Source organism: Streptomyces lusitanus, assembly GCF_042647945.1.
GTDB classification, from domain to species: domain Bacteria; phylum Actinomycetota; class Actinomycetes; order Streptomycetales; family Streptomycetaceae; genus Streptomyces; species Streptomyces pseudogriseolus.
Genome location: NZ_JBHRWL010000006.1, coordinates 282,368 through 339,778, shown reverse-complemented (window position 1 = coordinate 339,778; position 57,411 = coordinate 282,368). Strand labels below are relative to the sequence as shown.

Annotated in this window: 48 protein-coding genes and 1 pseudogene (2 of these 49 only partly in view); 34 read left to right on the top strand and 15 right to left on the bottom strand. The window is 71.5% G+C overall.

All coding sequences use genetic code 11. The annotated features are described in order from the left end of the window. Nucleotides 1-441: the end of an S-methyl-5-thioribose-1-phosphate isomerase gene (mtnA, locus tag ACFOSY_RS11040; RefSeq protein WP_394306578.1), read on the top strand. The gene continues 600 nt to the left of window position 1, outside the view; the window shows 441 of its 1,041 coding nt (coding positions 601-1,041); its start codon lies off the left edge, out of view; it ends in the stop codon at nt 439-441. A 126-nt stretch (nt 442-567) separates the two neighbouring features. Here the strand turns inward: mtnA and mtnB are convergent, their stop codons facing one another. From mtnB to ACFOSY_RS11025, 3 genes are read right to left on the bottom strand one after another with little or no spacing between them, the layout of a single operon-like run. Then, nucleotides 568-1,203 carry a methylthioribulose 1-phosphate dehydratase gene (gene mtnB, locus ACFOSY_RS11035; protein WP_394306577.1) on the bottom strand — a complete coding sequence of 212 codons (636 nt, stop codon included), beginning with the start codon at nt 1,201-1,203 and terminating at the stop codon, nt 568-570. Next, nucleotides 1,200-1,931 carry an acireductone synthase gene (gene mtnC, locus ACFOSY_RS11030; RefSeq protein ID WP_394306576.1) on the bottom strand — a complete coding sequence of 244 codons (732 nt, stop codon included), beginning with the start codon at nt 1,929-1,931 and terminating at the stop codon, nt 1,200-1,202. The genes mtnB and mtnC overlap by 4 nt, the downstream gene beginning before the upstream one ends. Then, on the bottom strand, nt 1,928-2,521 hold the full coding sequence (locus ACFOSY_RS11025; protein WP_394306575.1) for a 1,2-dihydroxy-3-keto-5-methylthiopentene dioxygenase: 594 nt from the start codon (nt 2,519-2,521) through the stop codon (nt 1,928-1,930). Before ACFOSY_RS11025 ends, mtnC begins: the two co-directional genes overlap by 4 nt. 347 nt (nt 2,522-2,868) lie before the next feature. Between ACFOSY_RS11025 and ACFOSY_RS11020 the strand changes: the two genes are divergently transcribed. From ACFOSY_RS11020 to ACFOSY_RS11000, 5 genes are all read left to right on the top strand, one after another. After that, on the top strand, nt 2,869-4,662 hold the full coding sequence (locus ACFOSY_RS11020; RefSeq protein ID WP_394306574.1) for a non-ribosomal peptide synthetase: 1,794 nt from the start codon (nt 2,869-2,871) through the stop codon (nt 4,660-4,662). A gap of 5 nt (nt 4,663-4,667) precedes the next feature. After that, entirely contained in the window at nt 4,668-8,228 is a 3,561-nt protein-coding gene (locus ACFOSY_RS11015; RefSeq protein ID WP_394306573.1) for an SDR family NAD(P)-dependent oxidoreductase, read from the top strand. A 96-nt stretch (nt 8,229-8,324) separates the two neighbouring features. Continuing rightward, on the top strand, nt 8,325-9,524 hold the full coding sequence (locus ACFOSY_RS11010) for an aminotransferase class V-fold PLP-dependent enzyme (protein ID WP_394306572.1): 1,200 nt from the start codon (nt 8,325-8,327) through the stop codon (nt 9,522-9,524). Then, complete coding sequence (locus ACFOSY_RS11005) at nt 9,521-10,303, top strand: thioesterase II family protein (protein ID WP_394306571.1); 783 nt, start codon at nt 9,521-9,523, stop codon at nt 10,301-10,303. The genes ACFOSY_RS11010 and ACFOSY_RS11005 overlap by 4 nt, the downstream gene beginning before the upstream one ends. After that, a complete protein-coding gene (locus ACFOSY_RS11000) occupies nt 10,300-11,490 on the top strand; it encodes a GNAT family N-acetyltransferase (protein ID WP_394306570.1) in 1,191 nt (396 codons plus the stop codon). The genes ACFOSY_RS11005 and ACFOSY_RS11000 overlap by 4 nt, the downstream gene beginning before the upstream one ends. 22 nt (nt 11,491-11,512) lie before the next feature. Here ACFOSY_RS11000 and ACFOSY_RS10995 read toward each other — a convergent pair whose 3' ends face one another. The 5 genes from ACFOSY_RS10995 to ACFOSY_RS10975 form a co-directional block, all read right to left on the bottom strand. Continuing rightward, nucleotides 11,513-12,754, bottom strand: coding sequence for a cysteine desulfurase (locus ACFOSY_RS10995; RefSeq protein WP_394306569.1), 1,242 nt, complete (start codon nt 12,752-12,754; stop codon nt 11,513-11,515). 153 nt (nt 12,755-12,907) lie between these two features. Further along, entirely contained in the window at nt 12,908-14,254 is a 1,347-nt protein-coding gene (locus ACFOSY_RS10990; protein ID WP_394306568.1) for a glycoside hydrolase family 125 protein, read from the bottom strand. Between the two features lie 116 nt (nt 14,255-14,370). Further along, nucleotides 14,371-15,423, bottom strand: a complete 1,053-nt coding sequence (locus ACFOSY_RS10985; RefSeq protein WP_394306567.1) for a LacI family DNA-binding transcriptional regulator — start codon at nt 15,421-15,423, stop codon at nt 14,371-14,373. A 44-nt stretch (nt 15,424-15,467) separates the two neighbouring features. After that, nucleotides 15,468-16,415, bottom strand: coding sequence for an ROK family protein (locus tag ACFOSY_RS10980; RefSeq protein ID WP_394306566.1), 948 nt, complete (start codon nt 16,413-16,415; stop codon nt 15,468-15,470). Then, a complete protein-coding gene (locus ACFOSY_RS10975) occupies nt 16,412-18,130 on the bottom strand; it encodes a class I mannose-6-phosphate isomerase (RefSeq protein WP_394306565.1) in 1,719 nt (572 codons plus the stop codon). The genes ACFOSY_RS10980 and ACFOSY_RS10975 overlap by 4 nt, the downstream gene beginning before the upstream one ends. 293 nt (nt 18,131-18,423) lie before the next feature. Here ACFOSY_RS10975 and ACFOSY_RS10970 point away from each other — a divergent pair, with 293 nt between their 5' ends. From ACFOSY_RS10970 to ACFOSY_RS10945, 6 genes are all read left to right on the top strand, one after another. Next, nucleotides 18,424-19,737: an ABC transporter substrate-binding protein gene (locus tag ACFOSY_RS10970; RefSeq protein ID WP_394306564.1), complete on the top strand. Its 1,314-nt coding sequence runs from the start codon at nt 18,424-18,426 to the stop codon at nt 19,735-19,737. Continuing rightward, the gene (locus ACFOSY_RS10965; protein ID WP_394306563.1) at nt 19,734-20,693 is read left to right on the top strand and encodes a carbohydrate ABC transporter permease; all 960 of its coding nucleotides are present in this window, start codon (nt 19,734-19,736) and stop codon (nt 20,691-20,693) included. Before ACFOSY_RS10970 ends, ACFOSY_RS10965 begins: the two co-directional genes overlap by 4 nt. Continuing rightward, nucleotides 20,690-21,511: a carbohydrate ABC transporter permease gene (locus ACFOSY_RS10960; RefSeq protein WP_203350237.1), complete on the top strand. Its 822-nt coding sequence runs from the start codon at nt 20,690-20,692 to the stop codon at nt 21,509-21,511. Before ACFOSY_RS10965 ends, ACFOSY_RS10960 begins: the two co-directional genes overlap by 4 nt. A gap of 59 nt (nt 21,512-21,570) precedes the next feature. Further along, on the top strand, nt 21,571-22,794 hold the full coding sequence (locus tag ACFOSY_RS10955; RefSeq protein WP_394306562.1) for a glycoside hydrolase family 76 protein: 1,224 nt from the start codon (nt 21,571-21,573) through the stop codon (nt 22,792-22,794). A 51-nt stretch (nt 22,795-22,845) separates the two neighbouring features. Beyond that, nucleotides 22,846-26,040, top strand: coding sequence for a glycoside hydrolase family 38 N-terminal domain-containing protein (locus ACFOSY_RS10950; RefSeq protein ID WP_394306561.1), 3,195 nt, complete (start codon nt 22,846-22,848; stop codon nt 26,038-26,040). A gap of 197 nt (nt 26,041-26,237) precedes the next feature. Beyond that, a complete protein-coding gene (locus tag ACFOSY_RS10945; RefSeq protein ID WP_394306560.1) occupies nt 26,238-27,749 on the top strand; it encodes an AAA family ATPase in 1,512 nt (503 codons plus the stop codon). A 353-nt stretch (nt 27,750-28,102) separates the two neighbouring features. Here ACFOSY_RS10945 and ACFOSY_RS10940 read toward each other — a convergent pair whose 3' ends face one another. Both ACFOSY_RS10940 and ACFOSY_RS10935 read right to left on the bottom strand, forming a co-directional pair. Then, nucleotides 28,103-29,764, bottom strand: a complete 1,662-nt coding sequence (locus tag ACFOSY_RS10940) for a carboxylesterase/lipase family protein (RefSeq protein ID WP_394306559.1) — start codon at nt 29,762-29,764, stop codon at nt 28,103-28,105. A gap of 69 nt (nt 29,765-29,833) precedes the next feature. Further along, nucleotides 29,834-30,304 carry an ATP-binding protein gene (locus ACFOSY_RS10935; protein WP_394306558.1) on the bottom strand — a complete coding sequence of 157 codons (471 nt, stop codon included), beginning with the start codon at nt 30,302-30,304 and terminating at the stop codon, nt 29,834-29,836. Nucleotides 30,305-30,451: 147 nt separating this feature from the next. Between ACFOSY_RS10935 and ACFOSY_RS10930 the strand changes: the two genes are divergently transcribed. The 12 genes from ACFOSY_RS10930 (at nt 30,452) to ACFOSY_RS10875 (ending at nt 40,886) form a co-directional block, all read left to right on the top strand. Continuing rightward, nucleotides 30,452-31,327 (top strand): helix-turn-helix domain-containing protein, encoded by an 876-nt coding sequence (locus ACFOSY_RS10930; protein WP_394306557.1) that lies wholly within the window; start codon nt 30,452-30,454, stop codon nt 31,325-31,327. Beyond that, nucleotides 31,324-31,515 (top strand): DUF397 domain-containing protein, encoded by a 192-nt coding sequence (locus ACFOSY_RS10925; protein WP_031022391.1) that lies wholly within the window; start codon nt 31,324-31,326, stop codon nt 31,513-31,515. Before ACFOSY_RS10930 ends, ACFOSY_RS10925 begins: the two co-directional genes overlap by 4 nt. Before the next feature lie 230 nt (nt 31,516-31,745). Then, nucleotides 31,746-32,678, top strand: coding sequence for an ABC transporter ATP-binding protein (locus ACFOSY_RS10920; protein ID WP_394306556.1), 933 nt, complete (start codon nt 31,746-31,748; stop codon nt 32,676-32,678). Beyond that, a complete protein-coding gene (locus tag ACFOSY_RS10915) occupies nt 32,675-33,553 on the top strand; it encodes an ABC transporter permease (protein WP_394306555.1) in 879 nt (292 codons plus the stop codon). Before ACFOSY_RS10920 ends, ACFOSY_RS10915 begins: the two co-directional genes overlap by 4 nt. A gap of 44 nt (nt 33,554-33,597) precedes the next feature. Continuing rightward, nucleotides 33,598-34,305, top strand: coding sequence for a response regulator transcription factor (locus ACFOSY_RS10910; RefSeq protein WP_394306554.1), 708 nt, complete (start codon nt 33,598-33,600; stop codon nt 34,303-34,305). Further along, nucleotides 34,302-34,487: a hypothetical protein gene (locus tag ACFOSY_RS10905; RefSeq protein ID WP_394306553.1), complete on the top strand. Its 186-nt coding sequence runs from the start codon at nt 34,302-34,304 to the stop codon at nt 34,485-34,487. The genes ACFOSY_RS10910 and ACFOSY_RS10905 overlap by 4 nt, the downstream gene beginning before the upstream one ends. Continuing rightward, nucleotides 34,484-34,843 (top strand): GH3 family domain-containing protein, encoded by a 360-nt coding sequence (locus ACFOSY_RS10900; protein WP_394306552.1) that lies wholly within the window; start codon nt 34,484-34,486, stop codon nt 34,841-34,843. Before ACFOSY_RS10905 ends, ACFOSY_RS10900 begins: the two co-directional genes overlap by 4 nt. Before the next feature lie 12 nt (nt 34,844-34,855). Beyond that, the gene (locus tag ACFOSY_RS10895) at nt 34,856-35,737 is read left to right on the top strand and encodes an alpha/beta hydrolase (protein ID WP_394306551.1); all 882 of its coding nucleotides are present in this window, start codon (nt 34,856-34,858) and stop codon (nt 35,735-35,737) included. Continuing rightward, nucleotides 35,730-36,932 carry an enolase C-terminal domain-like protein gene (locus ACFOSY_RS10890; RefSeq protein ID WP_394306550.1) on the top strand — a complete coding sequence of 401 codons (1,203 nt, stop codon included), beginning with the start codon at nt 35,730-35,732 and terminating at the stop codon, nt 36,930-36,932. Before ACFOSY_RS10895 ends, ACFOSY_RS10890 begins: the two co-directional genes overlap by 8 nt. Further along, entirely contained in the window at nt 36,929-38,686 is a 1,758-nt protein-coding gene (locus ACFOSY_RS10885) for a thiamine pyrophosphate-binding protein (protein ID WP_394306549.1), read from the top strand. The genes ACFOSY_RS10890 and ACFOSY_RS10885 overlap by 4 nt, the downstream gene beginning before the upstream one ends. A gap of 56 nt (nt 38,687-38,742) precedes the next feature. After that, nucleotides 38,743-39,615: an FAH family protein gene (locus ACFOSY_RS10880; protein ID WP_394306548.1), complete on the top strand. Its 873-nt coding sequence runs from the start codon at nt 38,743-38,745 to the stop codon at nt 39,613-39,615. Continuing rightward, nucleotides 39,588-40,886: a phthiocerol/phthiodiolone dimycocerosyl transferase family protein gene (locus ACFOSY_RS10875; protein WP_394306547.1), complete on the top strand. Its 1,299-nt coding sequence runs from the start codon at nt 39,588-39,590 to the stop codon at nt 40,884-40,886. The genes ACFOSY_RS10880 and ACFOSY_RS10875 overlap by 28 nt, the downstream gene beginning before the upstream one ends. A gap of 11 nt (nt 40,887-40,897) precedes the next feature. On the opposite strand, the gene ACFOSY_RS10870 is transcribed toward ACFOSY_RS10875, so the two are convergent. Next, entirely contained in the window at nt 40,898-41,251 is a 354-nt protein-coding gene (locus ACFOSY_RS10870) for an ArsR/SmtB family transcription factor (protein ID WP_394306546.1), read from the bottom strand. A 180-nt stretch (nt 41,252-41,431) separates the two neighbouring features. Here ACFOSY_RS10870 and ACFOSY_RS10865 point away from each other — a divergent pair, with 180 nt between their 5' ends. The 3 genes from ACFOSY_RS10865 to ACFOSY_RS10855 are packed head-to-tail and all read left to right on the top strand — an operon-like array spanning nt 41,432 to nt 44,082. Continuing rightward, nucleotides 41,432-42,871 (top strand): MFS transporter, encoded by a 1,440-nt coding sequence (locus ACFOSY_RS10865; RefSeq protein WP_394306545.1) that lies wholly within the window; start codon nt 41,432-41,434, stop codon nt 42,869-42,871. Nucleotides 42,872-42,930: 59 nt separating this feature from the next. Beyond that, nucleotides 42,931-43,320, top strand: coding sequence for a 5-carboxymethyl-2-hydroxymuconate Delta-isomerase (locus ACFOSY_RS10860; RefSeq protein ID WP_394306544.1), 390 nt, complete (start codon nt 42,931-42,933; stop codon nt 43,318-43,320). 39 nt (nt 43,321-43,359) lie between these two features. After that, a complete protein-coding gene (locus tag ACFOSY_RS10855) occupies nt 43,360-44,082 on the top strand; it encodes an SDR family oxidoreductase (protein WP_394306543.1) in 723 nt (240 codons plus the stop codon). Between the two features lie 234 nt (nt 44,083-44,316). Here ACFOSY_RS10855 and ACFOSY_RS10850 read toward each other — a convergent pair whose 3' ends face one another. Together ACFOSY_RS10850 and ACFOSY_RS10845 are read right to left on the bottom strand one after the other, a co-directional pair. Beyond that, a complete protein-coding gene (locus tag ACFOSY_RS10850) occupies nt 44,317-46,134 on the bottom strand; it encodes a thiamine pyrophosphate-requiring protein (RefSeq protein WP_394306542.1) in 1,818 nt (605 codons plus the stop codon). A 157-nt stretch (nt 46,135-46,291) separates the two neighbouring features. Beyond that, nucleotides 46,292-47,185, bottom strand: coding sequence for an NAD(P)-dependent oxidoreductase (locus ACFOSY_RS10845; RefSeq protein WP_394306541.1), 894 nt, complete (start codon nt 47,183-47,185; stop codon nt 46,292-46,294). A 216-nt stretch (nt 47,186-47,401) separates the two neighbouring features. On the opposite strand from ACFOSY_RS10845, the gene ACFOSY_RS10840 reads away from it, so the two are divergent. Beyond that, on the top strand, nt 47,402-48,376 hold the full coding sequence (locus ACFOSY_RS10840; protein WP_394306704.1) for a helix-turn-helix domain-containing protein: 975 nt from the start codon (nt 47,402-47,404) through the stop codon (nt 48,374-48,376). A 75-nt stretch (nt 48,377-48,451) separates the two neighbouring features. Here ACFOSY_RS10840 and ACFOSY_RS10835 read toward each other — a convergent pair. After that, nucleotides 48,452-48,882, bottom strand: a pseudogene (locus ACFOSY_RS10835) (PPOX class F420-dependent oxidoreductase). A 403-nt stretch (nt 48,883-49,285) separates the two neighbouring features. Between ACFOSY_RS10835 and kdpF the strand changes: the two are divergent. The 6 genes from kdpF to ACFOSY_RS10805 all read left to right on the top strand — a co-directional run bounded on the left by kdpF (nt 49,286) and on the right by ACFOSY_RS10805 (nt 56,473). Next, a complete protein-coding gene (kdpF, locus tag ACFOSY_RS10830) occupies nt 49,286-49,375 on the top strand; it encodes a K(+)-transporting ATPase subunit F (protein ID WP_037817630.1) in 90 nt (29 codons plus the stop codon). An 8-nt stretch (nt 49,376-49,383) separates the two neighbouring features. Beyond that, nucleotides 49,384-51,045 carry a potassium-transporting ATPase subunit KdpA gene (kdpA, locus tag ACFOSY_RS10825; protein WP_394306540.1) on the top strand — a complete coding sequence of 554 codons (1,662 nt, stop codon included), beginning with the start codon at nt 49,384-49,386 and terminating at the stop codon, nt 51,043-51,045. Further along, nucleotides 51,045-53,168: a potassium-transporting ATPase subunit KdpB gene (kdpB, locus tag ACFOSY_RS10820; protein ID WP_394306539.1), complete on the top strand. Its 2,124-nt coding sequence runs from the start codon at nt 51,045-51,047 to the stop codon at nt 53,166-53,168. Before kdpA ends, kdpB begins: the two co-directional genes overlap by 1 nt. A 7-nt stretch (nt 53,169-53,175) precedes the next feature. Further along, nucleotides 53,176-53,844 carry a potassium-transporting ATPase subunit C gene (locus ACFOSY_RS10815; protein ID WP_394306538.1) on the top strand — a complete coding sequence of 223 codons (669 nt, stop codon included), beginning with the start codon at nt 53,176-53,178 and terminating at the stop codon, nt 53,842-53,844. A gap of 284 nt (nt 53,845-54,128) precedes the next feature. After that, nucleotides 54,129-55,694 (top strand): alpha/beta hydrolase, encoded by a 1,566-nt coding sequence (locus tag ACFOSY_RS10810; RefSeq protein WP_394306537.1) that lies wholly within the window; start codon nt 54,129-54,131, stop codon nt 55,692-55,694. A 131-nt stretch (nt 55,695-55,825) separates the two neighbouring features. Then, nucleotides 55,826-56,473, top strand: coding sequence for a superoxide dismutase (locus ACFOSY_RS10805; protein WP_394306536.1), 648 nt, complete (start codon nt 55,826-55,828; stop codon nt 56,471-56,473). 123 nt (nt 56,474-56,596) lie between these two features. Here the strand turns inward: ACFOSY_RS10805 and ACFOSY_RS10800 are convergent, their stop codons facing one another. Beyond that, nucleotides 56,597-57,411, bottom strand: partial view of a trypsin-like serine protease gene (locus ACFOSY_RS10800; RefSeq protein ID WP_394306535.1) — the end only. It continues 1,393 nt past the right edge of the window; only the last 815 of its 2,208 coding nucleotides appear in the window; its start codon lies beyond the right edge, outside the window; it ends in the stop codon at nt 56,597-56,599.

Here is a 57,411-nt window from a genome sequence, read left to right as displayed (position 1 = left end):
TGGGAACTGGCGCAGGAGGGCATCCCGCACCGGGTGCAGGTGGACGCGGCGGCCGCGGCCACCGTCGTCGGCGGGCTGGTCGACGCCGCGATCGTCGGCGCGGACCGGATCACCCGCAACGGCGACACCGCCAACAAGACGGGCACCCTGGGCATCGCCCTCGCCTGTGCCCACGCGGGTCTGCCCTTCATGGTGGCCGCGCCCACCAGCACACTGGACCTCGCCACGGCCAAGGGCGCTTCGATCCGCATCGAGCAACGCGGGGAGGAGGAGGTGCTGAACCTGACAGCCGGCGCCGTCACCGCCCCGGACGGCACCCGCACCCGCGCCCACAACCCGGCTTTCGACGTCACCCCCGGCACCCTTGTCACCGCGCTGGTGACGGAGCGAGGCGTCCTGGAGGTCGCTGCGGGCGAACTGCCGGGGGACCACTGGAACTGACGCCGAGCCGGCCGACCGGTTCGCCCGGCAGGGGAGGGCCGGGGCGGTGCCTTTTCCCCGGCCGGCGGCCGGCGGGGGCGGCTCCCCTGGCCGCCGACTTTCCCCCCGGCCCCCTCACCTCGCCGCCTACCGGCCCCGCTCCTCCGCGAGCTCCAGTTCGAGCAGCCACTCCACGACCTCCGTGTGACGGCGGGCCTCTCCGAGGTCCGCGCCCCACGTGTACAGGCCGTGCCCAGCCACCACGACCCCCGGGACCAGGGGGTTCAGGGCTTCCTCCAGGCGGTCGCCGAGGACGCGCATGTCCTGAGAGTTGCCGATCACCGGCAGCACGACCTCTTCGTCGTGGGCGGAGCGCCCGATGCCCTTGAGCATCTCCAGGTCACGGAACACGATGCCACCGGGCCGTCGGCGGCCCATCGCCACGGAGGCCACGGTGTGCACATGGACGACGGCGCCGGCGCCGGTCAGCCGGACCACCCGCGCGTGCAGAGCGGCCTCGGCGGACGGCTTCCCGGCGGCCCCGGCGCCCGGCACCGCCCTGCCCTCGGCGTCCACCGGCACCACGTCACGCGCACCCAACTCGCCCTTGTCCAACCCGCTCGCGGTGACCAGCAGACGCAGCGGGTCCCGGCCGGTGACCACGGACAGGTTTCCCGATGTGCCGCGCATCCAGCCGAGTGCCGCGAACCGTGCCGCCTCGGCGGCCAGCGCCCCGCCCCGGCTCACCGTCCGAGGCGCGCCCGTGGTGACGGTGCCCGTCATACCGTTCCCTCCGCGAGTTCCAGGTCGAGGTCGATGTCGGTGAAGGAGCGCGCCGCGGGGTGGGCCGTACGGTCCGACGCGCCGTGCGGCTCCTCCGGACGGGTCAGGGCGCCGGTCAGCCATCCGGCCTCCCGCGCCGCGTCCAGTTCGCTCGCCCGGTCGGAGAGGAACAGGGTGGCTGCGGGCGGCACTCCGGTGGCGGCCGTGATGGCGCGGTAGGACGCGGACGCCGTCTTGGGCCCGGCGGTGCGGGTGTCGAAGAAGCCGCTGACCAGCGGCCGCAGGTCGCCCTGCGGGGTGTGCCCGAACCAGGAGCGCTGCGCGGACACCGAGCCGGAGGAGTAGACGTACAGACGTGCTCCCCGCGCGTGCCAGCGCCGCAGGACGGGGACGACGTCGGGGTAGAAGTGCGCGGTGAGGTCGCCGCGCGCGAAGCCTTCCGCCCAGATGATGCCCTGGAGCGACTTCAGCGGGGTGACCTTCCGGTCCTCGTCCAGCCACGCGCCGAGGGCACGTTCGACCCGGCGCGCGTCCGCCTCCGGCTCGTCGAGCAGCTCCCGGACCTGCTCGACGGCGGCCCGGACCTCCGGCTCGTCCCACCGTTCGGTCAGCAGCCGCGCGAAGCGCCGGCGCGAGTAGGGGTACAGGACGTCCGTGACATGGCGGGTCGCGCTGGTGGTGCCCTCGATGTCGAGCACCACGGCCGTCGCCCTGAAGCGCTGCGTCACACGCTCACCCCGGTGTACCCGGCCCGCAGTGTGTCGAAGTCGGGGAAGCGCGCGGCGATGTCGCTGCCGGTGAAGGTGCCGATCCAGCCGTCCTCCTCGTGGAAGAAGCGGATCGCGGTGAACGAGGGCCGGGTGCCCATGTCGAACCAGTGCGTGGTTCCCTTCGGCACGCCCAGCAGATCGCCCTTCTCGCAGTACACGGCGTGCACCGCTCCGTCGACGTGCAGGTAGAAGACACCCGCTCCGGAGACGAAGAAGCGGACCTCGTCGTCGGCCTCGTGGGTGTGCTCGGCGAGGAACTTCTCCCGGGCCGCGCGGGCCCGGTCCGCCCAGTCCGGGGAGCCGTCCGGATGCAGCGAGACGACATCGACGCTGCGGAAGCCCTCCCGGGCGGTGAGCGCCCGCACCTCGTCGGCGTAGGCGGCGAGCACGGCCTGTGGACAGGCGCCCGGCGCCAACTCGTCCCGCACGGGCCACTGCTCGTAGGCGACGCCGAGCGGGGCCAGCGCCGCCCCGATCTCCTCCGGATCAAAGGTGCGGAGTAAAGCGGTCTCCGGGCCGGAATCGGGCCAGGTGGTCAGAAGCGTCATCAGCACTCCATCCGCGGAAGAAGGCCGGCGGGTCCTTTCCGGACCACCGGAGGATTTCACGTCGGTGGATCGTACGGCATTCCGAGGGCGCCCGGCAGAGCGAACTGTCTTCTTTCTCGCCGGCCGAGAAGAACGGTGTGTTTCTCGCCCTGCGAGAAACATTCCGCGGCTGTCCGAGAGGCCCTGCGCATGCCGGGAAAAGGCGTCTTCGCAGCGCGATTCGACGCTGTCGGGGCGGCCGAACGACATTGACAACGACAGGCCCCCATATTTGGCTGTCCAGCGCTTGCCGAGAAAACGTCGGAAGCGGTCGTCGTCCGGCGAAGAACGAGGGTTGAGGGTACGGAATGGCGGAACAGGCGAAGTCGGATCCTGGTTCACGGTCGGCCAGTCAATGCCTGCACGACCAATTCGCCGGACAGGCGCTGCGGCGCCGGGACGCCGTCGCGGTCGTCCAGGGCGAACGGTCCCTGACCTACGCGGAACTGCATGAGCGGGCCCGTGCCCTGGCCGCCCGGTTGCGGGCCGAGGGCGTGGGACCCGACGTGGTGGTCGGTCTCTTCGCGGAGCGTTCGGTCGACATGCTCATCGGCATGATCGGCATCCTGGAGGCGGGCGGCGCCTATCTGCCGCTGCGGGTGGACGACCCGGCGGACCGCGTGTCGTTCATCCTGCGCGACGCCGGAGTGCGGGTCGTCGTGACCACCCCCGTGACCGACGAGCGCGGCCTCGACTTCGACGGAGTGCGCGTACGGGCCGACCTCCCCGGTGCCGTCGCCCCGGCGGAGGAGACCCCCGCCCGCGCGAACGAGGAGAACCTCGCCTACGTCATCTACACCTCCGGCACCACCGGCACCCCGAAGGGCGTGGCCGTCCCGCACCGCGCCGCCGTCCGGATCGTCCGCACCGGCGTCTACGGCGATTTCGACGAGGACCAGACGTTCCTGCAGGCGTGCCCGCTGTCCTTCGACGCCTCCGTGTTCGAGATCTGGGCGGCCCTCGCCAACGGCGCCCGGCTGGTCCTGCTGCCGCAGCAGCGCTCCTCGGCGGACGCCGTCATCGACACCGTCCGCCGCCACGGCGTCACCACCTGCTGGCTCACGCCCACCCTGTTCAACCAGCTGGTCGACGAGGACCGGCTGAAGGACAGCGGGCTGCGCCAGGTGGTGATCGGCGGAGAGGTGGTGTCCACCCCGCACCTGGCGCAGGCCATGCGGTCCACCGACATCCGCTTCGCCAACGGCTACGGGCCGACCGAGGCCGGCGTGTTCACCTGTTGTCACCTCTTCCAGGAGTCGGACCTCGCCTATGCGCCCCCGCCGGTCGGCACCCCGCTGCCCGGCACCCGGGTCTGGATCCTCGACGAGCGGATGCGGCCGGTGCCCGACGGGGAACTGGGCGAGCTGTACATCGGCGGACCCGCGCTCGCCCGCGAGTACCATCGGCGCCCCGACCTCACCGAACGGGCCTTCCTGCCCGACCCGTTCGGCGAGACCGCCGACGGCCGGATCTACCGGTCCGGCGACCTCGCCCGGATGCTCCCCGGCCAACTGGTCCAAGTGGTCGGACGCACCGACAGCCAGGTCAAGATCCGCGGTAACCGGGTGGAACTGACCGAGGTCGAGGCCGCCCTGCTCGACGAGCCGGCCGTCGCCCAGGCCGCCGTCGTCGACCGCGGCGAGGGAGCCGAGCGGGTGCTCGCCGCCCATGTCGTCCCGGCGCACGGCGCCACGCCCACCGTCACCGAACTGCGCGCCCGGCTCGCCACCCGGCTGCCGGACTACATGATCCCCACCGAGTTCCACCGTCTGCAGCGGCTGCCGCTCACCCGGCACGGCAAGACGGACCGGGCCGCGCTGCGCGCCGGGACCGGCGCGCCCCGTCTGGAGCTGGGCACCGCCTACCGGCCCGCGGCCGGCGAACTGGAGTCGCTGATCGCCGGAACATGGGCCGAGGTCCTCGGCGTGCCGACGGTCGGCATGGACGACAACTACTTCGACCTGGGCGGCACCTCGCTCACCATCAAGCAGGCGCAGCTGCGCCTGGAGGAGCGGACCGGTGTCCGTCTCCCGTCCACGGCCCTCTACGAATACCCCACGGTTCGCGCGCTCGCCGAAGCCATGGCCAAGCACGAGGTATGACACCTGTGAACCCTCAGTCCACTGACCCCCACTGTCGCGACATCGCCGTCGTCGGGATGGCCGCCGAACTGCCGGGCGCCGACGATCTCGACGCCTTCTGGGAGAACATCCGCGCGGGTGAGGAGTCCATCACGCACGGCTCCCCGCGCGTCGTCGAGGACCCCGTGACCGGCCGCCGCTGGGTGCGCGCCCGCGGCGTCCTGAAGGACGTCCGCCGCTTCGACGCCGAGTTCTTCGGCATCCCGCGCCGCGAGGCCGAAATCCTCGACCCGCAGCACCGGCGGCTGCTGGAGCTGTCCTGGAACGCCATGGAGGACGCCGGCTACGACCCGTACCGGGTGCGGGAGACCGTCGCCGTCTACACCTCGGTCGGCCCCAACACCTACTACGGCACCAGGGACTTCGGAGCCCGCTCGGCGGCCGAGCGCATGCTGATCCAGCTGTCGAACGGGCCCGACACCCTGCCCACCCGTATCTCCTACAAACTGGGCCTGACCGGCGAGAGCGTCAACGTGCAGTCCGCGTGCTCCTCGGCCGCCGTCGCCGTCCATCTGGCCTGCGAGGCGCTGCGCGAGGGCCGCGCGGACATGGCGCTGGTCGGCGCGGCCAGCATCAGCGCGCTGGAGACACTCGCGTACGAGCATCAGGACGGGTTCATCCTGTCCGCGGACGGCAGCACCCGCGCCTACGACAAGGGCGCCAGCGGCTACGTGGAGGGCGACGGCGCCGGTGTGCTCGTCCTGCGCCGCCTCGACGACGCCCTGGAGCGCCGGGACAACGTCCACGCCGTGATCAAGAGCAGCGCGGTGAACAACGACGGCCGCGCCAAGGCCGGTTACTCGGCGCCCAGCGTGGACGGACAGTCCCGGGTCATCCGGGCGGCGCTGGAGGCCTCCGGGGTCCCCGCCGACACCATCGCCCTGGTCGAGGGCCACGGCACCGGCACCCAGGTAGGGGACCCGATCGAGGTACGCGGTCTGGCCCGCGCCTACCGGGCCTTCACCGACCGCACCGACTACTGCGCCCTCGGCTCGGTCAAGGCGAACATCGGCCATCTGTGCTTCGCCTCCGGCATCGCCGGGCTGCTCAAGGCCGTCCTGTGCCTGGTCCACGGCGAACTGCCGCCCATGGCCGTCCTGGAGGAGCCCAACCCGGACATCGACTTCACCGGCACGCCGTTCTACCTCAACCGGACGCTCAAGCCGTGGCCGCAGCCCGGCCCCCGCCGGGCCGCCGTGAGCTGTTTCGGGATGGGCGGCACCAACGCCCACTTCATCCTCGAACAGGCACCCGAACAGGCACCCGAACCGGTGACCGGTGACCGGGAATCCGGCCCCCGACGGTCCCTCCCCGTGGTCCTGTCGGCCCACAGCGCCGAGGCTCTGACGGAGGTCAGGCGTCGCCTGGCCGCTCACCTGCGCGCCCACCCGGACACCGACCTCGGCGCGCTCGCCCACACGCTCGCCACCGGCCGCCGTCCGCTCGCCCACCGCTGGGCCGTGGCGGTCGACTCCTGCGAGGCACTGCTGCGCGCGCTCGACGGCGCTCCGCCCGCCCCCGACGGCTCTCCGGCCGCCGAACTCGCCCGGACCTGGGCCGAGGGCGGCGCCGTGGACTGGGACGAGGTGTTCGACACCGCCGACCGGCGCCGGATCTCGCTGCCCGGCTACCCGTGGCAGGGCGAGCGCCTGTGGATCGAGGCCGCCCCGGCCGGCACCGAGGGCGGCATCGAACCGGAGGCGGAAGAGCAGGCCCCGGTCGCCGAATGGCTCCACCGGCCCGCCTGGGAACGGACCGCGCTGCCCCGGCCGTACCTCACCGGCGACCTGCCGCCCGTCGACGGCGTCACCCTGCTGTTCGGCGACGGCGACGGCGACGGCGACGGCGACGGCCCGGCCGGCCCGCTGGCTGCCGAGCTGAGCGCGGCGGGACGCACCGTGCTGCACGTCGCGCCCGGCGACCGGTTCGAGGTCACCGACGACCACCACGCCGTCGTCCGGCCCGCGGTGGCCGAGGACTTCCACCAGTTGGTGGACTGGGCCGTGACACGCGGTGGCCAGGTCGCCGAGGTCGTCCACCTCTGGTCCTACGGCGCCCCGGCCGACCAGGACACCGGCATCGCCCGGGGCGCCCTCGCGGTACTGCACCTGGTACAGGCCCTCGCCACGGCACGGCAGAGCGCCGACCTGTGGATCGGCACCGAGAACGCGCAGACCGCCGCCGCCCCACGCCCCGGGGCCACCGTGTCCGAGGACGCCCGCCGGACCCTGCGCCTGGAGGCGTCCGCGGTACTGGGACTGTGCCGGGTCATTCCGCAGGAGCACCCGGAACTGCGCTGCCACGCCGTCGACTTCGCCCTGGACACCCCACCCGGGCAGGCCGTCGCGGGACTGCTCGCGGAAATGGCCTCCCCGGGCGGCGACCCCGAGGTGGTGTACCGGGGCGGCGACCGGCTGCTGCCCACGGTGGAGCCGCTGCCCGCCCCCGACGGCGGCCCCGTGCCGGTGCCCGTACGCCCCGGCGGCGTGTACCTCGTCACCGGCGGCCTGGGCCGGATCGGACTGGTGATCGCCGAGGAGTTCGCGCGCACCGCCCCGGTCCGCCTGGCGCTCGTCTCCCGCACCCCCGACCCGGACGCGCCGGGCGTGCGCCGACTGCGCGAACTGGGCGCCGACGTGCTCGTGCTGGGCGCCGACGTGGCCGACGAGACCGTGATGCGAGAGGTCGTCGACACGATTCACGCCCGATGGGGAACCATCGACGGAGTGGTGCACTCGGCGGGCATCGAGGAGAGCCGCAACTTCTCCTTCATCGCCGAGACCGGCACCGACCAGGCCGTGGCCGCCCTGCGGCCCAAGGTGCCCGGCATCGCCGTCCTGGACCGGGTGACCCGCGACGAGCCACTGGAGTTCTGCCTGGTCTGCTCCAGCCTCGACACCCTGCTCGGCGGCATCGCCTTCGGCATCTACTCGGTGGCCAACCGCTACCTCGACGGCTACGCGCACCGGCGGCGCGCCCACGGCGCCCCCTGGATCAGCGTGGACTGGGACTCGTGGCAGTTCGACCGACCCGGCTCCGGACGCATCGGAGCCGCCGCCGCCCGCACCGCAATCCGCCCCGGCCAGGCGGGCGACATCCTGGGCGCCGTGCTGACCAGCGGCGAAGCCCAGTGCGTCGTCTCCACCGTGCCCCTGGCGAGCCGTATCGAGCGCATCCGCCGCGCCTTCGAACGCCGCCGACAGGACGCCGCCGTACACGAGGGCGCACCGCACGCCCGTACCCGCGAGGAGATCGGCAGCCTCGTCCGCGACGTCGTAGGGGAGATCACCGACACGCCCGCGCCGCGGGACGAGGACGAACTGCTCGCCGTCGGCTGCGACTCGCTCGCCCTGCTGGAGGTCGTGGTCCGGCTGGAGGGCGCGCTGGGGCTCAAGCTGCCCATGGCCGACCTGTGGGGCTGCTCCACCCTGTCCGACCTCGCCCAGGTGTGCCGGGCGAGCGCCGGAGCACACGGGGCGGACGACGGCGACGGCGCCGAGGAGGCGCTGCGCCATCTCGCCGGCTGACGCGGCACGGCGCTCCGCGCACCCCGCGGAGCGCTCCCGGGACCTCCACCACAGGCGTCTCGCGCAGACGCCGGCCGAAGACAGGTGACCCAACCGATGCAATTCGACCTTGCCAGGGCACGCGCCGACACACCGGGTGTCGCGCATGTCGTGCACCTGAACAACGCGGGCGCCAGCCTGGCCCCACGCGCGGTGACCGACGCGATGACCGGGCATCTCGCGCTGGAGAGCACCATGGGCGCGTACGAGGCGGCCGAGCGAGCCCACGAGGCGGTCGCCCGTGCCCATGACGCGCTCGCCGCGCTGCTGAACGCGCACCCCGATGAGATCGCGATCCTGGACAGCGCGACCCGCGCCTGGGGCATGGCGCTGTCCAGCATCCCGCTGCGGCGGGGGGACCGGGTGCTGCTGTCGCCCGTCGAGTACGGCAGCAACCACATCTCGCTGCTCCACCTCGCCGAACGCACCGGCGTGTCCCTCGAGTTCCTGCCGGTCGACGACGACGGCCTCGTCGACACGGCCGCGCTGGAGCAGTGCCTGGACGAGCGGGTCAAGCTCGTGGCCCTGGCGCATGTGCCCATGCACGACGGCCTGGTGAACCCGGTCGCCGAGGTGGGCAAGGTGGTGCGCCGGACCGATGCCCTGTTCCTCGTGGACGCCTGCCAGTCGGTGGGCCAGCTGCCGGTGGACGTCCGGGACTTCGGCTGTGACCTCCTGGTGGGCTGCGGCCGCAAGTATCTGCGCGGCCCGCGCGGCACCGGTTTCCTCTACGTGGCCCGCGACGTCGCCCCCCGCCTCACTCCGCCGGTGCTCGGCCTGGACGGCGTCGAGTGGCATGCGGGGAAGTACCGGCTCGCCCCGGGCGCGCGCCGCTTCGAGACCTGGGAGGTCAACGCCGCCGCCCGGATAGGGCTCGGGGTGGCCGTCGACTACGCCCGCGGTTGGGGAGTGGAGCGCACCTGGCAGCGGATCCGCTCGCTGGCCGCCGGGTTGCGCGCCGACCTGGCCGGCGTGCCGGGCGTCACGGTGCAGGACCGGGGCGTGGAACGGTGCGGCAACATCGCCGTCACCTTCGCCGGCCTGGACCCCTTCCAGGTGCGCGCCGAGCTGCTGCGCGCCGGCATCAACAGCTGGGTGTGCCTGGACAACGCCGCGTGCCACGACATGCAACAGCGCGGCCTCGGCCGCCTCTTGCGGATCTCCGTCCACTACTACAACAGCGAGGACGAGCTGGAGCGGCTGTGCTCGGTGCTCGCCGGTCTGACCTCAGGAACGAAAGAGAGGGCCTTCGTATGACGGCATCGGCATGGGTCAAGCGGCCGCGGCCGCGGCCCGGGGCCCGCGCGAGAGTGTTCTGCGTCCCGCACGCCGGGGCGGGACCGTCGTCCTACGCGCACTGGGTTTCCGAACTGCCCGAGGACGTCGAGCTGTGCCTGGTGCATCTGCCGGGACGGGAGGCACGGCTGGCCGAGCTGCCGCTCGACGACATCACGGCCATCGCCCGGCGCGTCGCCCGCGCCTGCGCGGACCTGCTCGACCTGCCCTTCGTCATGTTCGGGCACAGCATGGGCGCACTCGTCGCCTACGAGACGGCCCGGCGGCTCACCGTCCAGCCCCGCCGGCTGTTCGTCTCCGCCTGCCCGCCCGCGCACCGGCTGGTGGAGGAGCCGCCCGTCGCCCACCTGCCCGACGACGAGTTCCTCGCCGAGGTCCGCCGCTCCTACCAGGGCATACCGGACGAGGTGTGGAACGACCGGGCCCTGATGCGGATGATGCTGCCCGCCCTGCGCGCCGACTTCGCCGCGTACGAGACCTACGAGTGGGTCCGGCGCGCCCCGCTGAGCTGTCCCGTCACCGTGCTGGGCGGCTCCGCGGACACCCTGGTGCCCACCGGTTCGCTCGCGGGCTGGGCCGAACTGACCGAGGGGGAGTGCGCGGTCGAGGTGTTCGACGGCGGGCACTTCTACCTCACGCAGGCCCGCCGCACGGTCCAGGGCATGGTCACCGCGGCGCTCCTGACCGACGAGGCCCCGGCCGCCGCCGGCGCCGGCCCAAACCGAGGAGCCGGGGCATGACCGTATGGACGACCGAGAATCTGGCCGAGGCGCGCGAGAGGGGCTGGGACGCCGTCGTCCCGCCCGACGACCTCTTCCGCTCCCCGGGCTGGCTGGCGCTGGAGAGTGAACAGACCAACCTCCCGCCCCGCTACTACCTGGCGGGCGAGCCCGGCCGGGCCGAGGCGGGCCTGTCCTGCTACCCGCTGGACGCCTCCTCGGAGCCCTGGCCGTTCATGCGCGTGGACCGGACCGTGCGCATGCTCGCCGCAGCCCGCGGCGTCGAACCGGACGAGGACACCGCCCGAGCCGTCGACGCGCTGCTGCCCACCCGGCTGTTCGGCGGGCGCAGGGTGCCCGATACCGCGCTGGTCACGGCGCCCGGCCTCCCGGAGAACCGGCGCCAACACCGGATCGCCGAACTGATCGCCGCCGGCGAGGACGATGCCCGGGCCGCCGGCGCCGCCAGCTCCGCCTTCCTCTTCGTCGCCGCGTCCGACACCGTGCTGCGGGAGGTGCTGCGCGAACGCGGTTACGCCGAGGTCCCCACCGCCCACTACTCCACCCTCCGGCTGTCCGAGCCGGGCTTCGAGGGCTATCTGCGCCTGCTGCCGAGCGACCGCCGCCGCAAGGTGCGCTACGAGCGCCGCCGTCTGGAGGCGGCCGGTGTCGGCTTCCGGATCGAGCCCCTCACACCCGCCCTGACCGGGGAACTGGTCCCGCTGCTGCTGAAGCACGGCAGCAAGTACGGGCACGCCTACACCCCCGAGGCCATGACCCGCACCGTGCGGCTGCACGCCACGCACTGCGGCGCGGACGCCGAGGTCATCACCGCCCGCTCGCAGGACGGCGTGGTGCGCGGCTTCTCCCTGGTCGTCCGCCGCGGCTCACGCCTGTACATCCGCCTGACCGGCTACGACTACGACTGGCAGGGCAAGCTGCCGCTGTACTTCGCCCTCTGTTTCTACGAACCCGTGGAGCACGCGAGCCGGATCGGCGCGACGACCCTCGACTACGCCGTCGCCTCCGAGAGCACCAAGCTGTCCCGTGGCTGCACCCAGGAACGGCGGTTCGGCTACGTCAAGGCGTTCGACCCGACGACCCACACCACCGTCGCCCGGCTGCTCGCCCGTCTCGGCGACGACCCCCGCACCGCCCGCGTCGACGCCCCGCGCGCCGCCGCCGGAGCCCGACTCGAACTGCCGTGAGCGGGCCGGCCCGGACCGGCCGTCATCCGAAGTATTTCTGTGCCTCCCGTACGCCCCGGGCCAGCGTCTCCACCTCTTCGGGGGTGTTGTAGACGTAGAAGCTCGCGCGGGTCGTCGCCGCGACGCCGAAGCGCTGGTGGAGGGGGCGGGCGCAGTGGTGGCCGACGCGGACGGCCACGCCGACTTCGTCCAGTACCTGACCGACGTCATGGGCGTGGATCCCGTCCACGGTGAAGGCGACGGTGGCGCCGCGGTCCTCGGTGGTCCGGGGCCCGATGACGGACACGCCCGGGATGTCGGACAGCAACGCGAGTGCCTGCTCGGTGAGTTCGACCTCGTGCCGCTCGACCTGCTCCATCCCGAGCGCTGTGAGGTAGTCCACGGCCGCGGCCAGACCGACTGCCTGTGCCGTCATCGGCACCCCTGCCTCGAAACGCTGCGGCGGCGGCAGATACGTCGACCGCTCCATGGTGACGACCTCGATCATGGAGCCACCGGTCAGGAAAGGCGGCAAGTCCGCAAGGAGGCGACGGCGGCCCCACAGGACGCCGATGCCGCCCGGGGCGAGCATCTTGTGCCCGGAGAAGACCAGGAAGTCGGCGCCGAGCGCCGCCACGTCGACGGGGCGGTGCGGCACGGACTGGGCCGCGTCCAGGAGGACGAGCGCGCCGACCCGCCTGGCCCGCTCGGCGATCAGCTCGACGGGGTTGAGCGTCCCCAGGACGTTGGACTGGTGCGTCAGGGCGACGACGGCGGTGTCCTCGGTGATCAGGTCGTCGATCGACGTCAGGTCGAGCCGGCCCTCGTCGGTCAACGGGAACCAGTCGAGCGTCGCCCCGGTCCGGCGGGCGAGTTCCTGCCACGGCACCAGGTTGGCATGGTGTTCCATCTCGCTGACCACGATGTTCTTGCCGGCCGTGACGGTGCCGGTGAGACCCAGCGCGTAGGCCACGAGGTTGATGCCCTCCGTGGCGTTCTTGACGAAGACCACCTCGTCGGGCTCGGCCCCGATGAACCCTGCCACCGTGGCCCGCGCCGCCTCGTAGATCTCGGTGGCCTCCTCGGCGAGCTGGTGGGCGCCCCGGTGGACGGCGGCGTTGTGCCGGAGGGTGAAATCGCGCTCGGCGTCCAGCACGTGGACCGGCTTCTGGGAAGTGGCCGCGGAGTCCAGGTAGACCAACGGGGCGCCGCCACGCATCACTCTGCCCAGAATGGGGAAGTCGCCCCTGATGTCCCGCACGTCGAGTCCGAGATCCACTGACATGTGTACGCCCTCTCGTTCTTCCTGGCTCACCTAACGGAATCTACTCCATTTCTCTGTTAGGGGGCATGGAGGGGTGCCCTGACCCGTTGAGCGGCACGGGAGGGGTTGGAGGTATGAACGCACGTCGCGGCGGGCATGGCGGCGGCCGCCGCTCTACGACGTGCCTCCCTCCACAGTCCGTGAGGACTGTGACGGGCGCGTCCACAGCGGCCGGGTGCCCAGGCCGGCAATGTCCAGGGCGAGTTCGGCGTACATCGCGTTCGCCCAGGAGAACCAGGGGCGGGTGTACCGGCGGGGGTCGTCCTTGTGGAACGACTCGTGCATCTGGCCCGTTCCCGCGTCGGTCGCCAGCAGTGTCCGCAGGGCCGTGACGCGCTCCGCGGGGTCGCCGCTGGTCAGGCCCTGGACGGCGATGGCGATGGGCCAGATGTGCTCGTCGGGCGTGTGCGGGCTGCCGATGCCTTCGGCCGCCGTCCCCCGGTGCCACGTGGGGTTGGCGGGGGAGAGGGCGAAGGCCCGTGTGGCGCGGTACACCGGGTCCGTGGCGGGGATGTTCGCGACCAGGGGGAGCGAGAGCAGTCCCGGCATGTTGGCGTCGTCCATCAGGAGCGCGTTGCCTCTGCCGTCCACCTCGTACGCGTAGATCAGGCCGAACTCGGGGTGGTCCACGGTGCCGTGTCTTGCCGTGGCCGTTCTCAACTCCGCCGCCAGCAGGGCCGCGCTGTCGGCGAGTTCCGTGTCGTGGGCATGGCGGGCCAGTTCGGCAGCGCCGTCGAGCGCGGCCGCGGCACACAGGTTCGCCGGGACGTTGTACCCGTGGACGCACGCGTCGTCGCTGGGCCGGAAGCCGCTCCAGGTCATCCCGGTCGGAGCGACCGGAGTTCCGCGTCCGTCGTTCGGCAGGGTGTCGCTCGGCGGACCGTCCTCGCGGCGGAAGCGGTAGGCGGAGAGCCGTTCGTGGTCCTGCTCCGTGCGCCAGACCGCGATGGCCGTACGGGCCGCGCCGAGCGCCTGGGCGACGTGGTCGGTGCGCCCGCTCGCCAGCCAGAAGCGGTGTGCCAACAGGAGGGGAAAGGCAAGGGAGTCGACCTCGTACTTCTCCTCCCACACCCAGGGGTCCTCGCACAGGTCCCGGGGATCATGGGCCCGCCCCGACGGCTCCGCGTTGAAGGCATTGGCGTAGGGATTCCGTGCGATCTGCTGGAACTGGCGCCGCAACACGGCCAGCAGCAGATCCTGGAGAGGCTCGTCCTCCTGACAGAGCGCCAGGAACGGCATCATCTGTGTGGAGGAGTCACGGAGCCACATGGCGGGGATGTCGCCGGTCACGACGAAGGCGGTGCCGTCGGGCATCGGCCGGATGGTGCGGGCCAGGGTGTCGTCCAGGCAGCGCACCAGCGTCTCGCCCACACGCGGGTCGGCGAGGTCGGCGAGGTCGTCCAGCCGGCGGACCGCACGCCGGACGGTCGGGTGGTCCTTGACGCTGGTCGGGAAGTGCATGGGAAGCCTTTCGGGTCGGCTCGGTCGGCCGTGGGCCTCCTCGCCTGGCGGGGGCGAGGCACCGGCGCGCGTCGGCGCGCTCTCGGGCCTCGGCCGTCGGGTACCGACGCGGGACGTCAGACGCGAGGAGTCCGGGGCGGGTGGGCCGCGTCGTCCGTGTCCGTGGAGGGCGCGCCGTACCGGACGACGCGGGTCGGGACCGTGACGCGCCGGGAGGCGGGCGGTGCCTCCTCGTCGTGTTCGAGGCGGTCGATCAGCAGGCGTGCGGCCTGACGGCCGATCTCGTCGGCGTCGTAGGAGACGAGGGTCAGGGGCAGGCCGAGGACGTCGGACAGGTCGAAGTCGTCGAAGCCCGCGACGGGCAGGGACGCTCCCGACTTGTACAGGGCCCGGATCGCGCCCTGGCTGATGCGGTTGTTGGTGCAGAACAGCGCCGTGGGGCGGTCGGCCTGTCCGAGGAGTTCGAGGGTGGCCCGCTCCGCCGTCGAGGAGTCGGTCAGACCCTGGCGGATGAGGGCGTTGTCCGGCTCGATGCCGACTTCCTCGTGCGCCGCCCAGAAGCCGCGCAGCCGTTCGGCGCCGGTGTAGAGCGCCGGCGGGTTGCCGAGGAAGGCGATGCGGGAGTGACCGTCGGCCAGGAGGCAGGCGGTGGCCTCGCGGGCGCCGTGGAAGTCCTCGACCAGCACACAGTCGGTGTCGAGTCCGGCGGGCGGCCGTGCGGCGAGGACGACCGGGACATGCCGCATGGCGGCCGCGAGGTGCTGCTGCCTGCTGCCCGCCGGGACGACGATCAGACCCTCGACCTGGTGATCTATGAGCCCGTCGATCAGTCCGGGCTCTCGGTCGGCCTGCTCGGCGGAGTTGCTGAGGAGCATGCGGAAGCCGTACTCCGTGGCGACTTCCTGGACGCCGAGCGCGAGGCGCGAGTAGAAGGGGTTGGCGAGGTTGGTGACGACGAGGCCGATCATCCCGCTGCCCCCGAGGCGGAGGCTGCGCGCGGTCTGGTTACGGCGGTAGCCCAGTTCCTCGACCGCCGCGAAGACCTTCTCCCGGGTCGCTTCCGACACGCCGGGGGCGTTCTTGAGGACACGGGACACGGTCATGGCGCTGACCTGCGCGAGCCTGCCGACGTCGTGCATGGTCGGCCCACCGGCCCGGCGAGCGGTCATGCCCGTGCTCCTTCCTCTGCCTGCCTGTACCGGCGCGGTCGTCCTCATGGGGCGCCCTGCCCCCTCCGCGCCCAGTGGGCGGCCCCGATCAGAGGGGCCTCCGCGGGCCGGAGAGCCGGCAGGACGGGTACGTCCGGCCGCTCGCCCGTGGCCAGCCCGGCGGTGAGCGCGGGGTGGATCAGGTTCCATGACTGGGCCATGGAACCTCCGACGACCACCGCGGTGGCCTCGAAGAGGCCGATCCAGGGAGCCAGAGCCCGGCCGAGTGCGTCGAAAGCGTAGCGGAAGGCCTCCGCCGCCGCGGCCTCGCCCTGCACGGCACGCAGGGCTATCTCGTGCACGTCGGGGCCGTGTTGTTCCTCGGGACCGTCTTCGTCATTCGCCGCGAGCCCGCCGTACAGGGCGCGGATGCCGCGGCGCGACACGGTGTCCTCCAGCGGCCGGCCGTGCACCGTCAGACGGTGCACATGTCCGCTGGGCGGCACCGACGGGCCGGTGTGGACGGGGCGTCCCGCGGACAGGAACGACGACCCCACCCCCGTGCCCAGCGTCAGGCAGACGACCCGCTCGTGGCCCCGGGCGGCGCCGGCGCGGTGCTCGCCGATGGCGAACGCGTCGGCGTCGTTGAGGAAGCACAGCCGCTCGGCCCTGCCGGTCAGCCGCTCGCGCAGGCCCGCTCCCACGTCGACGCCCGCCAGCGACTCGAACTTGCCCACCCCGGCGAAGCGGCCGACGCCGGTGGGGTAGTCGAACGGGCCGGGCATCGCCACACCCCACCGCGGGTCGTGGCCGGCGGGCAGTTCGGACGCGGCCGAGGCGATGGCGTCGAGGATCTCGTCGGCCCCGCCGTGCGAGCGCAGCGGCCTGCGGAGCACCGTCGAGGGGACGGGGCGGCTCGTGCCGGCGTCCACGAGCGCGGCGGTGACATGGGTGCCGCCGACGTCGAGGACCGGGACCGGCGCCGGGGCGGCTCCCGCGCGGGCGGCGGTCACGGTTCGACCACCAGCGCCTTGACGATCCGCACCTCGTCGCCGCCGAGCGCGCGCACCCGGTACGGGCCGACGGCGGCGGGGATCGTGAGGGTCTCCGCGAAGGCGAGTTCGTGCGTACGCCCGTCGCCGGTCTCCACGACGGCGCCCTCGCCCGCGGCGACGTTGAGGATGTGGAAGCGGCCCGCGGTGTCGTCGGGGACGGCCGCGCCCTCCGCCACGACGAGGCGGTGCACCGCGTAGAACATCTCGGGCAGCGCGCCGATGACCTCCTCGCGCCAGCCGTTGCCGGACCGGAGCGTGCGCGGCTGCTGCACGAGTTCCTTGGTGACGTCCTCGCCGCGCCGGGCCGTGTCCAGGTTGGCGAAGCCGTGCTCGTACGGAAGGGGCCGGGACGCGCCGGCGGCGTCCTTGCGCAGCCAGTCGTAGAACCGCAGGGAGTACAGGTACGGGGTGGCGCTCACCTCGAGGACCAGGTTGCCCGCGCCGGAGGCGTGCGGGGTGCCGGCCGGGATCATGAACAGCTGTCCCACCGTCGCCGGGTGGGACTGGACGTGGTCCTCGACGGGTATCGGGGTGCCGTCGGCGATGGCCTCCTCCACCTGGCGCCGCATGGTGGCGGGATCCGCCCGCTCGGTGAGGCCGAGCAGCACCTGGGAACCCTCCTCGGCGGCGGTGACGTAGTACGTCTCGTGCTGGGTGTACGGCCAGCCGAACACCTCCCGCATGTACCGCTCCCGCGGGTGAAGGTGCAGGGACAGGTTGCCGCCGCCCATCGTGTCGAGGTAGTCGAAGCGGATGGGGAAGGAGGTGCCGAACCTGCGGTGCACCTCGTCACCGAGCATGTCCACGGGGTGCTCGACGCACAAGAGCTGGAAGGGGATCTCGACCTGCGCCCCGTCCTTCTCTCCGACGAGGACTCCCGCCTCGGGGGCGATCAGCTCGTAGCCGAGCGCGGTGTTGCCGCCCTGCGGGGTGAAGCCGAGTTCGCTCGCCGCCCATTGGCCGCCCCACGGGGTGGAGTTGAAGTACGGGCGGGTGCGGACCGGGCCGCGCGCCAGATGCGCGAGGGTGGCGCGCAGGGCGGCGCCGTCCAGGGAGGCGGGGCGGGCGGGGTCCTGCGTGTCGATCCACCGGTCGACGCGTCCCGCGATCGCGTCGCGGTGCCGGTCGAGGACCGGCCAGTCGGTGTAGAACAGGCGTACGAGATCACCGGGCTGGGCGGGGCGGCCCAGGTTGACGCCGACCGGCAGCTCGCCCTTCGACACCGCCGCCTCGGCGTACCGCTTCGGCAGGTCCGCGTACCACAGCACGTCGGGGTCGCACAGTGAGGCACCCGGCCCGTACACCACCCGTACCGCGTCCCGCGTGGGGCGCCCGGGCCGCGGCGCGGCGTCGAACAGGTCCGCGACCTGCGCCCGGGACAGCGGGGTGAAGAACGGGTCGCCGGCGGGGACGGGCGCGGCGGTCAGCCGCTCGTCGGCCGCGGTCGCGTAGTGGTCGCGGACGTCGAACAGGTCCACGTCCCGGCCTGTCGAGCGCACGGCCGCCGCCAGGCCTTCGGTGAGCGCGGCCCAGTCCAGGGCGGCGGGTCCGTCGACGGCCAGGACGAGCGGGCCGAGCGGCAGCCCCGCGACCGGAACCGACCAGCCGGCGGCCACCTCCCCGGCGGCCGGCCGGTAGCTGGGGAGGGGGTCGTACGTACGGGACACGGGCACAGCTGCTCCTCACTCGGCTCCATGGTGTGCTGGTTAACGATAACGCTGCCCGGCCGACGGTGTCCATGCCCGTCCCGTACGAAAGCGAAAAGCTCGCACCTCGCTGAGCTGCGAATATGTGTGCCACTTCATCGATCGACGATTCTCTTCGCCCTCGACTATTGCTCTGGCCGGAATGGTGTCGTTAACCTCCACGACACACGCACTGGCGGCACCAGGGGTTCTCCGGCGTCATGTGCGCCTGGCGGTTCACATCCGGCCATGCAGGTGGCCCGATTCCGTGAAGGTGATCAATGTCAGCATCGGGCAGGACCAGCAGTGCGGGCGTACCGCTTGCTCGGCGCCGCTTCCTCGCCACCGTGGCCGCCGGCGCGGCCGCCGTGACGGCGGCCGGCTGCGCCCGCGGTGCCAGCACGTCCGCGCAGCCGGGCACCACGAGTCTTTCCAACGACAACGCGACCTGGGACGACGGCTACCGCAAGGCCGGCCTGGAGCTGGAGAAGATCACCGGCTACTCGCTCAGGCCGCTGTCGAATCCGTCCGTCACCTCGTACCAGCAGGTCGTACAGATGACGCTGGAGACCTCGAAGGCCTCCGACCTCGTCAAGTGGGCGTCGGGCTATCAGCTCAAGCGTCTGGCGCGGGCCGGCGGACTCACCGACCTGAGCCGCGTCTGGCAGCGGTACGCGGACAAGGGATGGGTGCGCGGTGCGTCGCGCGGGGCCGTCTCCTACCGCGGCAAGGCGTTCGGGATCCCCCTGTACGAGTCGTACTACGTGCTGTTCTACAGCAAGCCGGTGTTCAAGAGGCTCGGGCTGTCCGAGCCGCGCAGCTGGGACGAACTGCTGCACTGCGCCGAGGTCCTCAAGCGCAACAAGATCACGCCGTTCCTCGCCAGCCAGGTGGGCGGCTGGCCCGCGATCGAGTGGTTCCAGGAGCTGGTCAGCAAGGTCGACCCGCTCTTCTACCAGGAGTTGGTGACGGGAAAGGCCTCCTACACCGATGCCCCGGCCCGCCAGGCCATGGACATCTGGCAGGACTTCATGCGCAAGGGCTGGATGACCGCGCCCGACTTCGACCAGGCGCGCGGTCCCGGCGCCCTGAAGGAGGGCACGGTCGGCATGTTCCTGCACGGCACCTGGCAGGCCGCCGGCATGTCGGCCGCGGGCATGGAACCGGGCGTCGACTACGGCGCCTGCATCCTGCCCACGGTGCGGCCCTCCACCCCCAAGAGCGTGATCGCCGAGTCCGGTGTCTTCGTGGTGCCCAGCCGCGCCTCGTCGCACGAGGCGGCGATGGCGAACGTCGGGGCCTGGCTCGACCCGTCCGTGCAGCGGGTGTGGAGCGACTTCCTCCAGGACAGCTCCGCCAATCCGCGGGTGCGCGCCGGCAACCCGGTGGTGGCCGGGCTCCAGCGGGACATCGCCCGCAACAGGCGGCTGCCGCTCGTCCGGTACTGGGAGGCCAGTCCGCCGAGCCTCATCCAGGGCAACTCCAGCGATCTCGGCGGGTTCATGGCCGGGCAGACCTCACCGGCCACCACGCTGCGGCGGATGCAGGAGCGCGCGGTCAGCGAATGGGCGGCCTGGAAGCGAGACGAAGCATGAGCATGCCTACGACCGACCGACGACCGTCGGCCCCGCTCGGCGAGCCGGCGGCTCCCGGGCCCGCGGCGCGGCGCCCGTCCCTCACGCGCACGGCCCGTGCGACGCGTGAACGGCTGGCGGCCGGCGGGTTCATGGCCCCCGCCGTCCTCCTCGTCACGCTGTTCCTGCTGGCCCCGTTCGTGTGGACCGTCCACCGCAGCTTCTTCGGCGACTCACGGACCACGCCGTTCGCCTGGTTCGACAACTACACGCTGTTCGCCTCCGACCCGGCCCTTACGCGCTCCGTCCAGAACACCCTGATGTGGGTGGTGGGCACGGTCGTGCTCCCCTTCGTCCTCGGGCTCGCCATCGCCTGTATGACCGACGCGAGCCGCTTCTCCCGCCTGGCCCGGCTGTGCGTCGTCCTGCCGTACGCGCTGTCGGGATCCGCCGTGGCGGTGGTGTGGAACTTCATGCTCACCACGGACGGGGCCGTCAACCAGGTTTTGGACACGTTCGGGCTCGGCTCGCTGGCCCAGGGCTGGCTGCTGACCTGGCCCGGCAACACCGTCGTGATGATCCTCGCCAACGCCTGGCAGGCCACCGGCGTCGCCGTGATCCTCTTCCTGGTCGGGCTGCAGTCCATCCCGCCGGAGACGATCGAGGCCGCCTCCCTGGACGGCGCGACCGGCTGGCAGCGCTTCCGCCACGTCGTCCTGCCGCAGCTCCGCCCGGTGTCGATCATCGTGATCGGGATGAGCCTGGTGAACGGCCTCAAGTCCTTCGACCTGATCTGGGTGCTCACCCAGGGCGGCCCCGGCCGGGCCACCGAGACGCTCGCCGTGTCCATGTACAACGAGACCTTCCTGGAACTGCGGCCCGGCGCGGGAGCGGCCATCGCGGTCGTCCTCACCGTGATCGTGCTGGCGGCCTCCTGGGTGTACCTGCGCCGCCAACTCGACGTGAAAGGCGTATGACGATGTCCCTCGGTCGCGCTGTGCGCAACACCATCATCGCCCTGCTCGCCGTGGTGTGGCTGATCCCCACCTGGCTGCTCGTCGTCAACGCGCTGGTCCCCGCGGAGAGTTACTCCGGCAGCCCCCACTGGCTGCCGCAGGAGTTCGGGCTGTTCGACAACATGTCCCAGGCCTGGGACAAGGCCAACCTGGGCCCGGCGCTGGGCAACAGCCTGCTGTACGCCGTCGTCAGCGCCCTGGCCGCCGCGGTCGTCGCCGGCTTCGCCGCGTTCGCCACAGTGATCATGCCCGTCAAGCGGCGGGCCCTGTGGTTCTGGGTGATCTACGCCGGGACCCTGCTGCCCCTCCAGGTCTTCATCCGGCCGCTGTTCCTGTCCTACGCGCGCACCTCGCTGTACGACACCCAGATCGGACTCGTCCTGCTCTACACGGCGATCGCGATCCCGTTCGCGTTCTTCGTCATGCGCAACTACGCCCTCACGCTGCCGCGGGAGGTCGTGGAGGCCGCCCGTATGGACGGCGCCTCGTGGTGGCGGGTGTTCTGGCAGATCCACGTGCCGCTCACCCGGTCCGCGATGATCGCCGTGTTCGTGTTCCAGTTCGTGGCCGTCTGGAACGACCTGATGTTCGGCATCACCATGGTCACCAGCCGCAACATCCGCCCGGTGATGGCCGCGCTCGCCGACCTCCAGGGCAACTACTCCAACGTCGGGCCGCCCGTCGTCCTCGGCGGCGCCCTCCTGGTGTCGCTGCCGACCGTGGTGCTCTTCTTCTGCGCCCAGCGCTTCTTCGTCAGCAGCCTCAAGATCCACGGCTGAGCCCGCACATCCCGGTCCTCCCCGCCTCTCCCTCCCCACCTTCGCGAAGGGAACCACCCATGCCGCGCCCGCTGTTCACCCGTGCCGCGATCTCCGTCGTCTGCGCGGGTCTGCTCTGGACCGCCACGCCCGCACACGCCGACAGTTCCGCACACGCCGCACGTCCGGAACGGGCCCGCCCGGTGTCCTCCGCCGTATGGGCCGACCGCGCCACCCGCGCCTACGACGCCCTCCAGCACCACCTCTACGAGGGTCCCGCCCAGCACGGTCTGTACCTGGAGCACACCCCCCGGCAGGCCAACGACCCCGCGCACTCCTACCTCTGGCCGTTCCGCGAGGCCGCGCAGGCGGCCGTCGACATGCAGCACCTGCCGCGCACCGGGTCCTCCTACCGGGACGACGCGGCGGAGCGGTTCGACACGGCCGAGCTCTACCTCACCGCCGGCCCGCGCCCGGGGTACGAGTCGTATCTGCCGGCCCCGCTGGGCGCGGGCGGCGACATCTACTACGACGACAACGCGGTGGTGGCCCTCTCCCAGCTCGACCAGTACGAGGCCACCGGCGACAGACGCTTCCTGGAGCGCGCCGAGCGGGTCGTCCCCGTGGTCTCCCGCGCCTGGGACGGTGACGGCGCCAAGTCCTGTCCCGGCGGCATGGACTGGTACGACTCCCCGAACAACGCCATCCGGGCCACCAACGTGACCGCCCTGTCGGCGCAGCTCGCCGCCAGGCTCTACGAGCACACCCGCGACCGCGCGTATCTCGGCAAGGCCGAGCAGTGGTACGGCTGGGTGTACTCGTGCATGCGCAAGGCGCCCGGTCTGTACGTCAACGACCGCGGCGACGACGGCAGCGTCAACGAGACCCTGTGGACCTACAACTCGGGCGCCATGATCGGCACGGCCACCGCCCTCTACCGCGGCACCGGCGACACCGCGCACCTGAGGAAGGCGGTCGAGGACGCCGAGGGCTCCCTCGCCCACTGGACCGAGGGCAGTCGTCTGCACGACCAGCCGGCCGTGTTCAACGCCTTCTACTTCAAGGACCTGCTCGACCTGGACGCCGTACGCCCCGACCCCGCGTACCTGCGGGCCATGAGCGCGTACGCGGACAGCACCTACGCGTCGAACCGGGACCCCGCCACCGGCCTGTTCCGCTTCCAGCCCTCCAACGGCGGCGACTACGACCCCGCCGCGCCGGCCGCGACCCTCAACCAGTCGGCCATGGTCCAGATCTTCGCCACCCTCGCCGACGCCACCCACCACCGCCGCGGCTCCCACTGACCCGGCCCCACCCGCACCGCCGCACCCTCGACACGAAGGACCTCACGGACCATGCCCAAGCCCCCGCTGACCCGGCCGTCCTGGTGGGACGCCGACATCGCGCGCGACATCCTCAAGGAGCGCGTGGCCACCACCGCCGGCCTCGGCGGCCTGCGGATACGGCTGTCGGGAGAGCCGCTGCTGCGCCGCGACGACAGGGGCGGCCTGCTGCAGTCCGTCCGGCTGCGGGTGACCGGCCCGGACGGCGCACCCCGCCCGCCGCGCATCACGCGGGCCCACGTCACCACCGAGGGCGGCAGCCCCGTCCACTGCGAGCTCCTGCCGGGACCTGACGGCGACACCCGCCTCCTGGTCCCGGAGGTGGACGCACCCACCTCCCTGCTGATCGAGCTCCCGGACATCGAGGAGGGCACGCGGCTCCCCTTCGAGGCGCGTCCGCAGCGCCACTGGACGCTCCACCTGGTGCAGCACTCCCACCTGGACATCGGCTACACCGACCCGCAGGGCCGGGTGATGGCCGAGAGCCGCGCCTACCTCGACGCACTCCTGGAGCTGTGCCGGGACACCGACGAGTGGCCGGACCCCGCCCGCTTCCGCTGGGCCGTCGAGGGATTCCACTCCTTCCAGGACTGGGCGGCCAACCGGCCCCGCCGCCAGGTGGAGACCTTCCTGAACCGGGTGCGCGAGGGCCGCGTCGAACTCACCGCCATGCCCTTCAACCTGCACACCGAGACCTGCTCCACCGACGAACTGCACGAACTGCTGCGCCCGGTGACCGAGCTGCGCGACCGGCACGGCCTCGACATCACCACGGCCATGCAGACCGACGTGCCCGGCCAGGTCGTGGGCCTGCCCGACGTCCTCACCGACAACGGCATCCGCTACCTGTCCGTCGCGCACAACTGGGCGGGCCGCGCCGTGCCCCACCTCGTCGGCGGCGAACACCTGCCGCGCCTGTTCCGCTGGCAGGCGCCGAGCGGCAACAGCGTCCTGGTCTGGCGCACGGACACCCCGCACGGTCTCGCGTACATGGAAGGGTCCATCCTCGGCTTCGACGAGTCCTACGACCACGTCGACGACCTGCTGCCCGCCTACCTCAGCGCCCTGGCCCGGTTCCCCTACCCGCACGAGGGACGCGGGATCCCCGGCTTCCCCGCCCTCGACCTGCCCGACACGGCCGACCCCTACCCGTGGGACGTGCTGCACCTGCGGGTCCTCGGCAAGTTCGCCGACAACGGCCCGCCGCGCCGCATCATCTCCGACACGGTGCGCCGCTGGAACGAACAGTGGGCGTACCCCCGGCTGCGCGCCTCACGCAACCAGGACTTCTTCGAGGACGCCGAGAAGCGGGTCGGCGACCGCCTGGAGACCTACCGCGGCGACTGGACCGACTGGTGGGTCGACGGCGTCGGCGCGGGCGCCGTACCGCAGGCGGCCACCCGGCGCGGACAGGCCGCCCTCGCCGAGGCGCAGACCGTCTCCGGGTTCGCGCACCTGATGGGCGTGCCCGGCAGCACGGCCGTCACCCGGAGCGCACCGGCCGTGTACCGCTCCGCGTCGCTGTTCAACGAACACACCTGGGGTGCGGGCGACCCCTGGACCCACGGTGACCACGGCCACGGATCCGGTGAGAAGCAGTGGCACTGGAAGTACTCCCAGGCCATGCGCGCCCACGACGACGCCGAGACCCTCCTGGACGCCGCCTCCGCCCTGCTCGGCGAGGCGTTCACCCCGGCCGAGGACGTGCTGGCCTCCTTCTACACGGTGAACACGTGCAGTTGGCCCCGCAGCGAGACCGCACGCCTGTTCCTCCCGGAGAGCACCGTCGCGCTCGACACCCCCGTCCAGGTCCTCGACGCCCGCACCGGCACCCCCCTCCCCTTCACCGAGGAGGCGCAGAGCAACGAACGTCACCGCGCGGCGGGCCGCTTCCTGCACGTGCCCGTGACGGACGTACCTGCCTGCGGCGCCGTACGCCTGGACATCACCGCTTGCGCCGAAACCCCGGCACAGGACGGCGGCGAGGACCCGGCACACAACGTGGAGCCCCCGGCCCCGTCCACCGACGCGACCGTCCTGGAGAACGCTCATCTGCGCGTCACGGTCGACCTGCGCGAGGCGTGCATCGCCTCCGTCGTCGACAAGTCCACCGGGCGGGAGATGGTGCGCCAGGACGCGGTCGTCGGCTTCAACGGATACGTCTACGACGAGTACGCCACGGCCGGCGGCTTCAACCACCAGTCCAGCAAGACCGTGGCCGACGACTCGATGCACCTCCTCGCCTCCCGCACCACCGCACCGCCCGCGGCCCTCGTCGAGCGCACCACGGACGCCACAGGGCAGACCCTCGTCTACGCATGCGCCCCGGCGGGCACCCGCAGGCTCCGGGTGCGGGTGCACCTTCCGCACCACGCGGCCCGCGTCGACATCGAGAACCGCATCGACAAGACCGCGACCCTCACCAAGGAGAGCGCCTACTTCGCCTTCCCGTTCGCCCTCGACAACCCCGTCGTGCACACGGAGGCCACGGGCGGCGTCCTCGGCACCGACCGGGAGACCGTGCCGGGTTCGGCCACCCACATGCGCGCCGTCCGACGCTGGATCAGCCTCAGCGACGGTACCCACCACGCCGCCCTGGCGACGGCCGACGCCCCGCTCGTCCAGCTCGGCGGCATCGCGATCCCCTACGTCCCCTACCCCCAGTCCCTGCCCCAGGAGGAACCGGCCACCGTCTTCTCCTGGGTGCACAACAACATCTGGGACACCAACTTCCCCTCCCAGCAGGCGTTCGACCACGTCTTCCGCTACAGCGTCGGCTTCGGCTCCTGCTCAGCCGGGGACGACACCTCCGCCGGCGCCGACGAACTGGCCGCGCGCGTCGCCGCCGTGACCGGCCACCCGCTCGTGCCGGTACGCGCCCGCGCCGAGTCCGGGGCCGGGGCCGCGACCCCGGCGCAGACGCGGTTCCTGACCGTGGACGACCCCCGGGTACGGCTCGTCGGACTCACCGTCCCCGACGACGGCCGGCTCCTGGTGCGCCTCCAGTCGATGGCCGGTACCCCCGTCACCTGCCGCCTGAGCACGCCGTTCACGGTGACCGGCGCCGCGCGCACCACCTACCTCGGCCTGAATCCGCGTGACATCGGCATGGAGCGGGACGGCTCGGTGCCGGTCGACATTCCGGCACTCGGGACGGCGGCGGTCGTCCTGCACCTGGACTCCTTCGGCGGCGGGGGTGCGGGGTGAGGAACGGGTTCTGTTCCGTCGCCGACCGTCGACCGCCCTGAGCAGGGGGATGCCGCCCCGAAGCGGGGCGGCATCCCCCTTGTGGGTGGCGGTGGCGCCGGTGAGTCTCGCCAAGTCGAGCTGGACCGATTTTGTCTAAGTAGACTTAGACACGTCCTGTGGATCTGCGCTGGTGGAGAGTTTCGGTGCACGAGAGCATGCTTGCCAAGCCTGACGACGTGGTCGACCGTGATCGTGAGTGGGGGCTGCTCACCGAGTTCGTCACGGATCCGGATCCGGCCATGCGTCTGGGCATCGTGTCGGGGCGCAGGCGGCACGGGAAGTCGTATCTGTTGCAGGCGCTGTCGGAGCGGGTCGGGGGGCTGTACGTCACCGCGGTGCGGGAGGAAGGGCGGCTGCCCGCGATCCAGCGGTTCAGCGACGCCATCGCGGCCCACGCGGGTCTGCGGCCCGGCACGCTGCGGTTGACCGACTGGCGTGAGGTTCTGTCGAACGCCCTCGACGTCACCGCGCGTTCACGGACTCCGCTCCTGGTGATCGACGAGTTGCCGTATCTCCTCCAGCACTCTCCTGAGATCCCTGGCCTGTTGCAGCAGCTCTATGACGAGCGTCAGCGGGGCACCGGGGCCGGCCCCGGAGCGCGGGTGATCCTTTGCGGGTCCGCGATGAGCGTGATGCACGAACTGCTGTCGGGGACGAAACCGCTGCGCGGCCGTGCGGTGATCGATCTGCGGCTGGGGGCCTTCGACTACCGGGCCAGCCGTGCGTTCTGGCAGATCGGCGACCCGCTGACCGCCCTACAGGTGCACGCCGTCCTCGGTGGTGCTCCTGGTTACCGGCCGGTGGCGGCCCGCCCGCACCCGAACGACGGCTTCTCCTCCTGGCTGACGCGGACGCTCCTGGACCCGGGGCGGGCGGTGTACTCGCGTACGGAGACGGAGTATCTGCTGCGAGAGGATCCGCGGATCACGCAGCACACCCTCTACTACGACATCCTCACCGCGATCGCCCAGGGCGCCACAACCCCCACCAAGATCGGCGCAGCCCTGGAACGACAGCGCAACGCGGTCGCCCACCCGCTCGACGTCCTGGAATCCACCGGCTACATCCAGCGTGAGCAGGACATCCTGCGCCCCCGCCACCCTGTCATCACCCTGGCCGACCCTGTCATCCGCTTCAACCAGTTGGTCACTCTGCCGCAGGCAGCCATCGTGGAACAAGGCTTCGCCGAAGAGGCGTGGCAGGCCGCCGCGCCGACCTTCAACTCCAAGATCATCGGCCCCCACTTCGAGGACCTGGCCCGCACCTTCACCCGCCGTTACGCCCACACGCTGCTTCCCGGCGGCCTGCCCGGCCCGGTCGGCACCACCGAAGTGGCCGACCCGGCAGCCCGCACCAAGCACGAGGTCGACGTCATCGCCCTGGCCCTGGGCGAGCGTCCGCAGGCCCCCCGTGCCCGGATCGCCCTCCTCGGCGAGGCCAAGGCCACCGCCGCCCGCCGCGGCACCGGTGACCTGCAACGCCTGGAACGCATTCGTACCCTGCTCGCCGACCAGGGATACGACACCACGGGCACCACCCTGGCCCTGTTCTCCCTGCACGGCTTCCACCCGAACCTGATCGAGTCCGCGGCCGGCCGCGAAGATCTGCTCCTGGTCGACCTGGCGACTCTCTACGGGGTCGGGGAGCCACCGTTCCCGTTGCGATGACGACGGCGAAGTCCCTGGCACGGTGGGGTGTGCTCGCGCGCCGCGGGTTGTCGGACGCGGCCGGTCCAGGGCGGCAGCCCCGATGGGGTTGCCCGCGTACGCGTACTCCAGGGCGGGGTCGCGGGCCCTGGGCGAGGGCGCTACCGGAGCCGCTCCTTGCCGCCGACGCACGGGCAACAGTGGGTGCCGGTCACTTCGCCGCCGCCTACACCCTGGGATTCCGCGCTCCCGTGAGCTGACGGCCCGATGGTTCAGCACGCTGCCCAGCAGGGCCGGTGCGGCGCGGGGACTGGTGCGGAAGTGGCCGGTGGGTGTGAGCCGGTGGGCCTCTGCGAGGCGATCGCGCTTGTGTGTCAGGGCGTGCGGTCCCAGAACCCGAGGTTGTGCACACGGCCGTAGTCGACGGGGCCGATACGCCCCGGCGCCAGCGACTGCGTGTACGGTCGGCCGGCGCCTTCCCGCTGGTAGGACGGCCAGGGCGGCAGCCCGGGGCCGTGAGGTGCGCCGGCGTGGGCGAACGCGGCCCAGTAGCCGGTCATCGTCGCCGACAGCCGGCGCTGTGCCGGGGTGAGGAGCGGCTCGGCCACCTCGTCCTCGAACAGGTAAGGGATGTCCCCGGCATGGTAGGCGCCGAAGTCGAAGTCACCGGGCAGCGGCAAGTACATCGGCGCCTCCCGGTCGGCGAACTCGTACGCGTACACCGGCACGTGCCGGCTCAAGGTGTCGTGCATGGCCCGGGTGCCGCGCGCCCACATGCGGTCGGTGATCACGGTGGCCCACGCCAGTGCGGGGGACGGGAAGGCGGTCGTGGGGTACTCCTCCCGTACCCGCCGGGCGAGCGGTGCGCCGAAGGCGGTGTGCAGCGCGCGGTCGTAGTCGGCCTCGGTGAACGGCCGGCCCGCCGCGTCGTACGTCATCCCGACGAAGAGGCGGTGCTCGTCGAGGGTCGCCCCCGACAGGACGGGCACCCGGTGGAAGCGTCCCGCGCGCAGCGCCGCGGGCGGCAGCTGGGGCAGCGTGCTGTTGCCGTAGCCGAACGCCTGGAAGGCGTTCATGATGTACGGCACCTCGAGGATGGTCTCCACCGGCAGGGCGCGCAGGCAGGCGAGGGTGCGGGCGGGCCGGTCGTCCTGGCAGCCGAGGGACGAGGTCATCGCGGTCGTGATGTCCTCCATCTCGCGCCCCGAGCGCCAGACGTACCACGGGTATCCCGGCACGTCCGGGCCCATCGCACCGGCCGGCATGTCCAGCATGCCTTCACCGCTGGCCATGATCGCCCGGTGGAAGAGGCCCTTGGACGCGGGAGACGTCAGGTGCCCGGCGATGGCGGACGCGCCGAAGGACACTCCCGCCACGGTGACGTTGCCGGGGTCACCGCCGAAGGCGCGCGCGTTGTCCCGTACCCACCGCAGGGCCGCCTGCTGGTCCTGGAGGCCGAAGGTGCCGGACCCGGGCAGGCCGGGCAGAGCCAGGCCGCCGAAGACGCCGAGACGGTAGTTGACGGTGACGACCACCAGCCCGCGCTCGGCCAGCCGACGCCCGTCGAAGAGGGAACCGCCGCCCACGGCACCGTCCCCGTGGATCCACACGAGCACGGGTGAGGGCCGCCGTGGGTCGGCATCCGGTGGCGTCGTGACATCGAGGACCAGGCAGTCCTCCTCCGTGCTGGAGATCTGCGCGTACTGGGAGGGCACCTGCGGGCACAGTGGACCGGGCTCGGTCGCGTCCCTGACGCCCTTCCACGGCTGTACGGGCCGGGGCGGGGCCCACCGGTGGGGCCCTGTGGGGGCGCCCGCGTAGGGGATGCCACGGAAGATCCGGTACGCGCCCGACCGGGTCCCGCGCACCGTCCCCGCCTTCGTGCGCACCGTCTCGCCGACCGTGGCGCCGCCGGCGTGAGCGCCGTGCTCGGCGGAGGCGAAGGGGGCGGACGTCATCGTGGAGAGCGCCAGGGCGCACACCGTCATCACGACGTACGCCCGACGGGCCCGACGGTCTGTTCTGCGGTTCGTCACGGCGGAAATCTTCTACGCGGCCATGGTCCCGGTACGCACGGACCCGCCGGTGGTGACCTGATCGGCGTCTCACGTGAGACGCAGTTCGGCCCACACCGTCTTGCCCGGCGCGCCCTCGCGCGGCGTGACGCCCCAGCGGGTCGCCAGTCCCGCGACGATCAGCAGACCCCGGCCGGACTCCGCCTCGCCCGGCGCTTCCGCGTCGGCGAGCAGGGGGACGCGTTCGGTCCGGGTGTCGCTCACCTCGACCCGCACGGTGGCCGTTCCGAGGGTCAGCCGGACGTGGAAGTCCCGTCCGGCGACATGCCCGTGCCGGACCGCGTTGGCGGCCAGCTCGGCGGTGATCAGCGTGAGTGTCTCGTTGACCCGGCCCCCGTACGGGTGCCCCCAGCTGTCCAGCCGGTGCGAGACCAGTCTGCGGGCCAGGCGGGCGCCGCGCGGGGAGGACGTGAACGCCATCGCGAACTCGTGCAGGGGGCAGCTGCTTTCGCCTCCGACGCCGGAGGTGTGCACCCGAGGGGTGGAGATTCGGCTGTTCATGTGGCCCACGCTGCCGGTGCGGTTTTAGCGTGACCAGACACGCCACGCATACGAGTCGTCGCTGTAAGTGGCCGATGTGCGGGTGTAGGCGGGACGGAGCGTGACGGTCGGCGCGGGGGTGCGTTGACCGAGGGAGGTGGTACGGGGATGAGTGAGCCCACGGGACTGGTGGACGGGGCGGCGGCCGAGGACGGCGAGGCCGAGGAGCGGCATCCGGAACCGGACGCCGGCTCCGGTGTCCTGCGGGTCTTCGGACGCCAGTTGAAGCGATTCCGGATGCGGGCGGGCCTGGAGCGGCCCGAGTTCGGCTCGCTGACGGGGTACTCGGTGTCGACCATCGCCGCGTACGAGCAGGGGCGGCGGGTGCCGCCGCCGAGGTTCATCGACCAGGCGGACGAGGTGCTGGACGCAGGCGGGGTCCTCCAGGAGATGAAGGAGGAGGTGGCCCGGGCGCAGTATCCGGCGTTCTTCCGCGACGCGGCCAGGTTGGAGGGGGAGGCGGTAGAGCTTCATGCGTACGACACCCACCTCATCAACGGGCTGCTGCAGACCGAGGAATACGCGCGGGCCGTGTTCACGATGCGACGACCGTTGCTCAGCGAGGAGGTGATCGAGGAGCGGGTTGCCGCGCGTCTCGCCAGGCAGCAGATCTTCAGCCGCGTGCCGATGCCCACCCTCAGCTTCGTCATCGAGCAGTCCGCGCTGACGCGGCCCCTGGGCGGTACCGAGGTGATGCGCGGACAACTGGAGCAGCTTCTGCTGCACGGTCGGCGGCGCAACGTCGAGATCCAGATCATGCCGAACGCGCGCGACGAGCATGCCGGTCTGGCTGGTCCCTTCACCTTGATCGAGACGCAGAATGCGCGGAGGATCGCCTACGTGGAGGCGTACAAGGACAGCCGCCTCTACACGGACCGGGGCGCTGTCCGTCAGCTCGAAGAGCAGTACGGTCTGCTACGGGCACAAGCTCTCACGCCCCGCGAGTCGTTGACCTTCGTCGAGGAACTGCTGGGAGACACATGAACATCGACGTCGAGGAAGTCGTCACGTGGCGCACGAGCAGCTACAGCAGCGGTGAGGGCGGTCAGTGCGTCGAGGTCGCCCTCCGCCCTCACCTCGTACACGTACGCGACTCCAAGGACGTAGCCCGGCCCGGCCTCGCAGTGGACGCGGCGGCCTGGGACGCCTTCGTCCGCTTCGCGGGTCGGTGACGCTCTGAGTCTGCCCCTGGCCACGCGCCAGGGGCAGCGCTCCCGTATGTGAGTTCCATGTGAATCCCCGGCCCCACGGCCCCCTACGGTGCGGTTTCCGCAGTTCACAGGCTCGCGGCTCCCATGCGGCACACATGTTCACGCAGAGTCGGCTCACCTCGGCCGCCGAACGTGGAGTGGTGCGCGCGGCCCTCGCGTGCACCACTGCCGCCTCCGGTTCGGGAGCCTTGATGATCGAAGTGCGTGGCCTGACCAAGCGCTACGGCGACGTCCTCGCCGTGGACGACCTGACCTTCGCCGTCCGGCCGGGGGAGGTGACCGGCTTCCTGGGGCCCAACGGCTCCGGCAAGTCCACCACCCTGCGCATGGTCCTCGGCCTGGACGCCCCCACCGCGGGCACCGCGACGGTCGGCGGGCGGCCGTACGCCGCGCAGCCCGCGCCGCTCACCGCGGTGGGGGCGCTGCTGGACCCGGGCGCGGTGCTGCCGAGCCGCAGCGCGTTCCACCACCTGCTGGCGCTCGCCGCCGGCAACGGCATCCCGCGCCGCCGGGTGGACGAGGTGCTGGCCGACGTCGGCATGGAGAAGGCCGCCCGGCGCAAGGCGGGGACCTTCTCGCTCGGCATGCGCCAGCGGCTCGGCATCGCAGCCGCCCTTCTGGGCGACCCGCCGGTCGTCGTCTTCGACGAGCCCCTCAACGGGCTCGACCCGGAGGGCATCGTCTGGATCAGGCAGCTCATGCGGAGCATGGCCGCCGAGGGACGCGCCGTGCTGATGTCCAGCCACCTGATGAGCGAGATGGAGCTCACCGCCGACCACCTCATCGTCATCGGCAGGGGCAAGCTGATCGCGGACATGTCGATGAAGGCGTTCATCGACACGAACTCCGAGCGCGAGGTCCTCGTACGCAGCCCGCAGGCCGAGACCCTGCGCGGCCTGCTGGCCACGGCCGTCGACGTGCGCACGGAGGACGACGGCGCCCTGGTGGTGACCGGCTTGGAGGCCGCGGAGATCGGCGCCCTCGCGGCGGCCGGCGGCGTGGAACTGCACGAACTGTCACCCCGTCAGGCGTCCCTCGAACAGGCGTTCATGGACCTGACCCGTGACGCGGTGGAGTACCAGGCCGAGACCAAGACGGAGACGATGACGGGGGCGAGCCGATGAGCCGCACCGCCGTGCGGCCCCGCCCCGGCCGGACGGCGAAGGCCCCCGTCCCCGCCCGCCGGACCGGCCCGGAACCGAGCAGTCCGACCACGCGCGGGGCGACCTTCCGGCACAGCCTGCACGCCGAGTGGATCAAGATCCGTACGATGCGCTCCACGCCGTACCTGATCCTCGGGACCCTCGCCTTCTGTGTCGGTCTCGCCGCGCTGAACGGCTCGTCGGCCGGCAGCGAGTACGCGGATCTGAGCCCCGCCGACCGGGCCGTCTTCGATCCGCTGGCCACCAGCCTGCGCGGCTATCTGCTCGCGCAGATCGCCCTGGGGCTGCTGGGCGGCATGGTGATCACCTCCGAGTACGGCGCCCGTACGATCGTCAGCACACTGACGTCGGTGCCGCACCGGGCCAGGGTGCTCGGGTCCAAGGCGGTCGTCCTGGTGGGCGTGGCGCTGCCGGCCGGGATCGCGGTGTCCCTCGCCGGGTTTCTGGTCGGGCAGGCGTCGCTGTCCGGGGCGGGCGCTCCGCACCTGGCGCTGTCCGACGGCATGGCACTGCGCGGCATCCTTGGCGGTGGTCTGTATCTGGCGCTGGCCGGGCTCTTCGGACTGGCTCTGGGTACCGTGATCCGCTCCACGACGGCCACGGTGACGACACTGTTCGGCGTGCTGCTCATCGTCCAGGCGTTCGCGCCGGCCCTGCCCGGCGGGGTCGGGGAGTGGGTGTCGACGTACTGGCCGCCGATCGCCGGAGGGCAGATCATCACCGGCTACCGCGATCCCGAGCTCCTCGGCCCGTGGGCGGGTCTCGGTGTGATGGCCGGGTGCGTGGCCGTGCTGCTGGCGGCGGCGTTCGTCGTCTTCCGCAAGCGCGACGCCTAGCGGGCCGGGAGACTGGGACCGATGATCGGTGGGGAGCGGGTGACATGACGGGCGCAGAGCAGCTGCTGCTGGTGGTGGAGGACGAGCCGACGCTGCGTGACCTGCTGTCGGCGAGCCTGCGGCTGGCCGGGTTCGAGGTGGTCGCGGCCGAGAACGGGACGCGGGCGCTGGAGGAGGTCGGCGCGCGCCGGCCCGACCTGATCGTCCTGGACGTGATGCTGCCCGACATCGACGGCTTCGAGGTCGCACGCCGGCTGCGGCAGTCGCACCCGGCCGCGGCCGGCGGGCCTCCGCCGATCCTGTTCCTGACCGCCCGCGACGCGGCCGAGGACCGGATCGGCGGGCTGCGGGCGGGCGGCGACGACTACGTCACCAAGCCGTTCAACCTGGAGGAGCTCGTCCTGCGCATCCAGGCCGTGCTGCGCCGCACCGGCGGCCACCGGCAGGACGGCCTGCTGGTCGTGGGTGACCTGGAGCTCGACCCGGACAGCCGTCAGGTGCTCCGGGGCGGCCGGTCGGTGGAGCTGTCCCCGACCGAGTTCAGCCTGCTGCGGGTGCTGATGGAGAACGCCGGACGGGTCCTGTCCCGGGAGCAGCTGCTGGAGCGGGTCTGGGCCTACGACTTCGGCGGCGACGACTCCATCGTCGCCTCCTACATCAGCTATCTGCGCCGCAAGATCGACACGGATGAGCCGAAGCTGATCCACACGGTGCGGGGCATCGGCTACGTACTGCGCAGGCCCCGCCCATGAGGCCGCCGTCCGCCCGCCGGGTCCTGGAACGGCTGTCCCTGCGCGGCCGCCTGGTGGCGATCTGCCTGCTGCTGGTGGTCGCCGCCCTGCTCGCCAGCAACGCGCTGCTCGTCACCCTGCTGCAACGTCAGCTCGTCGACCAGCTTCCTTCACCGGCGAGAAGATCACCGAGTCGCAGGTGACCCAGGCCATCCAGCGGGGCCTGGCGGTCCACGGCCTCGGAACCGGCCTCTACATGTGCGGCCCGCGCTGGGCCGAGCCGCCGTACTACGTGATCGTCACCGAGGTCACCGAGCCGTCCCCGCAGTTGAACCGGGCCCTGTCGGACACCGTCGACGCGGCACTGCACGAGATGAACATCGAGTACGCCTCCAAGAGGGACAGCGGTCGGCTCGGTGCGCTGGAAGTCGTCACCGTGCCCCGGGACGCCATCGCCGCGTACGTCGAGAGCCGCCGCCAGGCGGGCAACGCCACGCAGTACAAGTACAAGCCGTTCCAGCGCGATGTCGACTTCGTCACCGCCCTCACCGATCGCTGAAAGGAGTCCGACGTGATCGAGACCAAGAGGCCGCCGCAGAACATCCGCCGCGAGATAGTAGGGCTCCCGGTCGACGGTGCCGAGCTGGCGCTGCACGTGTGGCGCCCGTGCGGGCCGGTCAAGGGAGCGGTCTTCTACTTCCACGGGCTGCAGTCCCACGCCGGCTGGCTGTGGGAGGTCGGCCCGCAGTTCGCCGACAACGACATCGCCTTCTACGTCCTCGACCGCCGCGGCAGCGGAATAAGCGGGGGCGACCGGCAGGACCTGCCCGACGTGGACACCCTGCTGCGGGACTACATCACGGCCGTGGAGCACGTGCGGAGGGCGATCGGCGAAGAGGTGCCGCTGTCGTTGTTCGGGCACTGCCTCGGCGGCTCCTTCATGGCGGCGCTGATGCACCACCCGGACTTCACCACCCGCTACGACGCTGCAATCTTCTGCTCGGCCTGGCTGGGAAAGCTGTACGCCACGCTGGACGACGAGCAGCGCACCGCCCTCGCAGCCGAGACGGGCCGAGAACTGTGGGACGCCGGCCTCAGAGCGGAGGACTTCACCGACGAGGTACGGCACCGGCACTTCATCGACCACGACGACCTGGCGGTGCGCTCCTTGACCCGCCGCTCCCGGGGCGTGCTGCTCGGCCTGGAGACGCTGTACATGCGGCCCGGACGGGAGCTGCCTCCGGTCCCGGCGGCGTACGTGTCCGGGGTCGCCGATCCGATCGTGGACCTCGACGACGCGCGCGCCACCTTCCTGCGCATGACCGGGGTGCACGGTGCGCTGGTCCAGTTCGCGACGGACAGGCACTACCTCTTCTACACCGACGTCCGCGCCCGGCTGGTCGACTGGGCGTCGACCTTCACCCTGCTCCAGGGACTGGACCGCGATGCCTGAGCGGTCCGGAGCCACCCTCTACCGGGTCGAGCTGCCCATGGCGGTCGACTTCGACCACCCCGCCAAGCGCCGTTCGGCCTCCGACAGCCTCGTGCTGCGCCTGGAGGCCGACGGGGCGACCGGTCTCGGGGAGTGCGCCCCCCGGACGTACGTCACCGGAGAGACCACCGAGTCCGTGACGGCGGCGCTGCACGAACTGCCGCTGGACACGGTGTTCGCGCGGCTCCGCTCCACCGAGCCGGCCTCACTCCTCGCGCGCATGCGCGAGGCGGGGGTCGCCGAGACTTTCGGCCTGCGAGGCGGCAACAACCTGCTCTGTCTCCTCGAGACCGCGCTCCTCGACCTGCTGGGACGCCGACTGGGTCTGGAGGGACGGCAGTTGGTGCCCGACCACGGGGCGCCTGCGATGCCTCCAGCGGTCCTGCCGGTGTCCCAAGTGCTCGATCTCAGCCTCGACGTCGAGGAATTCCTCGACACCCGTGGTCCGTTCCACTTCGTCAAGGTCAAGGCGGCGGCCGACATCCGCCGCGACGTCCGTACGGTCGGCGCCATCCGTGCCCGCCTCGGGGATCGCGTCCCGGTCATGGTGGACGCCAATATGAGCTGGTCCTCCGAGGAGGCCACCGGGCACCTGGCAGCCTTGCGCGATGCCGGTGCCGACCTCGTGGAGGAGCCGCTGGCCAAGGGCTCCTGGGCAGATCTCGCCCGGCTGAGGGCCCGTACCGGACTCGGTGTCATGCTCGACGAGTCGGTGTGCACCCTCGAGGACGCGCGGCGGGCTGTGGAGTCCGAGGCCTGCGACGCCTTCAACATCCGCGTGGCCAAGAACGGCGGCCCGGTGACCGCGGCTCGGCTGATCGGCCTGGCACGCCAGGCCGGGCTCGCCTTCCAGATCGGCGTGCAGGTCGCCGAGGTGGGCCCCCTGATCAACGCGGGCCGCGCCCTGGCGTTCGCACACAGCGACGCCCTCACCGTCGAGGCCGGCCAAGCCGACCGATTCTTCCCCGAGATGGTCGTCTCGCCGCGCCCGGCCGTGTGCCGGTCCACCAACACCATCGCACCAGCCGCCGGACCCGGCTTCGGCCTCGATCTCAATGAGCACGCCGCTTCCTGGGCCGTGTCGGGCCGCACCGAGAGCGACCCGTCCTGGCATCCGGTGTCCACCACCGTGCTTCACGCGAAGGAACACGCATGACGACGTCCTACTTCTCCGACCTGGTAGTGGAGTTCCTCCATCAGCAGGGCATCGACAAGGTCGCCTTCAATCCCGGCGCGTCCTTCCGTGGCGTGCACGACTCCCTCGTCCATGAGGACAATGCCGACATCGCGCCCGACATCGTGATGACCTGCCACGAGGAGATCGCCGTGGCCGTGGCGCACGGCTATCACAAGGCGAGCGGCCGGCACATGGGCGTTTTCGTGCACGCCAACGTCGGGCTGCTGCACGCCTCGATGGCGATCTTCAACGCCTGGTGCGACCGTGTACCACTGTTCGTGATCGGCGGCAACGGCCCCGTGGACGCCGGAAAGCGGCGTCCCTGGATCGACTGGATTCACACCTCGCAGAACATCGAGTCCGTCGTCAAGGACTACGTGAAGTGGTGCGACCAGCCCATCGGCCAGAAGGCCACGGTCGAGTCCTTCTACCGTGCTTTCAAGCTGATGAACACCCCGACGCATGCGCCGGTGTTCATCGCGCTCGACTTCGACGTACAGGAACAGCCTCTGGAGGATGGCGTACGACTGCTGCCGGCGAGTGCGACCGAGGCCACCCGGCTGCCGGGGCTGAACCGTACCGACCTCGACGACCTCGCACAGCGGCTGCTCAACGCCCGACTGCCGGTCCTGGTTGTCGACTTCTCCGGCCGTGACCCCGACACGGTCGAGCCCTTGGTCGCGCTCGCCGACCTGCTCGGTGCGGCCGTCGTCGACCGGGGCAACCGGCTCAACTTCCCGAACACGCACCACCTCAACGTCAGCCACACCGGCGCCGAGCTGCTGGCCGAGGCCGATTTGGTCGTCGCCCTCGAGGTGCAGGACCTGGTGGGCGCCCTCGGCTCCTTCCTCCCGCTCACCGACCAGGGCACTCCCGCGAACGGAGCCGATGTCATCACCCTCGGTTTCAACGAGCTGCTCACCAGCAAGTGGGCCGCCGACTACCAGCAGTTCGTGCCCGTCACCCGATCGGTCGCCGCCGACACGGCGGACTCCCTGGCCGCCCTCCGTTCCGTCGTGGGGAACCCGGCCGGCCCTTTCGCGGCCCCCGCATTCACCGAGCGCCGGGAGCAGCGCGTCAAGGCCCTATCCGCGCTGCACACCGAGGCGCGCGCCGACTGGGGCCGCCAGGCTGACGAGGCCAAGAGCCGGACACGCATCCACGTCTCCGCGGCCGTCGACGAGATCTACCGGGCCGTCCGGGACGAGGAGTGGATCCTCGCCAACACCGGCAGCCTCACCATCGACGGTTGGGTGAAGAAGCTCTGGCCGTTGGAACGGCCCGGCAGCTACTTGGGTCTCAACGGCGGTGGCGGTCTCGGGTACGGCCTCGGCGCATCGGTGGGCGCGGCCCTCGCCCATCAGGGCGACGGAACTCTCTGCATCGACCTTCAGGCCGACGGTGACTTCCTCTACACGCCCAGCGCGCTGTGGACCGTTGCCGCCTACGAGGTGCCGCTGCTGGTGATCGTCATGAACAACCGCCTGTACTTGAACTCCACGCAGCACGCCGAGCGCATCGCCGGCCATCGCGACCGGGACGCCGACCGCGCGCACATCGCGACCAGCTTCTACGACCAGCCCGTCGACTTCGTGACCCTGGCCGAGTCGTTCGGCGTCCACACGCTGCCGCGTGTGGAGGACATCGGCGCCGTCATGCCGACCGTGCGCGAAGCGGTGTCCCACATCAAGGAGCACGGCAAACCCGTCCTGGTGGAGATCCTCATGGAATGACCGGTCCGGGCCCAAGTGACCTGCCAGAACCAACGATGCCCCAGGAGGCACCCACCATGACGGTGGTCTTCGAATGCGTCCACGACGACAAGCGTTGTTTCGGACTCGGCCTGCCCGAGTCCGGCGCTCCCCTACGCCTGTACCCGCTGGCCGGCGACAGCCTGGCCGCACTGCTGAGCGCGGCGAACGGCGACCGGGAGGCGCTCGTGCGGGGCCGGTCCTTCGTCGAGGTACCGGCCGACGACCGTGACAGTGTACGAATGCTGCCGCCGCTCCTGCCCGCACACGTCGGGGACGCTCTGGTCAGCGGCTTCATGATGACGCACAACGTGAAGGTCGACGCCGAAGTCCCGGACCAGCCCAACTGGTTCGTGAAGGGACTCGGGGGCGCTCTGAAGGTGCCGGGTGAGTCTCTGTCCGTGCCCGCCGACGCCGTGGCCGTGTGCGAGGAGGCCGAGGTGGTTCTCGTCCACGTCGGTGACGCACACGGCAGGCCGCGGTATGTCGGCTACACCTTCGGCAACGACCTTACCGACATCGGCCGCTTCAAGCAGCATGCCGGGCATCTGTCGTACGCGAAGCTGTGTGACGCCGGCGTGGCCCCCTGGCTGCACCTGGGCGAGCCGCCCCGCTCGGTCACCGGCGAGGTCACCGTCGAACGGAGCGGCGCGCCGGTGTGGACGGGCTCGTTCACCACCGGTACCGACGCGCTTCACTACGACGTGCCCTCGATGATGTCCCGCGTCTTCTCCTACGAGGCCCTCCATCACCCCGGCCGGGTGCACTACGTCTACCTGGGCGCCGACCGCGGCAGCTACCACGCGGGTTTCCGGGTCATGGACGGCGACCGTGTCACGATCGACGTCGCGAGCCACAAGGTGCGGCTTTCCCACCCGCTGGCGTGGACGCGCGACCCCGGGCGGAAGTGATCGCCGTGGCCTTGCCGCGCAGACTCAGCGACATCGAGGCGGCGTTCGCGTACACCCACGCCCTGATGCACGGCACCACCCAGGTCACCACCCACATCACGGTGCGCGGTGACCTCGATCCGGAGCACTTCCGCCAGGGTGCCGAGCGTTGGGCCGGCGGACTGCCGCTGCTGTCGCTGCGCATCGAGGAACGGTCGGACGGCCTGTGGTTCACTTCGGGCCCCGGGCCACGCGCCGGGCAGATCCGGCACAGCCGGCTCGCTCCACCTCAGACGCCGGACGACGTGTTGCGACAGGAACTCAACGACGTACTTCCGACTGGTGGTCCGCTGTGGCGACTGCGCCTCGTGCGCGACCCCCGCGCGGGGACGGCGCACCTCTACTTCTCCCGCAACCACGCCATCTCGGACGGTCATTCCACCGGAGCCGTCGTCCGCGCCCTGCTGGACGCGCTGTTCGGCTCCGCGGGCGCGTCAAGTCCCCACGATGTGCGGAGCATGGCCCCCAACGGCGACGAGCTGACCTACTGCCCGCCCGGGCGGCCGACCGCGCCGCTCGCCGCGCGGCCCGAGCCGGTTCCGTTCGCGGATCACCGGCCGTGGTGCGAGCGGGGCGCGGACTTCGTCCCGCTGGCGCTCACTCGTCGAGAAAGCCTGGCGCTCAAAGCCCGGTGCAAGAGAGTGGGCGTGACAGTCAATCAGTTTTTTGCGGCAGCACTCGCCGAGTCGTTCGCGGTGGCCACCGGCCGTACGGAGGTCGCCCTGTTCACGGCAGTGTCCCTTCGGAAGAGGTACAAGGAGAGTGCCACGCTGCCGGACGTGGGCTGCTTCATCAACGTAGTGGATGTGCCCCTGCGGCTGGACCGAGGCGATCTACTCGATCACGCGCGGCAATACGCGACGTTGCTCGAGCGGACGGACGCGGCTTGGCGCCCGCCGGTGCGGGAGCACGCGGCGATCCGCCGGGCGGTCGAACAGACCGCGGCCGCCGGGTCGGCCCCCGGAATCTGCATCACCAACGTCGGAGTAGTGGACCCTGCCCTAGGCCCGCACACGGATCGGGTCACCGGCTACCGGACGGTGGTCAACCGGACCGGTGCCAATTATGGCGTCGTCCTGCATCTCGGAACCCTGGGCGGGGAGTTCAGGACGGCGCTCGCCTTCGGCACTCCGAGCACCGACCCGGACATGGTGCGGAGCGTGGCGAAGGCACTGCACGACCGGGCGGTGAGCCCGGATGCGGTGTGCCGGAGCGAGGTCCAGGAGGTATAGGCATGGACCCGTCAGATGCCTTGCCGCAGCACCAGGTCGAGCAGGCCGGGGAAGCGCTCGTCGAACTCGGCGCGCCGCAGACGGTTGAGACGCTTGGGGCCGGCGTCGCGCTGTTCCAGCAGCCCGGCCTCACGCAGTACCGCGAAATGGCGGCTGAGAGTCGCCTTGGTGACCGGCACGTCGAAGCTTCCGCATGAGCGCTCCCAGTCCCCGGCTCCGGCGAGCTCGCGTACGAGGGTCTGCCGGACCGGGTCGGCGAGGGCGAGCAGCGCCGTCTCCAGTGGGACGTCACCAGGATGCGTGTGGACCGGAGGCGTGCGGTGGCTGCCCGTGGCTGCCGTCGGCTGCCGGTGCGGTGCCGTCATGGCTGGTTGCTCCGTCCTGACTCGCTTGGTCCGTGACGGGTGCCGTGCACGGATTGCAGAGTGTTCGATGATCTGCATACACTCAGACTGTTCGCTTGCAGACGAACAGTCTACCGCAGTCGGCGGCCCGTGGCCCGACTCGCATCCCCCCATAGCCTCCGGCACAAGGAAGGAAGACCCGTGCCACAGACCCAACCTCACAAGCCCCGGCCCGGACTGACGCTCTTCGCGGCCTGTCTCGGCTTCGTGGTCGTCATCCTGGACGTCAGCGTCGTGAACGTCGCCACCAAGGCCCTCGCCGTGGACTTCGGCGGCAGTCTGTCCGGTCTGGAGTGGGTGATCAACGGCTACACGCTCACCTTCGCCGCCTTCCTCCTGACCGCCGGCGCCATGGGCGACCGGTACGACCCCAAGCAGATCTTCGTCACGGGCTTCGCGCTCTTCGCCGTGACGTCGCTGGCCTGCGGAGCCGCCCCCTCCCTGGTCACCCTGATCGCGGCCCGCGTGGCCCAGGGCATCGGCGCCGCGCTGATCGTGCCGTCGTCCCTGTCGATCGTGAACACCAACTTCCCCGACCCCGCCGAGCGCACCCGCGCCGTGAGCCTGTGGGCCGCGGCCGGCGGACTCGCCCTCGCGCTCGGTCCGGTCGTGGGCGGCCTCCTGGTGGACTCGCTCGGCTGGCGCTCCATCTTCTACGTCAACGTTCCCATCGCCGCCCTCGGCATCGTGCTCGTCCGCGCCTACGCCAGGCCCGCTCCCACCCGCGACACCTCGGTCCGACGCTCGCTGGACCTGCCCGGTCAGGTGCTCGCCGTGGTCGGCCTGGGCGCCTTCACCGGAGCCGTCGTCGAGGCCAACGCGCAGGGCTGGACCTCGGCCGTCGTCCTCACCTGCTGGGCCGTCTTCCTCGTCGCGCTCGTCGCGTTCGTCATGGTGGAGCGCCGCAGCGGTGACCCGATGCTTCCGCTGCACCTGTTCGGCCGGAAGGCGTTCACCTCCACGTCCCTCATCGGCGTGCTGCTGAACTTCGCCTTCTACGGCCTGATCTTCGTCTTCAGTCTCTTCTTCCAGCAGGTCCGGGACTACTCACCCCTCGTCGCCGGGCTCGCGTTCCTGCCGATGACGGCCGCCATCATGGCCGCGAACCTGGCGTGCGGACCGCTCGTCGGGCGGTTCGGCGCCCGGACCGTGCTGATCACCGGCAACACCCTGGCCGCCCTCGGCTACCTGGCCACCGTGCCGGTCGTCGGTTCCGGGGCGTACGCGCAGATGACCGTCCAGTTCGTCGTCGCCGGCTTCGGTATCGGCCTGGTCGTCCCGTCCATGACGAACGCCATGCTCGGCTCGGTGGACCCGGCCAACGCCGGCATCGCCTCCGGAGTCCTCAACGCCTCACGCCAGGTGGGCGGACTCATCGGGGTCGCGGTGATGGGCCTGCTCGTCGGCGAGGCGGCCTCCGACCAGTTCCCGTCAGGACTGCGGGCCGCCCTGCTCTCGGCCGTGGCGGCCGTCGCCGTCAGCGCGGCGCTGAGCACCGTCGGCCTCCGCAAGCCCCGTACATCCGCCGAGGCGTCACCGGCGGCGGCCACGCCCGCCCCGAGTGGCGTCGATGCGCGCTGACGGCCGGAAGCCGGCCGCACGGCGCCTCCTCCGTTCACCCCCGACCCGGCAGGAGTCCCATGCCTCACCTCGTGCTCGAATACTCAGGCAACGTCCGGGAGCCCATGGACGCGGCCGTCCTCTTCGGGAAACTGCACACCGAGCTGGCCGCGGTCGGCGGCTTCCGTGTGCAGGACTTCAAGAGCCGTGCCGTGCGCATGGACCAATACGTCATCGGAGACGGCACCCGCGAGCAGTCCTTCGTCAATCTCGACGTGCGGACGTTCGGCGGTAAGTCTCCCGATGTCCGAGCGGCGGTGAGCGAGGCGGCCCTGGCCGTGCTCGCCGCCGCCTTCGAAGCCACCCTACGAGAGACGGACTGCGACCTCTCCGTCCAGATCACCGAACTTGACCGCCCGAGCTATGCCCGGACGCGGTCGGAGAACCACGGCAGCCATTCGGCGGCCTGACCCGCCGCACCCCATCCAGGTACAGGAGCAGATCCCGTCATGAGCGCATACGCAGACCAGCGCGTCCTGGTCGTCGGCGGCACATCCGGTGTCGGACTGGCCACCGCAAGCGAGTTCGTCGTGCAGGGCGCCGACACCGTCATAGCCTCGCGAAGCCCGCAGCGACTCGAAGCGGCCCTTGCCGAACTCGCCGGACTCGGCGGAACGGCGACCGGCCAGGCCCTGGACATCCGCTCCGACGAAGGGGTGGAAAAGTTCGCCGCCGCAGCCGGGGAGTTCGACCACGTCGTCGTCACAGCCGGGGAAACTCCCATGGGGCGCGTCGACGCCCTGCCGCTGTCCGACGCGTACGCTGCCATGGACAGTAAGTTCTGGGGCGCCTACCGCATCGCCCGAGCCGTTCGCGTCAAGTCCTCCGGCTCGTTGACGCTGCTCGCCGGCTACCTCTCCCAGCGCCCCGGCAAGGCATCGGCTCTGCAGAGCGCCATCAACGCGGCACTCGAAGCTCTTGTCCGTGGCCTGGCCCTCGAGTGTGCCCCGCTGCGCGTCAACGCTGTCTCACCGGGTTTGCTGCGGACCCCGCTGTGGGAGGGGATGGAGGCAACCGCCCGTGAGCACATGTACGAGGCTGTGGCCCGGCGCCTGCCCGTCGGTCGCGTGGGTGAGGCGGCCGACGTCGCTCAGGCGGTGCTCTTCCTCTCGACCAACGTCTATGCGACGGGCACCACCGTGTACGTCGACGGAGGAGGAACCATCGCCTGACGGTCGGCCGCCGGCGTGAGGCAATGCGCGGCACTGATGAGATGCAGACAGGACGCCGCAAGGAGATGTCACGCCGGGCCGATCGCACCCCCCCGGCGTGACCCGGCTGCTGTGCATCGGGGTCCCGCTGCTGGGCGGATCCACCGGTCGTGGTCTTCGACACGCCCCTCAACCGGCTCGGCCCGGAGGGCATCGATGGGATCAGGTGCCCCACCTGCGGCGCGATCGTCCGCGCTACGCCTGCCCGGGGCCGTCGTCGCGGTGGCGGCTGCCGGGCAGCATCTCCTGCACCTTGGCCTTCAGGCCCTGCTTCACCACGGAGCCGCGGTCGCTGTCGCCCTTGAGGATCGCGGTGGCCGCGGCCTCGATCTGGTCCAGCGAGGCGTGCGGCGGGATCGGCGGCACGGCCGGGTCGGTGCGGAAGTCGATGACGAACGGCCGGTCGGCGGCCAGGGCCCGGTCCCAGGCGTCCTCGACCTGCTCGGGCTTCTCCACCCGCACGCCGTCCAGGCCGATGTGCCGGGCGATGTCCGCGTACGGCAGGTCCGGGATGTGCTGCGACTCCTCGAACTGCGGGGCGCCGGACATGGCGCGCATCTCCCAGGTGACCTGGTTCAGGTCGCCGTTGTTCAGCACGGCGACGATCAGCCGGGGGTCGGACCACTCGCGGTAGTACTTGGCGGCGGTGACCATCTCCATCATGCCGTTCATCTGCATGGCCCCGTCCCCGACCAGGGCGATCGCCGGCCGGTCGGGGTGGGCGAACTTCGCGCCGATGGCGTACGGCACGCCGGGGCCCATCGTCGCCAGGGTGCCGGACAGGGAGCCGCGCATCCGGCCGCGCAGCCTGAGGTGCCGGGCGTACCAGTTCGCGGAGGAACCGGAGTCGGCGGCGAGGATCACGTCGTCGGGCAGCTTGCCGTCCAGGGCGTGGACGACGTACTCGGGGTTGACGGGGTCGGCGCCGACGGCGGCGCGCCGCTGCATGACCTCCCACCAGCGGGCGACGTTCTTCTCGATCTCCTCCCGCCAGGCCCGGTCCTGCTTGCGGTGCAGCTTGGGCAGCAGGCGGCGCAGCGTCTCGCGGGCGTCGCCGACGAGGTTCACCTCGTTGGGGTAGCGCAAACCGATCATGTGCGGGTCGATGTCGATCTGCACGGCCCGCGCCTGGTCCAGTTCCGGCATGAACTGCGTGTACGGGAAGCTGGAGCCGATCATCAGCAGGGTGTCGCACCCCTGCATCAGCTCGTAGGAGGGGCGGGTGCCCAGCAGTCCGATGGAGCCGGTGACGTAGGGCAGGTCGTCGGGCAGGGCGTCCTTGCCGAGCAGCGCCTTGGCCACCCCGGCGCCGAGGACGTCCGCCAGCCGCTCGACCTCCTCACGTGCGCCGCGGGCGCCCTGCCCGATCAGCACGGCGACCTTCTCACCGGCGTTCAGCACGTCGGCGGCCCGCTGGAGGTCCTCGTCGGCCGGCACCGGCGCGTAGCGGCCGAGACCGAGGCTGGAGGGCACCATCTTGAAGGCGTGCGTCGGCGGGCTGTAGTCCAGTTCCTGCACGTCGGCGGGCACGATGATCGCCGTGACGGTGCGCCTGGCGTAGGCGGTGCGGAAGGCGCGGTCGATGAGGTTGGGCAGCTGCTCGGGGACGGTCGCCGTCTCGCAGAAATCGGAGGCGACGTCCTTGAAGAGACTGGCGAGATCCACTTCCTGCTGGTAGGAGCCGCCCATGGCGCTGCGGTTGGTCTGCCCCACCAGGGCGACGACGGGAACGTGGTCCAGCTTGGCGTCGTACAGCCCGTTCAGCAGGTGGATGGCGCCCGGGCCGGAGGTGGCCGCGCACACGCCGACCTTGCCGGAGAACTTCGCGTAGCCGACGGCCTGGAACGCGGCCATCTCCTCGTGCCGGGCCTGCACGAACTTCGGCTTGTTGTCCGCCCGTCCCCAGGCCGCCAGCAGCCCGTTGATGCCGTCGCCCGCGTAGGCGAAGACATGGTCGACATCCCACTCGCGCAGGCGCTGGAGGATGTAGTCGGACACCTTGGTGCTGGCCATGCGAGCTCCGTCCCGATCCCGTCGACGATCCACTGCCCCCGGCGTCCGGACCGTGCACGGCGGGCGCGCGAGGGTACGACTCCTCAGGGGTAACCGTGCGGGTGCGGGCGAAACGCCGTCCGTGCGGGAGCCGGGACGGGGGAGCGGGGCGCGCCGGTCAGGCGGCGGGCCTGCGGAACTGCTCGATCATCGCCGCGTAGCCGCTGCCGGCGTGGCCGTCGGCCACCGCGCGGTCGGCAAGCGCCGCGAAAAAGCGCGGCAGTTCGGCGTTGACGCCGAGAGTCTCGCTCTCCTCCGCGAGGTGCACCATCGCGTCCCGGTGGACGGTCATGGTGGCGTCGCCGGCCGGGTACGCGCCCTCGTCGATCTGCGGGGCGTACGCGGTCACGTACTCGGTGACCACGTTGATCATCGTGTTGGCCAGCGGGGCGAAGGCGGTGGCCTTCACCTTGGCGGTGCCCAGCAGGGCGGCGCCCTGGAGGAAGCCGTTGAGGATGCCCCACATGATGCCCAGCAGCGACATGTCGTAGAGCGCGGACAGCGCGTGGTCGGTGTCCAGGTACGTGGTGCCCGCGGGGCCGAGCGCGCGCAGCGTCGCCTCGTGCTCCTCGAAAGCCGCCTTCGGACCGCTGTACAGCAGGACGGCGGCGTCGGTGGCGATGTCCGGCGGGATCGCCATGACGGCGCCGTCGAGGTAGGCGGTCCCCAGGCCCGCGGCCCATGCGGCGGTCTCGCGGGCCTGCGTCGAGGTGCCCGTCGTCAGGTTCACCACCACCTTGCCCTCGAGCGAGCCGGCCACCGGGTCGAGCAGCTCGCGCACGGCGGCGTAGTCCGTGACGCAGACGACGACCAGCGGGCTCGCCGCGACCGCCTCCGCCACCGAACCGGCGCGAACGGCGCCCTCGGTGACGAGCCGGTCGGCCTTGGCGGCCGTGCGGTTCCACACGGTGGTGGGGTGCCCCGCCTCGAGGAAGGCGGCGGCTAACGCCTGGCCCATCAGGCCCAGGCCGACGACCGACACCGGAGCCGTGGCTGCTCGCTTCTTCGACATGTGTACTCCCGTTCCGATGCACGCCGTGACGTGCGGGGTCCGTATCTCGGCGACGGTCGATCCGGCGAGGGCCGGTCCGCCCGCTGCCCGTCACCCTCGCACCGCGGTGCGGGCGGCAGACAGTGGCAGAAGTGCCGACCTCCGCAAAATTCCTGCCGTAGGCTCGGCGGCGTGAACCCTGGGTCTGTCGCCATCGCTCTGGTCAACGACACGGACATGCAGGTGTGCGAGGTCTACGAGACGGCCATCGCCTACGCGGTCTTCGGCGACCCCCAGCCGGACCTCGCCGACCCCTGGTACGACCTGCGGGTGTGCGCGGTGACCCCGCCCTCGGGCGCAGGCCCGGCACGGGGGTTCTCCGTCCGCACCACCCACGGCGTCGAGGATCTCGTCACCGCCGGCACCGTGATCGTGCCTTCGGTGCCGGACGCCGTCGTCAATCGGGGGGAGTCCCTCCCGGACGGATTCGTCGACGCCCTGCGCCGCGCCTACGACGCCGGCGCCCGCATGGTGTCCCTGTGCACCGGGGCGTTCGCCCTCGCGGAGGCCGGCCTCCTAAACGGCCGCCGGGCCGCGGCGCACTGGCTCAACACGGCCGACCTGGCCAGGCGTTACCCCGAGGTGGAGGTCGACGACTCGGTCCTCTACGTGGACGAGGGCCGGGTCCTGACCAGTGCCGGCATGACGGCCGGACTCGACCTGTGCCTGCACATCGTGCGCCGTGACCTCGGCGCCCATGTCGCCAACCAGCTCGCCCGGCGACTGGTGGTCTCCGGTCACCGGCCCGGCGGCCAGAGCCAGTTCGTGGACCTCTCCGTCCCGGTCACCGACGACGACAGCCTCGCCCCCGTCATGGACTGGGCCGCCCGCCACCTCGACCAGCCTCTCACCGTCGACGGCATGGCCAGGCGGGCCGGGATGAGCACCCGGACCTTCTTCCGGCGCCTCCAGGCCGCCACCGGGATGACCCCGCTCAAGTGGCTGCTCCACCAGCGCCTCGCGCACGCACAGACCCTGCTGGAGACCACCGACCTGCCCGTCGAGCGGGTCAGCGAGTTCAGCGGCCTGGGCACGGCGGCCAATATGCGCCGCCACTTCACCCTGCACGTCGGGGTGACGCCCACGGACTACCGCCAGTCCTTCGGGACGGGCCCGGCGCGCCGCAACGGCGTGGCCGACCGGCGCGCCTGAACCCACGGGGCCCGGACGCCCATCGGGCCCCGTACGCGCTACGCCCCGGCGACGGACTCCGCGCCCGCCGCCCCGTCAGCTGATGTCGGCCCCGTAGACGTGGTCGACCGTCATCGTGATGAGCACGCGGGGTCGGAGACCATCACCGACCGGTACTCGTCCCAGTCCGGGTGCTCCCCGGCGGCGGCCCGGTAGTAGTTCACCAGTGCCTCCACCTCGGGCCCTTGGGGGTCGGTGCCCGGACCGGTGATCGTGGCGATGCCCTCGGCGGTGGCCCACGACATCCCGTCGGCGCTGGTCACCTCCAGCGTGGCCCGGGCGTCCCGCCGCAGGTTCGCCACCTTGGCCGTGCCGGCGCCGGTGGACACGTGGATGACGTTCGCCGACGCGTCGTAGAACGGCTGGACGGGGGAGAGCTGAGGCCGCCCGTCCGCCTTGATGGTCGCGAGCACACCGATCCGGCTCTTCGCGAGCAGCGCATGGGGGTTGAAGGTTGTTGAGGTCATGCCCCGATTGTCGACCTTGCCTTCGGCACCGAGCACCGAACCGGACACGGCGCGTCCCAGCGACGCCCGGGGTGGTCCAGCCGTGGGCCCGTCAGCCGTCCTGCCGCAGGACCAGGTCCAGCAGGCCGGGGACCTGCCCGGTCAGGTGCTCGCCGGGAGGGCTCGCGCCCCCTCCCGCACCGGTACGGCGTCAGGGCGCCGTCAAAGCTGCGCCCCCCGCCGTATGGGACGCGTCAACGACAGGCCTCATCCGGCCGCACCTGCGCTTTCCTGCAAGTGTCCGTTCCCACCGGTCCTTCCGGTCCTCACTTCAGGAGCTCGCGATGGCCGATCTGGCCTTCGTCGTCATCACGGTCGCGGTGTTCGCGCTGGTGGCCCTAGTCGCCCAGGGGGTGACGAGGCTGTGACCGCCGAGAACGTCGTCGGCCTCGTCGTGGCCGTCGCCCTGCTGGGCTATCTCGTCCTCGCCCTGCTCTTCCCGGAGAGGTTCTGAGCCACGAGATGGGTCCCGTCCTCGCGGGCGTCCTCCAGCTGCTCGCCCTGGCAGCGGCGTTGGCGCTCGTCCACAAGCCCCTCGGCGCCTGGACGGCCAAGGTCTACACCTCCGACACGCACTGGCGCGTCGAGAAGTGGATCTACAAGGCCATCGGTGCCGACCCCGACACGGAGATGCGCTGGCCCGCCTACCTGCGCGGTGTCCTCGCCTTCTCCGCCGTCGGCGTCCTGTTCCTCTACCTGCTTCAGCGCCTCCAGGGCGTCCTGCCGGGCTCGCTCGGCTTCGCCTCGATCGACCCGGACCAGGCGTTCAACACCGCCGTGTCGTTCGTGACCAACACCAACTGGCAGTCGTACTACGGCGAGCAGGCCATGGGCCACGTCGTGCAGACCGCCGGCCTCGCCGTGCAGAACTTCGTCTCCGCGGCTGTCGGCATGGCTGTCGCGGTGGCGCTCGTGCGGGGTTTCGCGCGGTCCCGCACCGGCGGGCTCGGAAACTTCTGGGCCGACCTGGTGCGCGGTGTCGTCCGCGTCCTCGTCCCGATCGCCGTCGTCGGCGCCGTCGTACTGGTCGCCTGCGGTGTCATCCAGAACTTCTCCGGCATCCACGAGGTCGGACAGTTCGCGGGCGGCTCGCAGCAGTGGAACGGCGGAGCGGTCGCCTCACAGGAGGTCATCAAGGAGCTGGGCACCAACGGCGGCGGCTACTTCAACGCCAACTCCGCCCACCCCTTCGAGAACCCCACCCCCTTCACCAACCTCTTCGAGATCTACCTGATCCTGCTGATCCCGTTCTCGCTCACCCGGACCTTCGGACTCATGGTCGGCTCGGTCAGGCAGGGTTACGCGATCCTCGCCACCATGGCCACCATCTGGGCCGGCTTCGTCGCACTGATGATGTGGACCGAGTTCGCCCACCACGGCCCCGCCGTTCAGGCCGCGGGCGCCGCGATGGAGGGCAAGGAGGTGCGCTTCGGGATCGGCGGTTCGTCGATCTTCGCGGTGTCGACGACGCTCACCTCGACCGGTGCGGTGGACTCGTTCCACTCCTCCTTCACCGGCCTCGGCGGCGGCATCACCCTGCTCGGCATGATGCTGGGCGAGATCGCGCCCGGCGGTGTCGGCTGCGGCCTCTACGGCATGCTGGTCATGGCCATTGTCGCGGTGTTCGTCGCCGGTCTGATGGTCGGCCGCACCCCCGAGTACCTGGGCAGGAAGATCGGCTCCCGCGAGATCAAGCTGGCCGCCTGCTACATCCTCGTCACCCCGGCCCTCGTCCTCCCCCTCACCGCCCTCGCGCTGGCACTGCCGACCCCGGCCGCCTCCATGACCCACAGCGGGGCGCACGGGTTCTCCGAGATCCTCTACGCCTACACGTCCGGCGCCAACAACAACGGCTCGGCCTTCGCCGGCCTGAACGCGGACACGCAGTGGTTCAACACCACGACCGGCCTGGCGATGCTCCTCGGCCGCTTCCTGCCCATGGTGTTCGTGCTGGCGCTGGCCGGCTCGCTCGCCGGGCAGCGGCCGGTCCCGGTCACCGCGGGCACCCTGCGCACCGACAAGCCGCTCCACGCGGGCCTGTTGACCGGCACGATCCTCATCGTCACCGGTCTGACCTACTTCCCCGCCCTCGCGCTGGGACCCCTGGCCGAAGGGCTCGCGTGATGACCACCGACGTACAGAAGCGGGACTCCATGTCCACTCCCACCCTCGCGCCCCACCGGGCCGCACCCACCAGGCATCAGCCTCCCGAACGCCGCGTCGGCGCGGGCGTCTTCGACTCCCGCCAGCTGCTCAGGTCCTTGCCGGACGCCGTCCGCAAGCTCGACCCGCGCGTGACCGTCAAGTCCCCCGTGATGTTCGTGGTGTGGGTCGGGTCCGTGCTGACCACGGTGTGTTCCTTCGCCGACCCAGGCGACTGGTTCGGCTGGACGATCAGCGCCTGGCTGTGGCTGACGGTGCTCTTCGGCAACCTGGCGGAGGCCGTCGCCGAGGGCCGCGGCAAGGCCCAGGCCGACACCCTGCGCAAGGCCAGGACCGACACGGTGGCGCGCCGGCTCGTGGACGACCGCGAGGAGCGTGTGCCCGGCACCGCGCTGCGGATCGGTGACCTGGTCGTCTGCGAGGCCGGGGGTGTCATCCCCGGCGACGGGGACGTCGTCGAGGGCGTCGCGAGCGTGGACGAGTCGGCGATCACCGGCGAGTCCGCGCCCGTCATCCGGGAGTCGGGCGGCGACCGCTCGGCGGTCACCGGCGGCACGACGGTCCTGTCCGACCGTATCGTCGTCCGGATCACGACGAGGCCCGGCGAGACCTTCGTCGACCGGATGATCACCCTGGTCGAGGGCGCGGCCCGGCAGAGGACGCCGAACGAGATCGCCCTGAACATCCTGCTGGCCTCGCTGACGATCGTCTTCCTGCTCGTCTGCGTCACGCTGCCGCCCCTGGCCGGCTACGCGGGGACGCACCTGTCGACGGTGGTGCTGGTCGCCCTGCTGGTCTGTCTGATCCCGACCACCATCGGCGCCCTGCTCTCCGCGATCGGCATCGCCGGGATGGACCGGCTGGTGCAGCGCAACGTGCTCGCCCTGTCCGGCCGGGCGGTCGAGGCCGCCGGCGACGTCTCCACCCTGCTCCTGGACAAGACCGGCACCATCACGCTGGGCAACCGGCAGGCCGTCGAGTTCCTCCCGGTGCGCGGCTCGACCGAGGTACAGCTCGCCGACGCGGCGCAGCTGTCGTCGCTGGCCGACGAGACACCCGAGGGGCGCTCCGTCGTCGCCCTCGCCACGGAGCGGTACGGGCTGCGCGAGCGTCGGCGAGACGAACTGCCGGGCGCCGAGTGGGTAGCGTTCACCGCGCGGACCCGGATGTCGGGCGTGGACGTCGACGGACGCAGAATCCGCAAGGGCGCGGCCGGTTCGGTCATCGCCTGGGCCGAGGAGCGGGGCGGCACGGTCGCCGACGACGCCGACGGGATCGCCCACCGCATCTCGGAGGAGGGCGGCACGCCGTTGCTGGTCGCGGTCGAGGACGCGCGCGGGGCCCGGGTGCTGGGCGTCGTCCACCTCAAGGACGTCGTCAAGCCCGGCCTGCGCGAGCGGTTCGCGGCACTGCGCCGCATGGGCATCAGGACCGTCATGATCACCGGTGACAACCCGCTGACCGCCAAGGTCATCGCCGAGGAGGCCGGGGTCGACGACTTCCTCGCGGAGGCCACCCCCGAGGACAAGATGGCCCTCATCCGGCGCGAGCAGGCCGGCGGGAAGCTCGTCGCCATGACCGGCGACGGCACCAACGACGCTCCCGCCCTCGCCCAGGCCGACGTCGGCGTGGCCATGAACAGCGGTACGTCGGCCGCCAAGGAGGCCGGCAACATGGTCGACCTCGACTCCGACCCGACCAAGCTGATCGAGATCGTCGAGATCGGCAAGCAACTCCTCATCACCCGGGGTGCGTTGACGACGTTCTCCATCGCCAACGACGTCGCCAAGTACTTCGCGATCATCCCGGCGCTGTTCGCGGCGGTGTATCCGGGCCTGGGCAAGCTGAACGTCATGGGCCTGTCCTCGCCCGACTCCGCGATCCTGTCCGCGGTGATCTTCAACGCGCTCGTCATCGTCGCCCTGGTGCCGCTGGCCCTGAGGGGTGTGCGGTACCGGCCGGTCGGCGCGGACAGGCTGCTGCGGCGCAACCTGACGGTCTACGGCCTGGGCGGCCTGATCGCCCCCTTCGTCGGCATCAAGATCGTCGACCTGCTCGTCTCCCTCATCCCAGGAATCGGCTGACACCGCAATGAACAACTCCGAACCGAACACCGCCCGGCTGCTCGGGGCGGGCCTGCGCGCCCTCCTGGCACTGACCCTGGTGACCGGCGTCCTCTACCCGCTGCTCGTCACCGGCATCGCGCAGGGCCTGTTCCCCGGCAAGGCGAACGGCTCCGAGAACACGTCGGACGGCAGGGTCGTCGGCTCCTCCCTGATCGGGCAGGCGTACCAACTGCCCCTGCAAGAGGGTCAGGAGACCCCGGCGCCGGACCTGAAGTGGTTCCAGGGCCGCCCGCAGAACGGCCTCGGCACCAACACCGTCAACACCCGGTACAAGATTCTGCTGTCCGGCGCGACCAACCGATCCGGGGACAACCAAGAGCTCGTGCGGTGGGTGCGGGACGCCAAGGCCGCCGTCGTCAAGGACAACTCCACGGACACGTACAAAGTGGACCCGTCCCAGGTGCCCGCGGACGCCGTCACCTCCTCCGGATCCGGACTCGACCCGCACATCTCCCCGCAGTACGCGCGCCTCCAGATCCACCGGGTCGCCGAGAGGAACGGCCTGTCCGTCACGGAGGTGCGGAAGCTCGTCGACGGCCACACCGAGGGCCGCACCCTCGGCTTCATGGGCGAGCCGCGCGTCAACGTCCTCGAACTCAACATCGCCCTCGAGCGGCTCACGGCGGGGAGCTGACGGTGGTACGCGACTGACCCTCGCCCGGCAGGAGCGGCGGCCGCCGGCTGGGCGTACCGGGCGGCGGCGCGACCGCGCCGGGGAGCATCCCGTGCGGCGTCCGTACCCCATTCGGGTGTGCACCATATGCCGTACAGGTCCTCGAGATGTCCAGTGAAGGGGCAATGGCCGGGCCGCGGGCAAGACGGCCCGGACGTCCATCTACGGAGGGACCCCGAATGCCGACGTGGATATCGAGACGGGGCCGCAGGGCGGTGTCGTGCTGCGCGACGGTGCTGTCGTGCGTGCTCCTGTCCACCGCCGCGGCCTTGCCGCACACGGTGCGGGGCGGTGACGCCGCCGAGGCGTCGTCGCCGGCCTGGCGGCCGTGCGAGGAGCCGGCTCAGCGAGGATTCGAGTGCGCGACACTGAGCGTCCCGCTCGACTACGACCGCCCCGCCGGGGAGACCATCGAGCTCGCCGTGATCCGGCGCAGAGCGACCCGTCCGTCCGAACGGGTCGGTTCGCTGTTCTTCAACCCCGGCGGACCGGGCGGAGCCGGGACGGATGCCCTTCCCGCGTGGTACGAGCGCTTCGTCCCGGCCGAGTTGCGCGAGCGCTTCGACATCGTCAGCTGGGACCCTCGCGGTGTCGGCCGCAGCACGGCGGTGCGCTGTTTCGGCAGCGCCGAGGAGGCGACGGCCTTCTGGGCACGGCAGCCGGTCGGATTCCCGGTGGGCGAGAAGGAGCGACGGACCTGGTTCGCCGGGAGGGCCGAACTGGCCGAGAACTGCCGGCAGCGGGCCGCCAAGCTGCTGCCGCACGTGTCCACCTCGTACACCGCCCGCGATCTCGACCGCCTGCGCCAGGCGGCGGGGGACGAGCGGCTGCACTACTGGGGGCTCTCGTACGGCACGTTCCTCGGCGCCGTCTACGCCAACCTCTTCCCCGACAAGGTGGGCGGTCTGCTGCTGGACGGAAACGTCGATCCGCGCAATTACGTGGACGGCGCGATGGAGAGCGACCCCGAGCTGACCACCTCGCTGCGCATGGGCTCGGACCTGGGGGCCGCCGACACCTTGGAGCAGTTCCTCACCCTGTGCGGTCAGGCACCGACGTCCGGCTGCACGTTCTCCGCGGGTACCCCCGAGGCGACGCGCGCCAGGTTCACCGAGTTGATGCGACGGCTCCAGGACCGGCCGGTGGGCGCGTGGACCTATGCCCGAACCGTGTCGGACCTGCGCCAGGACCTCTACTTCGTCGAACCCGGCTGGACCGACGCCGGCGAGATGCTGCAGGCCCTGTGGGAGGGCCGCGCTCCGCAAGCCGCCCCGGCCCCTGATCCGGGGGTGTATCCGGGAACCGAGCAGGAGGCCGCCGTGGTCTGCTCGGAAAGTCCCAACCCCCGCACCCTCGGCCGTTACCCCGAACTCGACGCCTTCGGCTACGCACGTGCCGGGGACCTCGGCCGCCGGTGGGTGTGGGACTACGAGTGGTGCGCGCAGTGGCCGGCCGTGGCGGCGGACCGCTACACCGGTCCGTTCGACCGGCGCACCGCGCACCCGGTCCTGGTGGTCAACACCGTCTACGACGTGGCGACGTCCTACCAGGCGGCCGAGGCCATGACGAGCCAACTGGGTGACGCCCGTCTGCTGACGCTGCGGGGCTACGGTCATACCGCCCTGCTCAATCCCAGTGCGTGCGTGAACGACTACGCCGTGCGCTACTTCACCACGGGTGCGCTGCCGCCCGAGGGGGCCACGTGCCGACAGGACACCCGTCCCTTCGCCGCCGCCAGGCCCGCCGGTGGCATCGCCGCGGGCGGCGGCGGACTCGCCGGCACGGTCGAGCCCCGACCGCGGACCAGGTGACCGTGACGCGCGGTTCTCGATGACGCGTCATGTGGAGCGCGCCGCGATCGCGGAGTCCGGGGCCGCGCCACTACTCTTGCTGGTAGCGTGCAGTTGCACATGACTCGCAATAACGTCGGAGGACGTTGGACATGGCGCTTTACACGCTCCCGGAGCTTCCGTACGACTACGCGGCGCTGGCTCCGGTGATCAGCCCGGAGATCATCGAGCTGCACCACGACAAGCACCACGCGGCCTATGTGAAGGGGGCGAACGACACCCTGGAGCAGCTGGCCGAGGCGCGTGACAAGGACGCGTGGGGTGCGGTCAACGGGCTGGAGAAGAACCTGGCCTTCCATCTGTCGGGCCACATCCTCCACTCGATCTACTGGCAGAACATGACCGGCCCGAAGGAGGGCGGCGGCGAGCCGCTCGCGCGGGACGGCGTGGGGGACCTGGCCGAGGCGATCACGGAGTCCTTCGGCTCCTTCGCCGGTTTCAAGGCCCAGCTGTCCAAGGCCGCCGCCACCACGCAGGGCTCGGGCTGGGGCGTGCTCGCGTACGAGCCGCTCAGCGGGCGGCTCATCGTGGAGCAGGTCTACGACCACCAGGGCAACGTCGGCCAGGGCTCCACCCCGGTCCTGGTCTTCGACGCGTGGGAGCACGCCTTCTACCTCCAGTACCGGAACCAGAAGGTCGACTTCATCGAGGCCATGTGGCAGGTCGTCAACTGGCAGGACGTCGCCGCGCGTTACGCCGCCGCCAAGGAGCGCGGCGACAGTCTGCTGCTGACGCCGTGACGCCGTGACGCCGTGGACGCACAGATGTCCTGCTCGTGATCGTCTTCTCACCGTTCACCGGGCAGGCGCCACGAAGGGCCCCCGAGCACACGGCTCGGGGGCCCTTCCGCGGGTGCGGTGCCGTCAGCGGACCGCGTACCCGAAGTACTCACCGTGGGACGGGAGTCCGCCCTGGCCCGGCTGGTACGTGGTCGCGGGCGCGCTGGTGCCGCCCGTCACGGCGTTCGGGAACGGCAGGACGTGCACGGCGCCCGTGGCGGCGGGCCCGTAGGGCAGTCCGATGTACAGGTTCCGCGGGGTGAAGTGGATGCTGGTGCCCATCTTGGCGCCGGCGCTCGGAGATCCGGGGACGCCGTCGCCGTCGCCCGCCTCGATCCACGAGTCGTTGGCGCCGGCCGATCCCAGCAGGGAGAAGGTGTGGACGGCGCCGGCGTCGGTGACGCCCGCGAGGTCCTCACCCGGGGTGCCCACGGCGATCTTCAGGGTCGCTGCCGAACCGACCTCGCGGGGCGCGGTGTTGACCGCGCTGAGGGCCGCGCCGGTCTGGTCGCCCGCCTCGATCGTGCCGGAGCGGTCGTCGGTCCCGGAACCCTGGTTCAGGGCGTGCATGTACTCCCAGGTGCCGTCGCCCTTGACGTGCACGAGGAGCACGTTGCCCGCGCCGGCCTGCTGCGCGCCGCCGGTCTCGGCCGCCAGGGCCTCGCCCGGGGCGCCGATCGCGAGGATCGAGTCGGTGGCGGTGGCCGCGCCGGCCGGGCGGTAGGCGACCAGTGCGAGGGCCTGGCCGAACTTGTCACCGGCCTCGGCTCCGGCGCCGAACTCCGGGTTGTCCTGGTCGAGTCCCGTGACCACGGTGGGCCGCCCGGCGGCGTCCAGCTTGTGGCTGAACACGGACAGGTTGCCGGCGTTCGCGTCGCCGCCGATGGCGTCGCCGGGAG

Bases quoted from the DNA above. Each gene is read 5' to 3' on its own strand.
- ACFOSY_RS10845 (WP_394306541.1), bottom strand. From the start codon at position 47,185: ATGTCGAAGAAGCGAGCAGCCACGGCTCCGGTGTCGGTCGTCGGCCTG.
- mtnB (WP_394306577.1), bottom strand. From the start codon at position 1,203: ATGACGGGCACCGTCACCACGGGCGCGCCTCGGACGGTGAGCCGGGGC.
- kdpA (WP_394306540.1), top strand. From the start codon at position 49,384: ATGGGTCCCGTCCTCGCGGGCGTCCTCCAGCTGCTCGCCCTGGCAGCG.
- ACFOSY_RS10985 (WP_394306567.1), bottom strand. From the start codon at position 15,423: ATGACCGCTCGCCGGGCCGGTGGGCCGACCATGCACGACGTCGGCAGG.
- ACFOSY_RS10815 (WP_394306538.1), top strand. From the start codon at position 53,176: ATGAACAACTCCGAACCGAACACCGCCCGGCTGCTCGGGGCGGGCCTG.
- ACFOSY_RS10910 (WP_394306554.1), top strand. From the start codon at position 33,598: ATGACGGGCGCAGAGCAGCTGCTGCTGGTGGTGGAGGACGAGCCGACG.
- ACFOSY_RS11010 (WP_394306572.1), top strand. From the start codon at position 8,325: ATGCAATTCGACCTTGCCAGGGCACGCGCCGACACACCGGGTGTCGCG.
- kdpB (WP_394306539.1), top strand. From the start codon at position 51,045: ATGACCACCGACGTACAGAAGCGGGACTCCATGTCCACTCCCACCCTC.
- ACFOSY_RS10905 (WP_394306553.1), top strand. From the start codon at position 34,302: ATGAGGCCGCCGTCCGCCCGCCGGGTCCTGGAACGGCTGTCCCTGCGC.
- ACFOSY_RS10955 (WP_394306562.1), top strand. From the start codon at position 21,571: ATGCCGCGCCCGCTGTTCACCCGTGCCGCGATCTCCGTCGTCTGCGCG.
- ACFOSY_RS10930 (WP_394306557.1), top strand. From the start codon at position 30,452: ATGAGTGAGCCCACGGGACTGGTGGACGGGGCGGCGGCCGAGGACGGC.
- ACFOSY_RS10915 (WP_394306555.1), top strand. From the start codon at position 32,675: ATGAGCCGCACCGCCGTGCGGCCCCGCCCCGGCCGGACGGCGAAGGCC.
- ACFOSY_RS10840 (WP_394306704.1), top strand. From the start codon at position 47,402: ATGCAGGTGTGCGAGGTCTACGAGACGGCCATCGCCTACGCGGTCTTC.
- ACFOSY_RS10855 (WP_394306543.1), top strand. From the start codon at position 43,360: ATGAGCGCATACGCAGACCAGCGCGTCCTGGTCGTCGGCGGCACATCC.
- ACFOSY_RS10965 (WP_394306563.1), top strand. From the start codon at position 19,734: ATGAGCATGCCTACGACCGACCGACGACCGTCGGCCCCGCTCGGCGAG.
- ACFOSY_RS10870 (WP_394306546.1), bottom strand. From the start codon at position 41,251: ATGACGGCACCGCACCGGCAGCCGACGGCAGCCACGGGCAGCCACCGC.
- ACFOSY_RS11005 (WP_394306571.1), top strand. From the start codon at position 9,521: ATGACGGCATCGGCATGGGTCAAGCGGCCGCGGCCGCGGCCCGGGGCC.
- ACFOSY_RS10885 (WP_394306549.1), top strand. From the start codon at position 36,929: ATGACGACGTCCTACTTCTCCGACCTGGTAGTGGAGTTCCTCCATCAG.
- ACFOSY_RS10950 (WP_394306561.1), top strand. From the start codon at position 22,846: ATGCCCAAGCCCCCGCTGACCCGGCCGTCCTGGTGGGACGCCGACATC.
- ACFOSY_RS10925 (WP_031022391.1), top strand. From the start codon at position 31,324: ATGAACATCGACGTCGAGGAAGTCGTCACGTGGCGCACGAGCAGCTAC.
- ACFOSY_RS10970 (WP_394306564.1), top strand. From the start codon at position 18,424: ATGTCAGCATCGGGCAGGACCAGCAGTGCGGGCGTACCGCTTGCTCGG.
- ACFOSY_RS10960 (WP_203350237.1), top strand. From the start codon at position 20,690: ATGACGATGTCCCTCGGTCGCGCTGTGCGCAACACCATCATCGCCCTG.
- ACFOSY_RS11000 (WP_394306570.1), top strand. From the start codon at position 10,300: ATGACCGTATGGACGACCGAGAATCTGGCCGAGGCGCGCGAGAGGGGC.
- ACFOSY_RS10990 (WP_394306568.1), bottom strand. From the start codon at position 14,254: ATGCACTTCCCGACCAGCGTCAAGGACCACCCGACCGTCCGGCGTGCG.
- ACFOSY_RS10805 (WP_394306536.1), top strand. From the start codon at position 55,826: ATGGCGCTTTACACGCTCCCGGAGCTTCCGTACGACTACGCGGCGCTG.
- ACFOSY_RS10920 (WP_394306556.1), top strand. From the start codon at position 31,746: ATGATCGAAGTGCGTGGCCTGACCAAGCGCTACGGCGACGTCCTCGCC.
- ACFOSY_RS10890 (WP_394306550.1), top strand. From the start codon at position 35,730: ATGCCTGAGCGGTCCGGAGCCACCCTCTACCGGGTCGAGCTGCCCATG.
- ACFOSY_RS10860 (WP_394306544.1), top strand. From the start codon at position 42,931: ATGCCTCACCTCGTGCTCGAATACTCAGGCAACGTCCGGGAGCCCATG.
- ACFOSY_RS10995 (WP_394306569.1), bottom strand. From the start codon at position 12,754: ATGTCAGTGGATCTCGGACTCGACGTGCGGGACATCAGGGGCGACTTC.
- ACFOSY_RS10935 (WP_394306558.1), bottom strand. From the start codon at position 30,304: ATGAACAGCCGAATCTCCACCCCTCGGGTGCACACCTCCGGCGTCGGA.
- ACFOSY_RS10850 (WP_394306542.1), bottom strand. From the start codon at position 46,134: ATGGCCAGCACCAAGGTGTCCGACTACATCCTCCAGCGCCTGCGCGAG.
- ACFOSY_RS10880 (WP_394306548.1), top strand. From the start codon at position 38,743: ATGACGGTGGTCTTCGAATGCGTCCACGACGACAAGCGTTGTTTCGGA.
- ACFOSY_RS10945 (WP_394306560.1), top strand. From the start codon at position 26,238: ATGCTTGCCAAGCCTGACGACGTGGTCGACCGTGATCGTGAGTGGGGG.
- ACFOSY_RS11020 (WP_394306574.1), top strand. From the start codon at position 2,869: ATGGCGGAACAGGCGAAGTCGGATCCTGGTTCACGGTCGGCCAGTCAA.
- ACFOSY_RS11025 (WP_394306575.1), bottom strand. From the start codon at position 2,521: ATGACGCTTCTGACCACCTGGCCCGATTCCGGCCCGGAGACCGCTTTA.